The 57,143-nt window shown below is 48.2% G+C and carries 53 protein-coding genes and 5 tRNA genes (2 of these 58 only partly in view); 34 read left to right on the top strand and 24 right to left on the bottom strand.

Annotation, left to right across the window (positions count from 1 at the left end; all coding sequences use genetic code 11):
• From AMJAP_RS13525 to AMJAP_RS13485, 9 genes are all read left to right on the top strand, one after another.
• Window positions 1-541, top strand: partial view of a YeeE/YedE family protein gene (locus tag AMJAP_RS13525; protein ID WP_019620006.1) — the 3' portion only. Its footprint begins 611 nt before the window's first position; the window shows 541 of its 1,152 coding nt (coding positions 612-1,152); its start codon lies off the left edge, out of view; it ends in the stop codon at window positions 539-541.
• Between the two features lie 118 nt (window positions 542-659).
• Window positions 660-735: transfer RNA gene (locus AMJAP_RS13520), tRNA-Glu, on the top strand.
• Between the two features lie 11 nt (window positions 736-746).
• Window positions 747-822 (top strand) — tRNA-Gly (locus AMJAP_RS13515).
• 213 nt (window positions 823-1,035) lie between these two features.
• A tRNA-Glu gene (locus AMJAP_RS13510) sits at window positions 1,036-1,111 on the top strand.
• A gap of 11 nt (window positions 1,112-1,122) precedes the next feature.
• A tRNA-Gly gene (locus AMJAP_RS13505) sits at window positions 1,123-1,198 on the top strand.
• Window positions 1,199-1,224: 26 nt separating this feature from the next.
• Window positions 1,225-1,300: transfer RNA gene (locus AMJAP_RS13500), tRNA-Glu, on the top strand.
• Between the two features lie 217 nt (window positions 1,301-1,517).
• A complete protein-coding gene (locus AMJAP_RS13495; RefSeq protein ID WP_201356383.1) occupies window positions 1,518-1,883 on the top strand; it encodes a substrate-binding domain-containing protein in 366 nt (121 codons plus the stop codon).
• Window positions 1,873-3,087 carry a porin gene (locus tag AMJAP_RS13490; RefSeq protein WP_019620008.1) on the top strand — a complete coding sequence of 405 codons (1,215 nt, stop codon included), beginning with the start codon at window positions 1,873-1,875 and terminating at the stop codon, window positions 3,085-3,087. The genes AMJAP_RS13495 and AMJAP_RS13490 overlap by 11 nt, the downstream gene beginning before the upstream one ends.
• A 25-nt stretch (window positions 3,088-3,112) precedes the next feature.
• Window positions 3,113-5,971, top strand: coding sequence for a bifunctional diguanylate cyclase/phosphodiesterase (locus tag AMJAP_RS13485; RefSeq protein ID WP_019620009.1), 2,859 nt, complete (start codon window positions 3,113-3,115; stop codon window positions 5,969-5,971).
• 24 nt (window positions 5,972-5,995) lie between these two features.
• Here the strand turns inward: AMJAP_RS13485 and AMJAP_RS13480 are convergent, their stop codons facing one another.
• Window positions 5,996-6,391, bottom strand: coding sequence for a PA2817 family protein (locus AMJAP_RS13480; RefSeq protein ID WP_019620010.1), 396 nt, complete (start codon window positions 6,389-6,391; stop codon window positions 5,996-5,998).
• 145 nt (window positions 6,392-6,536) lie between these two features.
• Here AMJAP_RS13480 and AMJAP_RS13475 point away from each other — a divergent pair, with 145 nt between their 5' ends.
• The 5 genes from AMJAP_RS13475 to AMJAP_RS13455 are packed head-to-tail and all read left to right on the top strand — an operon-like array spanning window position 6,537 to window position 10,169.
• The gene (locus AMJAP_RS13475) at window positions 6,537-7,487 is read left to right on the top strand and encodes an ABC transporter ATP-binding protein (protein ID WP_019620012.1); all 951 of its coding nucleotides are present in this window, start codon (window positions 6,537-6,539) and stop codon (window positions 7,485-7,487) included.
• Window positions 7,480-8,253, top strand: a complete 774-nt coding sequence (locus AMJAP_RS13470) for an ABC transporter permease (RefSeq protein WP_019620013.1) — start codon at window positions 7,480-7,482, stop codon at window positions 8,251-8,253. The genes AMJAP_RS13475 and AMJAP_RS13470 overlap by 8 nt, the downstream gene beginning before the upstream one ends.
• Before the next feature lie 13 nt (window positions 8,254-8,266).
• Entirely contained in the window at window positions 8,267-9,094 is an 828-nt protein-coding gene (gene queF, locus AMJAP_RS13465) for an NADPH-dependent 7-cyano-7-deazaguanine reductase QueF (protein WP_019620014.1), read from the top strand.
• A 10-nt stretch (window positions 9,095-9,104) separates the two neighbouring features.
• Window positions 9,105-9,656, top strand: a complete 552-nt coding sequence (locus AMJAP_RS13460) for a nitroreductase family protein (protein ID WP_019620015.1) — start codon at window positions 9,105-9,107, stop codon at window positions 9,654-9,656.
• 48 nt (window positions 9,657-9,704) lie between these two features.
• Window positions 9,705-10,169 (top strand): YiiD C-terminal domain-containing protein, encoded by a 465-nt coding sequence (locus AMJAP_RS13455; protein ID WP_019620016.1) that lies wholly within the window; start codon window positions 9,705-9,707, stop codon window positions 10,167-10,169.
• 161 nt (window positions 10,170-10,330) lie between these two features.
• Here AMJAP_RS13455 and AMJAP_RS13450 read toward each other — a convergent pair whose 3' ends face one another.
• Both AMJAP_RS13450 and AMJAP_RS13445 read right to left on the bottom strand, forming a co-directional pair.
• Window positions 10,331-10,891, bottom strand: a complete 561-nt coding sequence (locus AMJAP_RS13450) for a peptidylprolyl isomerase (RefSeq protein WP_019620017.1) — start codon at window positions 10,889-10,891, stop codon at window positions 10,331-10,333.
• A 9-nt stretch (window positions 10,892-10,900) separates the two neighbouring features.
• Window positions 10,901-11,680: a DUF4197 domain-containing protein gene (locus AMJAP_RS13445; RefSeq protein WP_019620018.1), complete on the bottom strand. Its 780-nt coding sequence runs from the start codon at window positions 11,678-11,680 to the stop codon at window positions 10,901-10,903.
• 209 nt (window positions 11,681-11,889) lie between these two features.
• Between AMJAP_RS13445 and AMJAP_RS13440 the strand changes: the two genes are divergently transcribed.
• Window positions 11,890-12,435, top strand: a complete 546-nt coding sequence (locus tag AMJAP_RS13440) for a cytochrome b (protein WP_019620019.1) — start codon at window positions 11,890-11,892, stop codon at window positions 12,433-12,435.
• A gap of 63 nt (window positions 12,436-12,498) precedes the next feature.
• On the opposite strand, the gene AMJAP_RS13435 is transcribed toward AMJAP_RS13440, so the two are convergent.
• From AMJAP_RS13435 to hisA, 3 genes are all read right to left on the bottom strand, one after another.
• Window positions 12,499-12,921: a hypothetical protein gene (locus AMJAP_RS13435; RefSeq protein ID WP_019620020.1), complete on the bottom strand. Its 423-nt coding sequence runs from the start codon at window positions 12,919-12,921 to the stop codon at window positions 12,499-12,501.
• Window positions 12,922-13,014: 93 nt separating this feature from the next.
• Window positions 13,015-13,626 (bottom strand): GDSL-type esterase/lipase family protein, encoded by a 612-nt coding sequence (locus AMJAP_RS13430; protein ID WP_019620021.1) that lies wholly within the window; start codon window positions 13,624-13,626, stop codon window positions 13,015-13,017.
• The gene (hisA, locus tag AMJAP_RS13425) at window positions 13,607-14,362 is read right to left on the bottom strand and encodes a phosphoribosylformimino-5-aminoimidazole carboxamide ribotide isomerase (protein ID WP_019620022.1); all 756 of its coding nucleotides are present in this window, start codon (window positions 14,360-14,362) and stop codon (window positions 13,607-13,609) included. Before hisA ends, AMJAP_RS13430 begins: the two co-directional genes overlap by 20 nt.
• Before the next feature lie 204 nt (window positions 14,363-14,566).
• Here hisA and AMJAP_RS13420 point away from each other — a divergent pair, with 204 nt between their 5' ends.
• The 4 genes from AMJAP_RS13420 to AMJAP_RS13405 all read left to right on the top strand — a co-directional run bounded on the left by AMJAP_RS13420 (window position 14,567) and on the right by AMJAP_RS13405 (window position 18,694).
• A complete protein-coding gene (locus tag AMJAP_RS13420) occupies window positions 14,567-15,913 on the top strand; it encodes a peptidoglycan DD-metalloendopeptidase family protein (RefSeq protein WP_156815089.1) in 1,347 nt (448 codons plus the stop codon).
• A 207-nt stretch (window positions 15,914-16,120) separates the two neighbouring features.
• Entirely contained in the window at window positions 16,121-17,179 is a 1,059-nt protein-coding gene (locus tag AMJAP_RS13415; protein WP_019620024.1) for an ABC transporter substrate-binding protein, read from the top strand.
• The gene (locus AMJAP_RS13410) at window positions 17,179-17,943 is read left to right on the top strand and encodes an ABC transporter permease (protein WP_019620025.1); all 765 of its coding nucleotides are present in this window, start codon (window positions 17,179-17,181) and stop codon (window positions 17,941-17,943) included. The genes AMJAP_RS13415 and AMJAP_RS13410 overlap by 1 nt, the downstream gene beginning before the upstream one ends.
• Window positions 17,930-18,694, top strand: coding sequence for an ABC transporter ATP-binding protein (locus AMJAP_RS13405; RefSeq protein WP_019620026.1), 765 nt, complete (start codon window positions 17,930-17,932; stop codon window positions 18,692-18,694). The genes AMJAP_RS13410 and AMJAP_RS13405 overlap by 14 nt, the downstream gene beginning before the upstream one ends.
• A 74-nt stretch (window positions 18,695-18,768) precedes the next feature.
• Here AMJAP_RS13405 and hpaD read toward each other — a convergent pair whose 3' ends face one another.
• From hpaD to AMJAP_RS13390, 3 genes are all read right to left on the bottom strand, one after another.
• Window positions 18,769-19,656: a 3,4-dihydroxyphenylacetate 2,3-dioxygenase gene (hpaD, locus tag AMJAP_RS13400; RefSeq protein WP_019620027.1), complete on the bottom strand. Its 888-nt coding sequence runs from the start codon at window positions 19,654-19,656 to the stop codon at window positions 18,769-18,771.
• A gap of 447 nt (window positions 19,657-20,103) precedes the next feature.
• Window positions 20,104-21,168, bottom strand: a complete 1,065-nt coding sequence (locus AMJAP_RS13395; RefSeq protein ID WP_019620028.1) for an AraC family transcriptional regulator — start codon at window positions 21,166-21,168, stop codon at window positions 20,104-20,106.
• An 85-nt stretch (window positions 21,169-21,253) separates the two neighbouring features.
• The gene (locus tag AMJAP_RS13390; RefSeq protein WP_019620029.1) at window positions 21,254-21,754 is read right to left on the bottom strand and encodes a GNAT family N-acetyltransferase; all 501 of its coding nucleotides are present in this window, start codon (window positions 21,752-21,754) and stop codon (window positions 21,254-21,256) included.
• Between the two features lie 231 nt (window positions 21,755-21,985).
• Between AMJAP_RS13390 and AMJAP_RS13385 the strand changes: the two genes are divergently transcribed.
• Window positions 21,986-22,801, top strand: a complete 816-nt coding sequence (locus AMJAP_RS13385) for a 2OG-Fe dioxygenase family protein (protein WP_019620030.1) — start codon at window positions 21,986-21,988, stop codon at window positions 22,799-22,801.
• Window positions 22,802-22,893: 92 nt separating this feature from the next.
• Here AMJAP_RS13385 and AMJAP_RS13380 read toward each other — a convergent pair whose 3' ends face one another.
• Entirely contained in the window at window positions 22,894-23,529 is a 636-nt protein-coding gene (locus AMJAP_RS13380) for a trimeric intracellular cation channel family protein (RefSeq protein WP_019620031.1), read from the bottom strand.
• A gap of 170 nt (window positions 23,530-23,699) precedes the next feature.
• Here AMJAP_RS13380 and sbcD point away from each other — a divergent pair, with 170 nt between their 5' ends.
• Both sbcD and AMJAP_RS13370 read left to right on the top strand, forming a co-directional pair.
• Window positions 23,700-25,079 (top strand): exonuclease subunit SbcD, encoded by a 1,380-nt coding sequence (gene sbcD, locus AMJAP_RS13375; RefSeq protein ID WP_019620032.1) that lies wholly within the window; start codon window positions 23,700-23,702, stop codon window positions 25,077-25,079.
• Window positions 25,076-28,750, top strand: coding sequence for an AAA family ATPase (locus tag AMJAP_RS13370; RefSeq protein WP_019620033.1), 3,675 nt, complete (start codon window positions 25,076-25,078; stop codon window positions 28,748-28,750). The genes sbcD and AMJAP_RS13370 overlap by 4 nt, the downstream gene beginning before the upstream one ends.
• Before the next feature lie 292 nt (window positions 28,751-29,042).
• Here AMJAP_RS13370 and AMJAP_RS13365 read toward each other — a convergent pair whose 3' ends face one another.
• Complete coding sequence (locus AMJAP_RS13365) at window positions 29,043-30,014, bottom strand: pyridoxamine 5'-phosphate oxidase family protein (RefSeq protein ID WP_019620034.1); 972 nt, start codon at window positions 30,012-30,014, stop codon at window positions 29,043-29,045.
• A 146-nt stretch (window positions 30,015-30,160) separates the two neighbouring features.
• On the bottom strand, window positions 30,161-30,781 hold the full coding sequence (locus tag AMJAP_RS13360; RefSeq protein ID WP_019620035.1) for a glutathione S-transferase family protein: 621 nt from the start codon (window positions 30,779-30,781) through the stop codon (window positions 30,161-30,163).
• 152 nt (window positions 30,782-30,933) lie between these two features.
• On the opposite strand from AMJAP_RS13360, the gene AMJAP_RS13355 reads away from it, so the two are divergent.
• From AMJAP_RS13355 to AMJAP_RS13345, 3 genes are all read left to right on the top strand, one after another.
• A complete protein-coding gene (locus AMJAP_RS13355; protein ID WP_019620036.1) occupies window positions 30,934-31,824 on the top strand; it encodes a LysR family transcriptional regulator in 891 nt (296 codons plus the stop codon).
• A gap of 296 nt (window positions 31,825-32,120) precedes the next feature.
• Complete coding sequence (locus AMJAP_RS13350) at window positions 32,121-32,675, top strand: hypothetical protein (RefSeq protein WP_019620037.1); 555 nt, start codon at window positions 32,121-32,123, stop codon at window positions 32,673-32,675.
• A 350-nt stretch (window positions 32,676-33,025) separates the two neighbouring features.
• Window positions 33,026-33,844 (top strand): fatty acid desaturase, encoded by an 819-nt coding sequence (locus AMJAP_RS13345; protein WP_019620038.1) that lies wholly within the window; start codon window positions 33,026-33,028, stop codon window positions 33,842-33,844.
• Between the two features lie 115 nt (window positions 33,845-33,959).
• Here the strand turns inward: AMJAP_RS13345 and AMJAP_RS13340 are convergent, their stop codons facing one another.
• The gene (locus tag AMJAP_RS13340) at window positions 33,960-35,285 is read right to left on the bottom strand and encodes a DEAD/DEAH box helicase (RefSeq protein WP_019620039.1); all 1,326 of its coding nucleotides are present in this window, start codon (window positions 35,283-35,285) and stop codon (window positions 33,960-33,962) included.
• A gap of 194 nt (window positions 35,286-35,479) precedes the next feature.
• On the opposite strand from AMJAP_RS13340, the gene AMJAP_RS13335 reads away from it, so the two are divergent.
• From AMJAP_RS13335 to rsgA, 3 genes are all read left to right on the top strand, one after another.
• Window positions 35,480-36,424, top strand: coding sequence for an AAA family ATPase (locus AMJAP_RS13335; RefSeq protein ID WP_019620040.1), 945 nt, complete (start codon window positions 35,480-35,482; stop codon window positions 36,422-36,424).
• 24 nt (window positions 36,425-36,448) lie between these two features.
• Window positions 36,449-37,816: a vWA domain-containing protein gene (locus tag AMJAP_RS13330; protein ID WP_019620041.1), complete on the top strand. Its 1,368-nt coding sequence runs from the start codon at window positions 36,449-36,451 to the stop codon at window positions 37,814-37,816.
• Between the two features lie 272 nt (window positions 37,817-38,088).
• Window positions 38,089-39,132, top strand: coding sequence for a ribosome small subunit-dependent GTPase A (gene rsgA / locus AMJAP_RS13325; RefSeq protein WP_019620042.1), 1,044 nt, complete (start codon window positions 38,089-38,091; stop codon window positions 39,130-39,132).
• A 138-nt stretch (window positions 39,133-39,270) separates the two neighbouring features.
• Here the strand turns inward: rsgA and AMJAP_RS13320 are convergent, their stop codons facing one another.
• Complete coding sequence (locus AMJAP_RS13320) at window positions 39,271-39,864, bottom strand: isochorismatase family protein (RefSeq protein WP_019620043.1); 594 nt, start codon at window positions 39,862-39,864, stop codon at window positions 39,271-39,273.
• A 53-nt stretch (window positions 39,865-39,917) separates the two neighbouring features.
• Complete coding sequence (locus AMJAP_RS13315) at window positions 39,918-40,760, bottom strand: pirin family protein (protein ID WP_019620044.1); 843 nt, start codon at window positions 40,758-40,760, stop codon at window positions 39,918-39,920.
• 110 nt (window positions 40,761-40,870) lie between these two features.
• On the opposite strand from AMJAP_RS13315, the gene AMJAP_RS13310 reads away from it, so the two are divergent.
• A complete protein-coding gene (locus AMJAP_RS13310) occupies window positions 40,871-41,776 on the top strand; it encodes a LysR family transcriptional regulator (RefSeq protein WP_019620045.1) in 906 nt (301 codons plus the stop codon).
• Window positions 41,777-42,162: 386 nt separating this feature from the next.
• Complete coding sequence (locus AMJAP_RS13305) at window positions 42,163-42,504, top strand: hypothetical protein (protein ID WP_156815091.1); 342 nt, start codon at window positions 42,163-42,165, stop codon at window positions 42,502-42,504.
• Window positions 42,505-42,570: 66 nt separating this feature from the next.
• Here the strand turns inward: AMJAP_RS13305 and AMJAP_RS13300 are convergent, their stop codons facing one another.
• Window positions 42,571-43,458, bottom strand: a complete 888-nt coding sequence (locus AMJAP_RS13300; RefSeq protein WP_019620047.1) for a LysR family transcriptional regulator — start codon at window positions 43,456-43,458, stop codon at window positions 42,571-42,573.
• Between the two features lie 129 nt (window positions 43,459-43,587).
• Here AMJAP_RS13300 and AMJAP_RS13295 point away from each other — a divergent pair, with 129 nt between their 5' ends.
• The 3 genes from AMJAP_RS13295 (at window position 43,588) to AMJAP_RS13285 (ending at window position 45,472) form a co-directional block, all read left to right on the top strand.
• Window positions 43,588-44,154 (top strand): cytochrome b, encoded by a 567-nt coding sequence (locus AMJAP_RS13295; RefSeq protein WP_019620048.1) that lies wholly within the window; start codon window positions 43,588-43,590, stop codon window positions 44,152-44,154.
• Window positions 44,155-44,207: 53 nt separating this feature from the next.
• The gene (locus AMJAP_RS13290; RefSeq protein WP_019620049.1) at window positions 44,208-44,975 is read left to right on the top strand and encodes a glutathione S-transferase family protein; all 768 of its coding nucleotides are present in this window, start codon (window positions 44,208-44,210) and stop codon (window positions 44,973-44,975) included.
• Between the two features lie 98 nt (window positions 44,976-45,073).
• Window positions 45,074-45,472, top strand: a complete 399-nt coding sequence (locus AMJAP_RS13285; RefSeq protein WP_019620050.1) for a hypothetical protein — start codon at window positions 45,074-45,076, stop codon at window positions 45,470-45,472.
• A gap of 276 nt (window positions 45,473-45,748) precedes the next feature.
• Here the strand turns inward: AMJAP_RS13285 and gcvP are convergent, their stop codons facing one another.
• The gene (gcvP, locus tag AMJAP_RS13280; protein WP_019620051.1) at window positions 45,749-48,655 is read right to left on the bottom strand and encodes an aminomethyl-transferring glycine dehydrogenase; all 2,907 of its coding nucleotides are present in this window, start codon (window positions 48,653-48,655) and stop codon (window positions 45,749-45,751) included.
• A gap of 341 nt (window positions 48,656-48,996) precedes the next feature.
• Between gcvP and AMJAP_RS13275 the strand changes: the two genes are divergently transcribed.
• Window positions 48,997-51,024 (top strand): TonB-dependent copper receptor, encoded by a 2,028-nt coding sequence (locus AMJAP_RS13275; protein ID WP_019620052.1) that lies wholly within the window; start codon window positions 48,997-48,999, stop codon window positions 51,022-51,024.
• Between the two features lie 466 nt (window positions 51,025-51,490).
• Here AMJAP_RS13275 and AMJAP_RS13270 read toward each other — a convergent pair whose 3' ends face one another.
• From AMJAP_RS13270 to AMJAP_RS13240, 7 genes are all read right to left on the bottom strand, one after another.
• Entirely contained in the window at window positions 51,491-52,579 is a 1,089-nt protein-coding gene (locus tag AMJAP_RS13270) for a lipid A deacylase LpxR family protein (RefSeq protein WP_019620054.1), read from the bottom strand.
• A complete protein-coding gene (locus AMJAP_RS13265) occupies window positions 52,579-53,100 on the bottom strand; it encodes a disulfide bond formation protein B (RefSeq protein ID WP_019620055.1) in 522 nt (173 codons plus the stop codon). Before AMJAP_RS13265 ends, AMJAP_RS13270 begins: the two co-directional genes overlap by 1 nt.
• A 21-nt stretch (window positions 53,101-53,121) precedes the next feature.
• Window positions 53,122-53,454 (bottom strand): YdbL family probable chaperone protein, encoded by a 333-nt coding sequence (locus tag AMJAP_RS13260; RefSeq protein ID WP_019620056.1) that lies wholly within the window; start codon window positions 53,452-53,454, stop codon window positions 53,122-53,124.
• Between the two features lie 11 nt (window positions 53,455-53,465).
• Window positions 53,466-53,666 (bottom strand): YnbE family lipoprotein, encoded by a 201-nt coding sequence (locus AMJAP_RS13255; RefSeq protein ID WP_019620057.1) that lies wholly within the window; start codon window positions 53,664-53,666, stop codon window positions 53,466-53,468.
• A gap of 68 nt (window positions 53,667-53,734) precedes the next feature.
• Complete coding sequence (locus AMJAP_RS13250; protein WP_019620058.1) at window positions 53,735-56,092, bottom strand: intermembrane phospholipid transport YdbH family protein; 2,358 nt, start codon at window positions 56,090-56,092, stop codon at window positions 53,735-53,737.
• 31 nt (window positions 56,093-56,123) lie between these two features.
• Entirely contained in the window at window positions 56,124-56,534 is a 411-nt protein-coding gene (locus tag AMJAP_RS13245; protein WP_019620059.1) for a hypothetical protein, read from the bottom strand.
• A gap of 25 nt (window positions 56,535-56,559) precedes the next feature.
• Window positions 56,560-57,143, bottom strand: partial view of an O-methyltransferase gene (locus AMJAP_RS13240; RefSeq protein WP_019620060.1) — the 3' portion only. 58 nt of this gene lie beyond the right edge of the window; 584 of the gene's 642 nt are visible here — the last part of the coding sequence; its start codon lies off the right edge, out of view; the stop codon is at window positions 56,560-56,562.

The raw sequence follows: 57,143 nt of genomic DNA, 5'->3' as shown, positions 1-57,143 counted from the left end.
TGCGATTGGTGTGGGAAGCATGGTCGTCGGTGGGTGGTGGTTCACTTATCATATGTCTTATCAGTCATTTGAACCTACGCAGGTTGAAAGTATGACCTTTACGGGCCCTTCTGCGGATACTCTGATGTATTTTCTGACACCGGGTGGTGCGCCGATGGATTTTGATGTGGGATTGGTGCCGGGTGTTTTTCTGGGATCATTCTTAGCTGCTATTTTGTCTGGTACTTTTAAGCTGCAGGGCTTTAAGGATGGCCGCAGTATGGTGCGGTACATTGTTGGCGCAGTGTTCATGGGGGTGGGTGGAATGCTGGCAGGCGGCTGTGCTGTTGGCGCGGGCCTGACTGGTGGTTCGGCGTTTTCTATCACCGCCTGGATTGCCCTGGCTTCTATGTGGGCTGGAGCGGGTATCACTTATTTCAGTCTGGATCGTCGGGCCGAGCATGCCGAGCAAGCGCTGGTGGATGCTCAGGCAGCAGGTAAACTGGATGCAGACGCGGTTGCTGTTAATGAGCATCTGGAAAAACAGCCCGTTACTTCTTAGTGGATAGCTGAAAATAATCGGGATGAAAAAAATGCCACAAAAATACCCTAAAGGGGTTGACCAAAACAGGGCATATCAATAAGATACGCCCCGTCTTCTGGAAACAGAGTCACTCAGCGTCCCATTCGTCTAGTGGCCTAGGACACCGCCCTTTCACGGCGGTAACAGGGGTTCGAACCCCCTATGGGACGCCATCTTTTTTGACGCGGAATTAGCTCAGTTGGTAGAGCGGAACCTTGCCAAGGTTCAGGTCGTCGGTTCGAGCCCGATATTCCGCTCCAAACTCTTGTGTTTATCTCTCATTTTTACCCACTTCTATCATCACTCTGAAAATTCTTTCGATTATTTATTTTTAGTGATTTTCGCCGTGCTTTTTTTGTGTGCTTCAGTTGTTTCATTACGATGAATTTTTTGTTGTTTTTCTCTTGACGAAGGTTGGGTTAGTCATTAATATACGCGCCTCCTCTGACGAGGAAAGTTACAAATGTGACTGTGTCCCATTCGTCTAGTGGCCTAGGACACCGCCCTTTCACGGCGGTAACAGGGGTTCGAACCCCCTATGGGACGCCACCTTTTGTGAAGCGGAATTAGCTCAGTTGGTAGAGCGGAACCTTGCCAAGGTTCAGGTCGTCGGTTCGAGCCCGATATTCCGCTCCAGACTTTATGTCTGAATGTTTTATTGCGTCCCATTCGTCTAGTGGCCTAGGACACCGCCCTTTCACGGCGGTAACAGGGGTTCGAACCCCCTATGGGACGCCACTCTTTCTCTTCATTCTCTCTTTGTTTCTTCATCTTATAGTCACCCCTCTCTATAGTTGCTCCCCATATTGAACAGCTTTTTTCTGCAGATCATGTTTTGTGCTTTAGGCTTCGTATATACTTATGCCTAAATGTTTGATGAGTAATCATTTATATGGTTTCACTGATAAGGATATCACTGCTCTTTATCGTGCTGAGTTTCCCTTTTGGGAAGGTTGTGGCCGATTCAGTGATTGTTTCGCAAGATGTGAAAGAGCAGACCCTCAATAGAAATGTTCTTCTTGCTGTATTCTCTATGCGAGTAACCCGATGGCCAGATGGACGGCCAATTCGGGTATTTGTGCTGCCTGACCGACACCCTTTGCATGATCTATTTGTCAAAGAACGTCTGCAAATTTTTCCCTATCAGCTAAGAAATAATTGGGACCGCCAGGTATTTACTGGCACTGGCTCTGAACCTGAACAGGTGGATACCATGGAAGAAATGTATCGAATGGTCAGTCAGACTGATGGCGCTATCGGCTATGTGAGTGACTCTTTTAAACTGAATCTGGAACAGGTGAGGGTTATCGATGAATTTTAATTACCTCTCAGCTCTGCTCATTTCAAGCGCCAGTGTTTTGCTGGCGCCAGCGGCGCTTTATGGTGCTGAAAATAAATTATCGGTTAATGGTTTTCTGACTCAGGGCTTTTTTTATACTGATCAGAATAATGTGTATGGCGAAAGCAGTGATAACGGTAGCTTTGATTTCCATGAAATAGGTTTAAATGCTGCATACCGGCTAACGCCAAAGCTACGGGCAGCCGTCCAGGTGATGTCCCGCCAGGCAGGAGAGGTCGATAATGGTGAGCCTAAACTGGATTATGCGCTTTTGGATTACCGTTTTAGTGATGCTGTAGATAATGCGTTCGGTGTTCGGGTTGGTCGGCTTAAAATTCCGTTTGGTTTTTATAATGAATCCCGTGACGTGGCTTTTACCCGGTCGAGTATTATGCTGCCACAATCACTGTATTTTGATCAGGCCCGGGATCTGGAGCTCTCCATTGATGGCGCCATTCTTTATAGCTATCTGGAGGTCCCAGGTGGCTGGCTTGATTTAGATCTGCTCTATGGTAGCCCGCAAACCGACACCAATGTCGAGTACGCGTATCTGGGGATGGATGCGGCGGGTGAGTTTGATGGTTCTAATGGTTTTATGGGGCGGGCTATTTACAATGCTGATGGGGGCCGTTTTCGAATAGGCTTTACCAACGCAAAATATATGCTTGATTTTAAGCCTGGGGTAAACCCGGGGTGCCCTTTTAATCTATGTGTGTTTGATGAAGGAACCTTGAAACTTGGGGTCTCAGTATTGTCTGCGCAATACAACGCAGAAAGCTGGAGCCTGACCGGTGAGTATATGCTTCATGATATTGACTGGACTGAATTGGGAGGGGTGTTCACTCCGCTGCCAGAACTCACCATGCAGTCTTACTATGTTCAGCTTGAATATCGTCTGAATTATAATTGGGATCTGTTACTGCGGTATGATGAGTTGTTACTTGATAAGGATGATCCTCAGGGGAGCCTTAATCATCAACTCTTCCCGTTTAAGCCCGCTCATAATTTCTATGCGAAGGATATTACGCTGGGGGTTGGCTGGCAGCCTAATCCAGATTGGTCTTTTCGGGCAGAACTGCACAGTGTTGAGGGTACTGGATGGGCTGCTGAACAGGATAATCCCGACCCTTCTAAGCTGCATAAGTACTGGAATATTTTTGCCTTACAGGCAACCTATCGTTTTTAAACTAGTGGTCGTGAGATAACGCAATATGGATGGCACTCACAGAAGTTTTTTAAGTCTCAGGTGGAAGATCTTCATCCTGCTGGTTGTTGTGCTGGTTGGAGTACAGGGGATGTACGCTTTCTTTTCGTTGTCCCAGTTGAATGATCAGTTCAAGCTGCAACGAAAGCAGATTAATGCTGCAGAAGTAGCCCGGCTGAATGGCTCGGTTGAGGCTTCTTATCAGCGTCTACTCGAAGCGGCAGAGCTGTTACCGCTTATTGATATCAGCCAGGATCAGGACTCTATCACGCCGTTGGCCCGCCTGAGTCAGGGAATCAGCCTTAAATTTGATGCCTATCAGCTGACCGGTTCTGTTAATGCTGCGTATCTTTACGATAGCCATGCCCGCATGGTTGGTTTCTGGGGTGAGAAGGTACACGTCAAAGAAGAAGAGATACAGCAGGTCTATGATACTGAGCGGCCATTGCGCAAGCTTGTCTGCACCTCCATCTGCATTCGTTATGTTGCGATTCCAATTCAGTTGAACGGTTCGAAGCAGGGCGTGCTGATGGTCGGGCGTTTTTTATACGATGTCATTTACGATATAAAGCAACAGACTACGCTGGATATAGGCCTTGCCTTGAAAGCCCCTGAAGGAGCGGGGGAGTTGGGTAGTTGGGGGTTGTTGATAAACTCACTCACTAATCGCTCGCAGAATCATGAATTGCTTGAGCAGCTGAGTCGAGAGCAGTCATTTGACCCTGCCGGGGGGAGCTATGTGCTGGCTTACAATGATCGACACTATGAGATTCTTTACTCCCCACTGAAAGGAGTCAACGAGGGGGCTGCCTACTGGGTTGTGTTGGATGATATATCCGGACACCTCTTGAACATTCGACAGAGTCTGATGAGTTATCTGTTGATGGGGGCTGGTGGCATCTTGACTGCCTTAGTGCTCCTTTCTCTCTTGTTGGAGAAACCAATACGATTCTTTTCTTTACTATCGAAGGAGTTGTCGCAGCTGAGTCGCGGTGAGTTTAGTGAGTTTCGACAAGTGGTGTCTGGCTTCCATAACCGAGAGAAGCTTCTCGGACAGGATGAGCGGGACCTGTTGGTGCAAAGCGCTATGCGCCTGAGCGAGCAACTGGAAAGTTTAGAAGATGAGGTTGCTGAAAGAACCGATAGCCTCGAAAAAAGTCGACAGGCGCTGACCAAAGAGCGGGATTTTCTATCTGGCCTGTTAGACACTGCGCCACTGGTTATTATTACTCAGAATCGAAAGGGTGATCTACGCAGTGTGAACCACTTTGGTTTACAGCTAATGGATCTGGATGGCGGTTCGTTACGCAAGACAAACTTTATAAATACCTTGCAGCGAGAAGATGAACGACAGGACTTTCTTGCTCAGACCGGGCGGCTAATGGATGGGCTTGAGCCCGAAGTTCGTACCGATAGTGTGTTATTAGATTGTCTGGGACATCGACATGATATCTCCTGGTTGCATGCGCGTTTGCGACATAGCCGGGGAGATGAGTCATTAATGCTCAGTATCGGTATGGATATCAGTGAACGTAAGCGGGCAGAGCGCCGTCTTCACTGGTTAGCGAACCACGACCCGCTTACCGAACGGCCAAATCGATTGTTCTTTATGGATTGTCTGAATGATGCCATCGAGAAGAGCCGCTCTCTGAGCAGTAGCGTAGCGGTACTCTTTATCGATCTGGATCGCTTTAAAGAGGTAAATGATTCTCTGGGTCATCAGGTTGGAGATCAACTGCTGATGGTCGCGGCAAAACGGATCAATGATTGTATCCGTGAAAATGACTTGCTGGCGCGGCAGGGTGGAGACGAATTTTCAGTGTTACTCACCAGTGTTCGTGATCTGGAAGGCGCTGAAGTCGTTGCCAGCAAAATACTGCAGGTATTTCAGCAGCCTTTCTGGATTGGTGAGTATGAGATTGTGGTGACTGTCAGTGTGGGGGTTAGCTTGTTCCCCGATCATGCTGATGATGGTTCCTCGCTGATTAAACATGCGGATGTGGCCATGTTCCAGGCTAAGGATGCGGGTAAAAATTGTTATTACATCTACGATGTTGAAAAAGATCATCAGCGGTTTGAGCGTTTTTCTCTGGGGGCTGATCTGCGAAAAGGGATTCAGAATAATGAGCTGGTACTTCATTATCAGCCTCAGATCGATGCGGTAACTGAGAAAATTGTGGGTGTTGAAGCGCTGGTACGCTGGCAGCATCCAACCGCTGGGTTGCTTTCTCCGGATCGCTTTATTCCTTTGGCTGAAGAATTGGATCTCATCATCCCGCTGGGTGAGTGGGTGCTGAAAGAAGCATGTCAGCAGATGCAGGCCTGGATCAGACAGGGTGTACCGGATATGAAAGTAGCGGTTAACCTGGCAGGCCAGCAGATCGCTCATGAGCGGCTTATTAGTAGTGTTGAAGAAGCGCTGGAAGCGTCGGGTCTCAGTGCGGATCATCTTGAATTAGAAGTGACTGAGAATTTTGTTATTCGTCAGCCGGAAGTGACTGTGGGTAAATTAACCTATCTGCGGGAACGGGGAATTACCCTGGCAATGGACGATTTTGGTACGGGTTATTCGTCACTGAGTTACTTGAAGAAATTGCCGATTGATCGTTTGAAGATAGACCGCAGCTTTGTCAAAGATATCGGTATTGACCGGGATGATGAGTCTATTATCAAGGCGACTCTGGCTATGTGCCAGTCCCTGGGCTTAGTGGTAGTAGCTGAGGGTGTAGAAACACCCGATCAGCTTAGCTTTATGAGGGACAATGGCTGTCAGATTATCCAGGGATATTATTACAGTAAGCCGCTGTCGGCCGATCAGCTTATGGATTTCCTTGTATCAACCGGACAGCTTCAGGCTGAGGTATAAAGAGGCTGCCAGGCCTCTTTATACTTAGTTTTGTCCGAAAACGCTCGCGCGGGCGTTGATGTAATCAAACTCTTCCCCTTTTTCTTCTGCGGCAAAGCGTAATTCATCCAGTTGCTGGAATTTTTCTAGCTCTATATCAGCCATGTTATGCAGACAGTTACCACCGAAATACCACAGAAGGTCCCGTGCTACCAGGTGGGCCAGTTGTGGATACATGCGGAAAGTTTTATCAAGAAACTCCTCTCCGTCTACATAGACATGCTCTACACCTTGTTCAAAGTCATGGATTAGCTGTTGAAAATCGAGAATAAACTGTTCCTCTTCTGCAGTAATCTCTTCCAGAGTGAAAGGTTCCTGCTTAATGAAGTTGTTATAGGCGATTTTCAGAAAGTTGAGGTGGTGTAATTGGTACGCTGTCATATTGGTCCGGGAGTGATGTAATATTCTTGAAAGCGCTAGTTTAACTTAGAACTTAGCACTAGTAACTGTTGAAATCATAGCCTGCTGCCCCAATGTTAAGAGTTCGATTAAAACCTCTCCCTCACTAGCAATCATAGGAAACTGCATGACGACTGCGCTCTCCATAACTGACCTGCGCAAGGTCTATGGCAATGGCTTCGAAGCCCTGAAGGGGATTTCCTTTGATGTACAGGAAGGTGATTTTTTTGCGTTACTTGGGCCCAATGGAGCCGGTAAATCAACAACCTTAGGTATTGTTTCCTCACTGGTCAATAAAAGCTCAGGCCAGGTAACCGTGTTTGGCCATAATCTGGATAAAGACGCGAGCAAGGCTAAGTGTGAGCTGGGAGTGGTTCCCCAGGAATTTAATTTTAATATGTTTGAGAAAGTCGCTGATATTCTGATTACTCAAGCGGGCTACTACGGAATTCCTGCCGGAGAAGCGCAACAGCGCTGCGAGTTTTATCTTCGCAAACTAGGGTTATGGGAGAAGCGGAATGAACCCTCCCGTAGTCTCTCCGGGGGGATGAAACGTCGGTTAATGATAGCCCGCGCGTTGATGCATGAGCCGCGCTTACTGATTCTCGATGAGCCGACTGCAGGAGTCGATATTGAGCTGCGCCGTTCAATGTGGGAATTTTTGAAAGAGCTTAATGCTGAAGGTACAACGATTATCCTCACCACACACTACCTGGAAGAGGCAGAAAGCCTGTGCCGTAATATCGGTATTATCGATCAGGGGGTGATTGTTAAGAACACCAACATGCGCGATCTGTTACAGCAGCTTAATACGGAGTCCTTTATCATGGATATCAGCCCGGTACAGGATGAATGTCCGCGTGTTGATGGCTATCAGGTGACAATGGAAGGTGATCATACGTTGCTGGTTGAGGTAGAAAAATCCCAGAGTTTGAATCCGGTCTTTGCTCAGTTATCAGAACAGGGTGTTGCTGTGACGAGCATGCGAAATAAGAGTAATCGTCTGGAAGAGCTTTTTGTCTCTCTGGTCGATAAAACACTTGAAGAGAAGACAGAGGGAGGCCAGTCAAATGACTAACAGACAACTATTTATCGCCTTCTGGACCATTCTTGTGAAAGAGGTGCGCCGCTTTACCCGTATCTGGGCGCAGACTCTGTTACCACCGGCGATCACCATGACGCTGTATTTTATTATTTTTGGTAATCTGATCGGTTCCCGGATAGGCCAGATGGGGGGCTTTAATTATATGGAGTTTATCGTGCCCGGCCTGATTATGATGTCGGTTATCACTAACTCCTATGGGAATGTTGTTTCCTCTTTTTATAGCACTAAATTTCAGCGACATATTGAAGAGCTGCTGGTCTCGCCCACACCTAACTGGATTATTCTGGCAGGTTATGTGATTGGCGGTTCAGTGCGAGGCTTGCTGGTCGGTCTGATGGTGACATTGCTATCGATGTTCTTTACGGATCTGCAGATTCATAATTTCTGGGTGATCACATCGATTGTCTGCCTCACCGCTATCCTGTTTTCACTGGGTGGCTTTATCAATGCGGTGTATGCCAATAGCTTTGATCATATAGCGATTATCCCGACGTTTGTGCTGACGCCGCTGACCTATCTGGGAGGCGTGTTTTACTCGATTACTTTACTGCCTGAGTTTTGGCAAAATGTCTCTCAGATCAATCCTATTCTCTATATGGTGAATACTTTCCGTTACGGAATTCTGGGTGTCAGTGATATCGATATAGGTTTTGCTTACGGTATGATCATCGGTGTCATCATTATACTGTTTAGTTATTCAATGCATCTGCTGAATACCGGTAAAGGTATTCGACAGTAAGGTCGGAGGTAGCATGAAAGAGAGTCAGACCGCTTTGGAACATGCGCCTTTAGGTGCAGATACCGAGTATGTTAATCAATATGATGCAGCGTTGCTGTACCCCATTGCCAGGGATCTGAACTGGAAGGCTCAGGGTGTTATACGTAGTGAACTGCCTTTTCAGGGCAGCGATATATGGAACGCTTATGAAGTGTCCTGGCTGAATGATAAAGGCAAACCGGTTGTGCGACTCGCTGAGTTTCGCTTTTCAGCGACGAGTCACAATATTGTCGAGTCAAAGTCATTTAAACTCTACCTTAACTCCTTCAATCTGACGCGCTTTGATTCAGAATCTGAGGTTCAGGCGCGTATGGTGACAGACCTTACAGTAGCCTCTGAAGGCGCAGTTGAGGTGATCCTTAGTCAACTGGATATCACCACGCCAATTCTTAAGTTTGAAGGTGAGTGTCTTGATGAGCTGGATATTGAGGTGACGGATTATAGTCCTGCCCCTCAGCGGTTGAGTGCTACCGGAGAGGTGGTAGAAGAGGCGCTATACAGTCATCTGCTGAAGTCTAATTGCCCGGTGACCGGACAGCCAGACTGGGCGAGTATCGCTATTGAATATCGTGGGGCAGCGATAGATCGTGAAGGGTTGCTACAGTATCTGATCTCCTATCGTGAACACGGTGATTTCCATGAACAGTGTGTAGAGTCGATCTTTATGGATATCTGGAATCGCTGCCGCCCGGAAGAGCTAACTGTATATGCCCGCTATCTGCGCCGCGGTGGGCTTGATATTAATCCGTACCGTAGTAGTAAAACTGGTCGGCCTGTTAACTTGCGGCTTAGCCGTCAATAAAGGAATTAGAATGGACGCTCTGGAAAATTTACACCAGCGGGTATCAATTCCGTTGTTAGAAGGGCCGGCGCCATCGCCGGAACAGCTTGAGAATATCTATCGGGCTGCGTTACGTGCGCCTGATCACGGTGCGTTGAAACCGATGCGGTTCCTCAATGTAGAGGCCGATGCCCGAGTTAAGCTGGGTGAGCTATTTTTGGATGCGGCCAGCGAAGACCCGTCGCTGAATGATGATCAACAAGCTAAATTCAGAAATATGCCGTTAAGAGCCCCACTTGTTATCGTGGCAATAGCGGTGATTCAGGATCATCCCAAGGTGCCCCGTACTGAACAGCTCATAACTGCCGGCTGTGCAGTCCAGAACATGTTATTAGCAGCTCACGCGCAAGGTCTGGGCGCGATGTGGCGTACCGGTGCTTTAGCGTATCATCCCACTGTTATGGATGGTTTAGGCTTAGAGGCGCATGAAGAGATTGTGGGTTATCTGTATCTGGGTACGCCGGCGCGAAGCCGTAAGGTGCCTGGCGTTAACATTGAAGAGTTTGTCAGCGACTGGGGTTGATCAGACTCCTGTCTGAAGTGTCAGAAAGCAGAGGTAGAAGCTAATATTATGAGTAACTCTCAGCAAACCGCCGAACAGTTTTTAGTCTGGCTTAAAGGTCAGATTCCCCTGCTTAATCACATGGGGTTTGGTGATCCTGCTTATGATGGTCGGTCGTTGACCCTGTCTGCGGCTCTGGCACCTAACGTTAATGATAAGGGGACAGGTTTTGGTGGTTCATTGGCGACCCTCGCTACTTTGTGTGGATGGGCTATGGTCACCTTGTATCTGCGCGAACAGGGGCGTGATTGTGATGTGATGATCCGCGACAGCCAGCTCAAATACTTAGCGCCGGTGACAGGGGATTTTACTGCGATCACTGTGCTCCCGGAACAAGCTGAGCTGGATACCTTTATGAGCTATATGGATAGCAAAGGCCGTGGCCGGTTGAATCTGGAAGTCGAGATTCGTCAGGGGGATAAGGTAGCGATGACCCTCAGCGGGGCTTATGTGGCAGTGGAAAGGCAGCCGTAGCGTCACAAAGAGCGTGAGTTGCTCGTCGTTCGAAAAGAAAAAGCTTAAAGAATCGTAGTTCGAACGTTACAAAAAGCGCTACTTGTCCGAGGTCCGCAAAAGCTTGCTTTCGCCTTTTCGGACTTAGGACAAGCAAAGCGTTCGGACCTCGGATTGCGGTTTTATTTCAAAACAACGCTCTGAATAATAATCGGCTCGACCGGAACATCTTTGTATGGCCCTTGTCTGCCAGTCTGTACATGACCTATCTGTGTCAGCACATCCAGCCCGTTGACCACTTTACCAAACACCGCGTAGCCAGGGCGTGGGCCTTTAGCGTTTAGAAAATCGTTGTTTTTCAGGTTGATAAAGAACTGGGATGTTGCGCTGTCAGGCGCATTCGTACGGGCCATCGCGATAGTGCCGCGCAGATTAGGCAGGCCGTTAGTTGATTCATTGCGTACGGGTGGCAACGTATCTTTACGTTCCATATCAACGGAGAATCCACCGCCCTGGATCATAAAGTTGTCGATTACCCGGTGGAAAATAGTGCCGGAGAAAAAATCATTTTCTACATAGCGAAGAAAGTTTGCCACTGTCAGTGGTGCTTGCTCGGGCATCAGCTCCAGTTCGATCACACCGGCACTGGTGGTCATAACGACGATAGGATTGATCTCTTCAGCCAATGCAGGGCTGAGCAAACCAACGCTAAGCAGTAGAGACAACAGATATTTTTTAAACATTAGGATTCCTTAAAAGTTGAATACTTGTTTCAGCAGATCAGTTGTACGTGCTGCCGGGTTTTCTCGAATCTTCTTCTCTTCAGCAGCCAGCATAGTGAACAGGCCGTTCAGAGCACCTTCGGTGACATGGTCTTCAAGATTATAGTTCTGAGCCATGCTGCCGACCATAGGTACTTCTTCCGCTTTCTTAGTCAGATCGCCGTAATATTTAGTGACGCCCACCTGATTCATAGATGTTTCAACAGAGGGACGGAACAGCTCACTCAGCCGGGTTGATGTCTTCTCGCGAAAGTACTCGGTGGCTGCATTATCAGGTCCGTTTAGAATAGTCCGTGCATCTTCGATGCTCATCTCTTTGATGGCTGTGACCAGGATCTCGGTTGCCTCTGGAGCGGCCTGTTCAGCTGCGCGATTCATACTGAGCTCAAACTGCTCAACCTGAGAGCCCAGACCAAATTTTTTCAATAGGCCACTGGCTTGCTCGAGTTGAGCAGGCAGGGGAATCTTGATCTGTGCATTATTAAAGTAGCCGTTTTCCTGGCTGACACTTTCAATGGCCTGACGGCTACCCACCTCCAGCGCTTCTTTGAGTCCGGCTATCACGGTGTCGTAATCCAGACTGGTTCCAGCGGTAGTCGATGAAGTGGGAGTGCTCTGTTTCTGTTCGATGAGTTGTTTGCCGCCGTCTTCTATCTGTTTCAGCAGATCACCAAATCCTGCAAAAGCGGATGCGGTAATAGTACAAGAGAGCAGGATGACGCCCGCTTTTCCAATGGTTACTTTACGCATAATCTGTATTTCCTGAGAGTCACTGAGGGTTTGACTTAATTCTAAGCATTAAAGCTTAAAGTATCCTTAACAATATTACTCATATGTTGAGATGATTTTCTTGCATACCGTTAAAAATCATAACTTTACCTTTCTTTACACCCCGGTGACTTATCTTTCTAATGATTAATATTTAAAGTATACAGATCGTCATTCTAACGGAGTTAATCATGGATAGTCGTTCACAACTCACAAAAACCACTGTGGCTTTGCACTGGATTATTGCTATCGCAATGATCGGTAGTCTTATTTTGGGTACATATATTGAAGACCTTTCAAGGAGCCCTGACAAGTTCGAATTAATGGGGCTGCATAAATCAGTGGGTGTGTTGGTACTGGTTGTCGCACTATATCGTCTGGTATGGCGCATCCGTAATCGTTTGCCTGAACGTCTGACGCCGGTTGCTGCATGGCAGGAAAAAGTGACGACGGTTGTTCACGTAATTCTGTTGGCGGGTACGGTGATGATGCCCGTTTCCGGCATTCTGATGTCAGTTGGTGGCGGTCACGCCGTTGCCGTTTTTGGATTTGAACTGATCGCCAGTGGTGATGAGAATGAGTTGCTGGGAGAGCTTGGCCATGTCATGCATGGTCTGGGAGGTAACGTTATGATGGCTGCTGTCGCACTTCATGTAGCGGCATCCGTGAAGCATCATTTAGTGACGAAAGATGGCACGTTACAACGAATTCTTGGCCGCAGGTTGCCTGATATTTGATTGAGCAATCTTATTTAGAAGGGGACCAAAGGCCGCATTATGCGGCTTTTTTTTATTTCCGTTCTAGCGGGAGAGACACTGAGTTTTCACGGAGGGGAGTGCGGGTAAAGTGAATCCCGTCTTATCTTTTTTATACTGAGTAACTTCAGGGCAATTGTCAGGATTGATATCAACACCCATGTTAAGGCTCCAGCCATTTTCGATGCTGGAACCCTCTGCCGGTATTTTATAACCGAAGATGGAACTGAACGCTTTATCAACCGCCTGGCGTGACTCTTTTTTCAGGAACAGGTGCCACTTTTCAGTTGAGCCAATATAGTGAGGCTGGACTTTGTAGGCCGATAGAACCCGTATTGAAAGTTGACGAAAACCAGCCAGGGTCTGCTGATTAATAGTGATACTTTCCTGACTTTCTTGCGCACTGACTAAGTGACACTGGGTGGTTAAAATTGCACCAAAAATAACAGGAAAGATTCTTAAGAACATGAATTTATCTGACATAGGTTTATAAAGAAATCCGGGACATAATAAGCTTTATTCAAAAAATATGACTACTGATAACTGGAAAAATTCCATTTATTATAAAGCGTTATGCTCTTTCAACAGGTTGTTGATCCTTATCGCTAGTTGTTGGTAACCCCGGTTGTTGAAGTGAATAGGGTCTGATTTATATTGGTTGTTGCGTAATAGCTCGGCAATGAGCTCAGGCTCAATAATCAGTTGATACTCTTCGGCCAGTTCCTGATACAACGGTGCGCTGTTAGAGAATAATTTTTTCTCTGGTACTGCGATAAGAATAACATCGGTATTCTGTTGCTGGGCTAGCCCAATCATTTGAGCCAGATTTTGTTTGAGCTGTGCTTTATTCTGATTGCGAAGTATATCGTTGCCGCCTTCTAAAAGAATAAGCAGGGCAGGCTGGTATCGGGTGAGCAGTTCAGGCAACCGCTGTAAGCCTTCGGCGCTGACCTCTCCAGAGATACCGGCATTGATTACTTTACGCCCGCTGAGCTGTTGCAGTTGGCTGGGATAATCGCCACCGTCAGTGCTGCCGACCCCTTGAGTCAGGCTATCACCAAAGGCCAGTATGGTGCTGCCAGGCTGAATATAGCGAAGTTCAGCCTGCTCACTGCATCCGCCAACCGAAATCAGCAGGGCAAATAAAATAACGCTAGCGATTATTCCACGCAATACACTGCTCCAGAGTTACACCGTTGCCACCAAAGATATCCAGGGCACTGCCAATAGTCAGATCGACTTTACCATTGGAGAGCTGATCGACCAGCTTCAGATCGTCAAGTGAGCGGGCGCCACCGGCGTAAGTGACTGGGATAGGGCAGGTTTCACCTAATAACTTAACCAGTTCTTCATCGATGCCCGATTGCAGGCCTTCGACATCTGCGGCATGGATGAGAAATTCTGCACAGTGCTGACTGAGCTCTGTCAGTGTTTCCGCATTAACCTGAGTACCAGTGATGGTTTGCCAGCGATCGGTGGCGATGTTCCATCCGGTTTCGGTTCGCCGGCAGCTCAGATCCAGAATCAGACGCTCTTTTCCGGTAATCGCTTTGATCTGTTCTAACCGCTGCCAACTAAATTCCCCGTTATCAAACAGGAAAGAGGTAACGATGACATGAGACGCGCCTGCCTCTATAAACTCAGCGGCATTGGTATTATTCACCCCTCCGCCGAACTGCAGCCCATCTGGCCATGCCGATAACGCTTTGAGTGCCTGATCCTTATTGCCAGGCCCCAGGGCGATGACATGGCCCCCGGTCAGGTTGTGCTGGCGGTACAGTTTTCCATAGTGCTCCGCATCATACTGGCTGACAAAATTTGTCTCAGCACCCTGATCATTCAGGCTACCACCAACAATCTGTTTTACCTGGCCTTGATGCAGGTCGATACAGGGACGAAATTGAGTCAAAGCAGATTCTCCGAAACACTGGACTTAAAACACTTAATAAGAGCGGCGCATTGTAGCAGAAAGTGAGAATACCACTAACTGGCGGGGGAAATTCTATCCCGATTCAGGCATAATCCAACTGAACATTAAGCTCCGATGGTGGTCACAGCATCAGCCAATGGGGTTCTGAAATAGTTAAATAGTATTTAGGTAGAGTGGCAGCGTTTGAAAACTGAGGATATCACTTCACGACTGAAGTCGTTTTTTAGCACAGCCTGTACCTTGCTGAGTCACCTGCCAACGCCGCACCGTATTTTGCTGGGTTGCGCTTCGCTTATATTAGTCGTCTCGTTAATGCTGTCGGATAACAGCTCTGCCGTGCCTGTCTCGCCGGGTCAGTTCAGAAGCACGCTGGAACTCAACCTTCAGAATACGGATGTTTCTGCCGCTGAAGAGATAGCTGGTCCAGGCAGTAAAAAGACACAAGACCTTGAGCCTGAAATAGGTTATGTGGTGCAGAAGGGCGATACGCTTAGCACTATCTTCGATCATCTGCGCATCTCTCAGCCTACGCTGTACAAATTGATGGAAGCCGATCTAAATATTCTGGCGCTGGATACTATTCAGCCGGGTCATAAACTGGGATTTAACTTTGATGATGCGGGTAAGCTAAAGCAGTTTATCTTTCGCTCTGGTCTTACCTATAAAGTGCTCTTTGATCGCAGTAAAAAAGGCGACTTCGAATATGAAGAGTTTATCGAAAAGGGTGGTTTTCGCCGGGAGATCATCAGTGGCACGGTAGAGGGTGATCTGCCCAGATCGATGAAGAGGGCAGGTGCACGGATCGCTGAAGCTTATCAGGTCACCAGTCTGTTGAAAGAACGGATGAATTTCAGAAGTCACCTGCGTGCCGGGGATAAGTTTCAGTTATCAGTATCCCGACAGTATGTTTATGGCGTCTATACCGGTAACAGTGTTATCGAAGGTTTTGTCTATGATGGCGCTATTCGTAAACAGTCGGCATTTCTCTTTGATGATAACTATTTTGATGCCGAGGGTGAGAGTTTAGAGAAGGCCTTTCAAAGGATTCCGCTGCAGAAACGCTATCGCATCTCTTCAAGCTTTAATCCTAAGCGTAAACACCCTGTTACCGGACTGGTGCGGCCCCATAATGGAACCGACTTTTCTGTACGCACAGGTACCCCTGTGTTGTCGGCGGGGGATGGTGTTGTCTCCCGTGTGATTAAACATCGCTATGCGGGTTTGTATATCGAGATAAAACACGGCCGTAAGTACAAAACACGTTATCTCCACCTGAGCAGAGCCTACGTACGTAAAGGGCAGAAAGTCTCCCGTGGTCAGAAGATTGCTGCTTCGGGTAATTCAGGGCGTTCAACCGGTGCGCATCTGCATTATGAATTGCACGTCAATGGCCGCCCGGTGAATGCGATGACAGCACCTATTCCTGTGGTGCAGACGATCTCCCGTAAAAAGCGCAATGCCTTCAAAAAGCAGGTTGCTGCTCTGAAAACCCAGATGGCAGAGCAGTTGGCACTGGCTGAAAAACAGTAACTAAGTACTATGCTAACCCGTTTCCTCACGTGAGATCATTGCTTGTATATCGATGATGATTCAAGCAATGGATCTTTCAATTTTTTGCCGATAGCTGGCCCAATATCAGGGTTTAAAGTGCTTCGGTGAAGTGTTGCCTTAATCTATTAGCTTGTTTCTCAAATCGCACACATTCATAACCTGAGAGGGAATGAGGTGATAAGCGTTATGCTAGCTATGATCTTGAACGGTTTACTTGCTCTGAGCCCCCGGGTGAAGTTTAAAGCGATGATTGTCGCTTTAAGCTCAGCGGCCGCTTTGTCGTGGGTTACTCCTGTGTTGGCAAGTCCTGTACCTACTGTCCGTGTGGCTGTCCTGCAGTTTGGTACTGTTAATTGGGAAATGGATGTTATTCGCCGCCATGAGTTGGATAAAAAATACCATTTCTCCCTTGATGTAACTCCAGTCGGTGGCAAGAACGCCAGTGCTATATCCCTACAGAGTGGTGCTGTGGATATTATCTACAGTGACTGGGTTTGGGTTAATCGCCAGCGATTCAATGACAGAATGTTTGGCTTCTCCCCTGTCTCTGCCGCTGCTGGTGGGCTCTATGCCCAGTCGAATAGCTCGGTTGGATCAATTAAAGATCTTGAAGGTCAGCGGCTGGGAATTGCCGGAGGCTCTGTTGATAAGAGCTGGTTGTTGCTACAAGCCTATACTAAGCAAACACTTGATCAGGATCTTGCTCAATCGGTTGAACCGGTATTCGCCGCACCACCCCTGCTAAACCAGTTAATGTATGACAACAAACTCCCACTGATTCTTAATTTTTGGCACTACAGTGCCAGACTCAAGGCGAAAGGTTTTAGGCAGATTATCAGTGTTCAGGAGATGATGAACGGATTAGGCGTTAATCGACAAGTTCCGTTAGTAGGCTGGGTTTTTACTGAAGCATGGCGGCAGGAGAATAATGCGCTACTGAGTAATTTTCTTAAAGCTTCCAGGGATGCACGGGAGATTCTGCTGAACTCCGACCGGGAATGGCAACAGATCCGACCTTTGACCCGGGCTGAAGATGATCAGATTTTTGCAGCACTCAAAGAGGGTTACCGTGCAGGTGTCCAGCAGCAGTTTGGTATGGATGAACTCGACGCACTAGAAAAGCTTTACGCAATTATGGCCCGAGAGGGGGGTGATGAACTCACAGGCGGTGCAAACACACTGGACCGATCACTGTTCTGGTTGCCCGATGCTGAAGAGGGCGTGATTCAGATAGGTGTGAATTAATGATTGTGCATCGACTGAAAGCAATGCTGTTTGGAGCACTGCCACTGTTGGTGCTCTTTCTGCTGTGGCAGTCTTCAGCAATGCTGCTGGAGAGTCATAATTTTCCCAGTGTGATTCAGGTGTTTACCAGCTTACACCTCCATCTGTTTGACGGTGATATGTTGCATCATTTGCTGGTGACTATGATGCGGGTGACGGTCAGTTTTATGATCGCAATGATGCTGGGAGTCTTGATTGGTGTGATGATGGGGGCTTTTGCTCGCCTGAACTCGGCTTTTGATTCTCTATTGGTGATTGCGCTTAATATTCCTGCTCTGGTTACCATCATCCTTTGTTATGTCTGGTTTGGCCTGGTCGAAGCATCAGCCATTGCCGCCGTGGCTATTAATAAAATCCCCACTGTAGTCGTGATGGTGCGCGAAGGGGCGAGGGTAGTTGATCGTGATCTGCTCGACGTCGCCAGAGTGTTTAAGGTGTCACGGTGTCGTTATTTTTTCAAAGTTTATCTACCCCAACTGTACCCCTTCATTATGGCTTCAGCCCGTTCCGGGCTGTCCTTGATCTGGAAGATTGTTTTGGTCGTTGAATTATTGGGGCGAAGTGATGGTGTGGGTTTTCAGCTAGGCACCTTCTTTCAGTTTTTTGATATTGCCAGTATTCTGGCTTATACACTGGCTTTTGTTGCAATCATCTTAGTTATCGAAGGGGTGATTATGCGGCCACTGGATCGTTACATCGCCCGGGGTGGTTATGGTCAGTCTTGATATATCTATTCAGAGTAAAGTTTACCCAAACAGCCTGGAACGAGTGTTGGAAGGGTTAGACTTTAGCGTCTCTAAAGGCGAATTTGTGGCTCTGGTGGGGCCTTCAGGTGCAGGCAAAAGTACGCTGTTGAATATGATTGCAGGGCTGGAAAAAAGTGATCCCGGCGAGGTGTTTTACAACGGTCACTCTATGGAGGACAGGCCCCCTTGTAAAATTGGCTATATCTTTCAGCAGCCCCGACTGATGCCCTGGCTGACCGTCGCTGAAAACTTGCGTCTGGTGATGCCGAAAGTCAGTGATACGCAGATAGAGGCTATATTGGGCCGGGTGGGGTTGAGCGGGAAGTCTGCCAGTTATTCGAAACAGCTTTCCGGCGGTATGCAGCGCCGGGTGAGCATTGCCCGCGCTTTTCTGACGCAACCTGAGTTGTTGCTTCTGGATGAACCTTTTGTTTCGCTGGATGCACCTAATGCGCAGCGCCTGCGTGATTTGTTGCTAGAGCTCTGGCAAGAGCATAAGCCGACGGTTGTATTTGTTACCCATGATCTTAATGAAGCGATTCAACTGGCCGATCGGGTTCTGTTTCTTTCATCTGCTCCGGGAAAGGTGGTGCTGGATAAGGTGGTTGATATTCAAAGGCCCCGGCTTAGCGAGGGCAGTGCTTTTCTGCAATGGAAAGCGCAGATGCTCAGTGAACATTCAGGCTTATTGGAGGGTGACAGGCAACAAGACTGTTATGACGCAGAGTGAACTGAGGTGAATTGAAGAGAATAAAACCTGATGCAGGAAGCCCTATCAGGTTTTATTCACACCTATTTTTAGCTTTATACCGGGTGAACGGTGGTATCAGGCTTGTCTGAGGGCATCAGCGGGAAGACAACATTGCACTGCCCGGTGCCCGAGCTTGGGAAGTACTCGGTCATGATCTCTGCTTCACCTTCATACTTATCCCAGCCCAGCAGGCCGAATAGCATAGCGGTATCATGCATCCCGCCTTCTCCGGAACAGTCTTCCGCATATTTTGGCATGATATCCAGGAAGTCTTTAGTGCGGCCCTGCTTCCACATATCCATCACCATCAGATCGATCTCCTGATTCAGAGGGCGACTAATCTTGAACAGGTAATCACCGACAACTTTATTCGGTGGAATTCTGTGAGAGAGAGAGCCGCTTGCCAGGAAGGCAACCCGCTTGCCAGACTTCTTAACCGCTTTAAGGATAGCTTCACCGACAACCTTAGACTCTTCCAGGTCAGCGTCGTACATCCAGCCAGCAATAGAAACGACTTTGATGTCTTTGTCGATGCCCATATAACGCAGTGGAACCAGGGTTCCGTATTGTATTTCCAGCGTGTCGATTTCATGGTGGCAAAGGGTGGTGACACCGCTATTGGTGGCTGTTTCAGCGATCAGCTGCCCCAATTCAGGGTCGCCGGTGTAGCTGTATTCCATATTGTTCAGGAAGTGAGGGAACTCAGTACTGGTGAATACACCGGACATGTCAGGCTTGGCGTTGATGTGGAACCCTGCGTTTACCAGCCAATGGGTATCGGCAATAACAATAGTATCTACCTCACGTTCACGGCACAGGTCACCAATCTTGCGCAGGCCTTCGATGGCGGCATCGCGGATACCCTTTAGAGGACCTTCCTGTTCAGAAATAAACATAGAAGGAACATGTGTCACTTTCGCTGCTAGTACTACTTCGCCCATCACTCACCTCAATTACGTGTTTTTTTGTTGTCTGATTGTGCGGCTCGCAAAAGCGAAGCCGTTTCGATAGGAAGTGAGTATACGGAGGGCTGGCTGAGTACCTTTGCCATTTAAAGCAAAGCTTTTACCATTTAAGACATTAGAGAGCGTTTCACCACAGAGGACACAGAGAGCACAGAGAAAAGCGTTTAGTAAAACCTGAATGAATTTGGCTTAGAGAGCCCGGTGCTTCCAGAGGGAAAAGACTATTTTTACCACGGAGGACACAGAGAGCACAGAGGAAGGGCTTCAGGAAAGAGCCAATGATTTATCTCGGTATTCTAGGTTGTGAAATCTGTGAGTAAGAGGTTTTCACCACGGAGAACAACGAGAGCACAGAGGAAGGACTTGGATAAGAGTTAATGCTTTATCTCGGTGTCCTCAGTGTTCTCTGTGGTAAATGATATTTTAAAGGTGACGGGCGCGAAACGCAGTGGGTGTCTCTCCGGTCCAGCGTTTGAAGGCCCGGTTGAGATGGGCCGGGTCAGAGAAACCCAGCGAGTAAGCGATCTGGGTAATGTTCTGTCGGGAATGTTGCAGATACTTGCGGGCCAGCTCTTCACGAATCTGATCACGTAATTTTTGAATTGTCGTGCCTGACTGGGTGAGTTTATATTGCAGGGTACGGGGCACGATATTTAACTCCGTAGCGACCGCGTCTAACGTCGTTAACCCCAAGGGCATCAGATCGATCAGTGTGTTTCGTACCTGACCCGTCAAATCAGCCATCTGTAACCGTTGCAGATAGTCTTCAACCAGCTTGTCATTCTGTTCAGCCAGCAGACTATTACCTGTCGGCAGTTGTTCATTCAGTTGCGCAGCGCTCAGCTCCAGGGTGTTACTGGATTCACCAAAACTGACAGGGCATTGAAAGTAGTTTTCCCACAACTCAGGGTTGGCGGGTGCAATCCGGGAAAATTTTACCGAGAGGGGGGAGAAGCTTTGATCAGACATGTCGCGGAACATTTTGACTATCGCACCGAGAAAATAGTCGATGCCCTCCGCAACAACCAATGGCTGATGATCAGACTCTTTAATATCCATCGAGAAAGCTAAACTATCCGGGCCTGACTGACTCAGTGACAGACTACAGCCATCATTGAGTAACACTTCAAATCGAACCATTCGTTGCAGTGCGTCGAGTAAGCTATTGCTGGCCCAGAGAGAGAAGCCCAGTGCATGAAAAGTGGTTGGGCAGACATATCGGGCTACTTGTAAACCGATATCTTCTTGCCCCGTTTCGACTAATGCCAGCGCCCAAAGAGAGCGGGTATGATCAGAGCTGAAGCGAATATCGGTATCGCGCTTTTGCGAGAGATCCACCCCGGCATCCTGTAGCAGTTGATTGCCATTGTAGCCCAGTGAATCCAGCGCCCGCCCGACAGCAACAGACCAACCACCGACAACGGTAGACGATGATTTACTCTCGACACCTGTTGGTTGTTTTAGTGGGGAGTTTTTGTCCAAGCTCATGCTGTATTTAATCGCCTCGAAAATAGAGCCTCAGTGTACCCCTTCGTCGTGGTGAACCAAAGGGATAGCGGATGATATTGAAAGCTTAAAACTGCGATGCGTTGATGACCAGTTGCTCCTGACTGAACCGGTAGATTGTCATTTCATCCACACTGTTAGCGCCCATATTCCGGTAAAAGCTGATGGCGGATTCGTTCCAGTCCAGACAACCCCATTCCAGGCGTTGGCATTTGCGCTGTAGTGCCAGTTTTGACATATACGCCATCATTATTTTGCCCAGTCCTTTTGACTGAGCATGTTGGTCGATGAAGAAAGCATCAATATACAATCCTGATTGCCCGGTGAAAGCCGAGGAACTTTGGTAAAAATAGATAAACCCGACGGTCTCGCCCTCAAGTTCGGCAAAAATAACCTCACCTTTATCATCGACTAGTAGCTGACGAATGTCAGCTTCAGTGGCGGTTATTTTATCCAGCATCTTCTGATAAGCGCCGAGCTTTCTCATGTAGTCGACAACCATCGCTGCATCATCCGGTGTACCACGCCTCAGTGTGCATCCTGAATGTTGGGTTTCAATGAAGTCCATCTCTTTCTTCCTTAGTGAGAAACGCTGCTGAAAAGTTGTTCAGATACATTCGATTAGGCAAGTCCGTATCTGGATCTCAATCCAGCTGGTATTTACTGAATAAACGATAGCATTTCTAAACGATCGTTTTAATTGCTACAAATAGAGTTGAGAGGTTCGGATAATGCTGAGCCTCTTGTCTTATGGGCTGCAAAAAGCAGCTATTAACCCTTGCAAAGGAGTGACACTATTATGGGAACTTTTATAGCAAATAACGTCCCGCAAAACCATCCACCACAGCCACTAACGGCTCAGCAGATTATTCATCAACGTCAAAGGCGTTATTGGGATACCCGGGTGTATGAAGAAATACGTTTGGGTAACTGGAGTCGAACCGATGTCGATACCCAAATAGATCTGCAAGGCTGGTTACCTTATCTGGACCAGCTTCCCCGCGACCCCTATGTGGAAACTCGCTGGAAGCGGATGTCCTGGTTTTATCTGGATCAATCAGGTGAGCCCCGCGTGTTAGCCGGTTGCCCGATGGCACAGGCTGGTGCTTTCAATGACGCTGAAACGATGGCCGATAAAATACGCCACTATGCGCCTCTGGAAGAGCCATTTATTCAGCGGGACGATGTCACCGCGTTTATTAAAGGCTGGGCCGATCTGTGGGATATTCAGCCGGGTGAACCGATTCTGATGCAGATAAACGGTGTGCGGGGAGATAAATTAACCGACCCTTTGCAGGGGCAGGGTATCCATAAAGATGGTAGTAAGTTTCTCAGTGTACTGGTGATCAACCGGGAAAATGTGAGGGGTGCGACCAGCTCGTTATCGTTTGATAAACAGGGGCAGCATGAGATTATTTCAGCGGATCTTGCACCAGGAGAGATTTTGCATATCAGGGATGATCAGATATACCACAGCGTAGGGAGTCTGCAACCACAGGACGAGAGTCAGCCATTCGAGCGATTTATTATCATTATTAATTGCCGCTTTAATGATCAGTTTCAGAATCGGGTATTAAGGGAACACTTCCCCGGGGCGGTGTTGAACGAGTGGTAGGCAGGTAAAGTCACTTATTAAGTAGAAAGGTGATGTAAAAGGCGAACCCTGTGTTCGCCTTTTTTGATTGTCACTGATGGGCTATTAAAAACTTAAGAGTCTTGATGCTTACGATACATATTTGGCAGTTTAATATTGAACTGAATGGCCAGCGCTCGAAGACTAAACGCTACGATAAAACCCCCAATCAGGTCATAACTGTAGGGCAGGCTTAAGGTATTGAGTATCAGATAAGTAACGGAACCGACCAGCATCGGTGTGATATAGAGTTCTTCATTCATCAGTGTCAGGTTGCTGCCACAGAGCAGGTCACGGGCGATACCGCCAAAGCTTCCGGTCATAACCCCCATACAGACCGCAATCAGAGGTGACGTACCAAACTTCAGGCCGATCTCTGTGCCGACAACGGCAAACAGAGCTATACCAACCGCATCCATCCAGATCAGGGCACGTGTTCGCGAAGCCAGCTTGGGCGCAATAAAGTAGGTAACGGCTGAAGCGACCAGGCAGATAATGATCCAGACGGGCTCTTGTATCCAGAATACCGGCAGTTTCCCAAGCAGTACATCACGCAGAGTGCCACCGCCCAGACCCGTTGCCGTACCTATCAGCATCAATCCCAGAATATCCATCTTCTGACGGGCGGCATCCAGAGCGCCCGAAACGGCGAAGACTGCTACCGCCGAGAGCCCCATGATGCTGATAACCGCTGTAATATCAAAAGGCATTAACTGGTGTCCTGATGTCTGGTTGGTAAGGTATTAAAATTGTGAAAGGTGCATAACCGTTGAAGGTTCTGTCATTTAACAGCAGGTTGTTATTTTAAGGTAGAAATCGATCAAGTGGGAGTGATCATTGTGATAGTCTAGCGGTATTTTTATGGTTACGGACGATCTGAATGAAACTCCTACATACGTCTGACTGGCATCTGGGTCAGAGCTTTTTTACCAAAAGCCGCAAAGCGGAGCATCAGGCATTTCTCGCCTGGTTGTTGGAGCAGGTCGCTGCCCATGATATCGATGCAGTCATCGTCGCTGGTGATATCTTTGATACCGGCACCCCGCCGAGCTATGCACGGGAGATGTATAACCAGTTCATCGTCGCTATCAGTCAGTTGAATTGCACGCTGGTGGTATTGGGTGGCAATCACGATTCAGTATCGACCCTGAATGAATCGAAACAGCTGGTGGCCTGCCTTAATACGCACGTCGTTGCTAATGTTGTCCCGAGTGCTGTTTCCACTGAAGTAACAGAGGATACAGTCAGATCTGAACCGACCCATACTCAAATCATTGAGCTAAAAAACCGTGCGGGTGACACCGGAGCCATTCTCTGTGCGATACCCTTTATCCGTCCCCGCGATGTTATACAGAGTCGTGCCGGCGAATCGGGTCTTGAAAAGCGCCAGGCATTAGGCGAGGCGATTAAGCAGCATTATCATCAGCTGTATCAGGCAGCACTGGCTGTCAGAGAAGAGAAGCAGTTGAGTGTACCGATCATCGCTACCGGCCATCTCACGGCGTTGGGCGTGAGTCAGTCAGACTCGGTGCGTGATATCTATATCGGAAGCCTGGATGGTTTTGCGGCGGATGGATTTCCCCCGGCGGACTATATTGCCCTGGGACATATCCACAGGCCACAGATGGTCGCCAAATCAGAGCATATCCGTTATAGCGGCTCGCCCATTCCACTGAGCTTTGATGAACTGAAAACCACTAAGCAGGTGTTGTTAGTGGAGTTTGACCAGGCTGAAAGGGTCGCTATTACTCCCCTTGAAGTGCCAAGGTTTCAACCGATGGCGGTGATAAAAGGGGATCTCAGCAGCATCGAATCTCAGCTGAAAGCGTTTGATGCTAATACCCATGAAAATACGCCGCAGACTAAATCGGTTTGGCTCTGTATAGAGGTTGAACTGCAGGACTATCTGGCGGATCTGCCGCAACGAATTCAGACACTGATCGAAGGGTTGAGCGTTGAGCAGACCCTAGAGCAGACCCTAGAGCAGTCCCTAGAGCAGTCCCTAGAACAGGTAGTAGAGCAGACAGTCATTCCTTCCTTTGAAGTATTGCAGCTGCGGCGTACACGTAATACCGCTAAGCAATCGTTAACCCAGACCGCACGTGAAACTCTGGCAGAGTTAACGCCCGATGATGTCTTTGCTAAGCGACTGGAACTGGAGAGCTTCGAAGGTGAGGTGGAGCAGTTGCGTCTGGGCAGGATAAAAGAGCAGTTCCAGCAGATACTGTCGGAAGTTGAAAATCCGGAGCAGGGCGCATGAAGATATTAAGCCTCCAGTTCAAAAATCTGAACTCTCTGAAAGGCGAGTGGAAGATCGACTTCACTCAATCCCCCTTTGTGGATAACGGCCTGTTTGCGATCACCGGGCCGACGGGAGCAGGTAAAACCACCTTGCTCGATGCGATCTGTGTAGCGCTTTACCATCAGACGCCCCGCTTAGGCCAGATCTCGGCGTCAACCAACGAAATTATGACCCGTGGCACCGCTGAGTGCTCCGCTGAAGTGCAGTTTGAAGTGAAGGGCAAAGCCTATCGTGCCCATTGGAGCATGCGGCGTTCCCGAGGTAAGTCAGACGGCAATCTGCAACAGGCAGATGTTGAGCTGGCTGAAGTTGTTACGGGCAATGTGCTGGCAACCCAGATAAAGCAAAAAAACGAAACGATTGAACGTATCACTGGCCTGGATTTCTCCCGTTTCACCAAATCGATGCTGCTCTCCCAGGGGGAGTTTGCCGCTTTTCTGAATGCCAAAGAAGCCGAGCGAGCAGAGTTGTTAGAAGAGTTAACCGGCACCGAGATCTATGGGCGGATCTCTGAGCAGGTGCACCTGCACTTTGCTGAGGCTAAGCAAAAGCTGGCAGAACTGAACTCTCAGGCCAAAGGTGTACAGTTGCTCACTGGTGAGGCTAAACAACAATTACAGGAAGAGTTAACCCTGCTTCAGCAGCAACAGGCTGAACATAAGATCAACGTTTCAGCTTCCAGTGCTCACTTAAACTGGTGGCAACAGCATGATCGTGGGTTGCAAGAGATAATCGCTAACACTGAGCGCTTAGAAGCGGTCAAAGAGCAGCAAACCCTGGCACAACCCGCTTTGCTGCGCTTACAGCAGAGTGAACCGGCAGAACAATTGCGAATCCCATTTACGTTACTGCAGGAAGCTCAGTTACAGCGTGATAACAGTGAAAAGCTCTATAACGAAAAGCAGATATCAGAGCAGGGCGTAAAAGTGCAAATGGAGACTGCCGCTGCCAGCTTCGATCAGCAGCGAGTATTACTCGAAGAAACCAAAAAGCAGCATGAACAGCAAGAGCTGCTGATCAATGATCAGGTGGTTCCGCTGGATCAGAATATCAGCGCTGAACAGCTAAGGCTCAACGATAAAGATAACAGTATTAAAGAGATTGTTTCGAAAAGAGATGTCGACCAACAGCAGTTAACCTCGCTTAACAAGCAGATTAAAACTGAGGTTGTTGAGCTCGAAGTGGTTGATCAATATCTGCTGCAGCACAAGGCCGACGGGTCATTAAAACAGTACCTGGGTCAGTGGCAAATACAGGCCGAACAGATTCTGCTGGAAGAGGCTGGGTTAACCCAGCTGATCAACAAAACAACCGGTCTTCAGCAACAGCTGACTCAGCAGCAGAACTCACATGCTGCAGATGATAAACAGTATCAAGCTGCTATGGCGGAAACAGGCAAACTAGAACAGGTCTGGCAGCAGGCAAATGGTGCCTCAGTTGCAGCAAGCGAGCAGGGGGATATTGATACGTTAGAGCAGCAACGGGAGCGGTTGAATACCAGTTACACCCAGTTGCTTCAACTGCAGCCGCTCAGTCACCGCTGGCAGCAGCTTGATACAGAACGGCAGGAAAAGCAGGCAACCGAAAAGAGCGAGCAGGCCCGACAAAAAACAGTCAAGCAGACACGAGATCAGTTACGAGCCCAGTATAAAAAACAGGAGCAGTTGGTAAAGGCGCTAAGCAAACTCGTCACCCAGGATGAACAGTTAGCCCAGTTCCGGGCCGACCTTCAGGCCGGAGAGGAGTGCCCTCTGTGTGGCTCCCATGATCATCCAAGGCTGACGGGCGAAGTATCCGACCTGTCTCAGGCCATTAAAGACAGAGAGGCAGCCGAGCAGGAGCTCAACGCTATCAAAGAACAGGGGCAGGATACTGCTGCCGCATTGACCTCAGTTGAGCGTCATCTGCAGGAATTAGTGCAACGGTTAAGTGCGATAAAGACTGAACAGTCCGCTTTAGAGCAGCAGTGGCAGCAAATCACAAGAGCTTTGAATCTCAGCTTTCCAATTAGCGATAGTCAAAGCCTGCAACAGTACGAAGCCGCGGAACAGGTAAAGCGACAACAGTCTGCGGATGCGATTCAGCAACTTAAAGCGCTGAACAAGCAGAGAGACGATGCCAAACAGCAATGGGATAACGCATTGCGCAGTGCAGAACAACTGAAAAACAGACTTGAGTTGAGTGAGCAGGCGATAACTAACCTCTCCAGGAGTCTGCTTGAAGTCCAACAAGATAAAGCCAAACGCTCAGAGCAGGTCATTGTTCAGCGCGAGTCGTTTACTGCACAGCTAACCGAGCAGGGCTACCGTCCACCGGTGTCAGAAGAGCTACAAGAATGGTTAGAAGCCAAACAGCTGGATGCAAAACAGTGGGACGAATTTAGCGGTAAGAAAGAACAGCTCACTAGCCATCTTAATCGCTTTAGTCTCGAACAGACTCACTGCGAGAAGCAGCTGACGGGCCTTGAAAAACAACTGACACAATTGCAGCAGGAACGGGAACTGTTGAGTGAGTCACTTCAACGATTGAAAACTCAGCGTAGTGAAATTTTTGGTGAGAAGGTTGTTAGCCAGGCGCGCACAGAGAGCCAGGCTCAGCTGCAATCTGCTGAGGCTACTCATAAAACAGCGCAGGAGAGCAGTCACCAGTTATCCAGCGCGCATAAAGCCCAGCTCGCGGAGCTGAACAACCAGCAACAAGCGCTTAACGTGTCACAAACCCGTCTGGAAGCGCGAAAGTCCAGCTGGTTAACCGCATTGTCAGACAGCCCGTTTCGCACCGAAGAGGCATTCCAGCAGGCTCTGCTGTCAGAGCCGGAACGCAAAGTGCTACAAGATAAGAAGCGGCAGCTGGATAGCGAACTCGCACAGGCTAAAGCATTGCTGGATAACGCAGAGCAGGCGCTGACAACCGTACAGGAAAACCCACTCGCAGTGGAATACCAGAAAATCCCCAAAGAGGATATCGAAGCACAGATCAGCGAACTGAATAACACTGTGGAACAGTTGGCAAGACGGGTTGGAGAGATTAGTAACGAGCTAGCCTCAGACCAGAACCGCCGAAAAGATCAGCAGGCGCTGTTCGATGAGATTGAAGCGTACACCGAACATTACGATGATATTCAATACCTGCACTCACTGATCGGCTCACAGAAAGGCGATAAATTCCGTAAGTTCGCCCAGGGCCTGACCCTGGATAATCTGGTCCATCTGGCTAACCAGCAACTGGAACGCCTGCATGGTCGATACCTGCTGAAACGTAAGCAAGATGCCGGGTTAGAGCTCAGTGTATTAGATACCTGGCAGGGTGATATCGAACGGGATACCAAAACCTTGTCCGGTGGCGAAAGCTTTCTGGTGAGTCTGGCATTGGCGTTGGCGCTCTCTGATCTAGTCAGTCATAAAACCAGCATCGACTCCCTGTTCCTGGATGAAGGCTTTGGCACGCTAGACAGTGAAACACTGGATATAGCCCTCGATGCGTTGGATAACCTCAACGCCTCCGGCAAAATGATCGGTGTCATCAGCCATATCGAAGCGATGAAAGAGCGAATTCCAGTTCAGCTCAGGGTGGTTAAAAAGAGTGGGCTGGGGATTAGTGAGTTGGGTGCGGAGTATCGGGTGGCCTAACGGCGGTTCACCACAGAGGACACTAAGAGCACAGAGGGGGATGAGCTACATGGTTTTTTGTAGGAGTGACGCTAGCATGCCCTCTGGGTACCCCGTCGCGATAAAACCATCAGCATGTAGGGAATAACTAATTGCCACAGGTATCCAGAGGGCACAAGAATCAATGGGGTCAGAGTAATTGATATTCTGATGCTGAATTGAGATCAATGAAACAAAATCACTCTCTGTGGTGTATCGTTCTTAAATAAAGCCATCAAAAAAAGGCCTCTCAATGAGCGGTCTGTGCACTAAATCACCAACGTCCCGTTGCTAAACTTCTTGGTGAGTATTCACCGAATTCAAATTGAAAAGGGAGTGCGCTTTCTATTCGCACGCCGTGTTCTAGTGTGAAGGTCCAGCCCCGTTCAGCGCCCTGTATATCTCTTATTTCAGGGTCTCCTTCTGCAAGTATGGTTACGCTGCCGGTCAGCATCATCAGGTTACCGCTCTGGAAATCGATAAATAGCAGTCCTGCTTTGGGGTTGATGACAAAGTTGCCCAGTGTCATAAACAGGAAGTTCCCCGAGAAATCCGGAATGGTGAGGGTGTCTCCCTGCACCTTGATAAAGCCCGCTTGTCCGCCTCGATGGGATACATCGACACCTTCAGTGTCAGGGCTGTTGTCTGAGGGGACATAACTGGAGACAAAGAATGTATCGGTCTCTGCAATCCACTGCTGCGCACTCTCATCCAGGGTTGAGAAGTGAGTAATGTTGTTGTCATTGATGGCCGATTGTTGACGTGGAGTATAGGTAACGGAGCGGGTCTGTATATATTGAGGGCAGTTACCAAACGATTGGTCAACGGTTATTGAGAAACCGCTATCCGATGCGTGGCTGATATGAGCGTTCATGCGGTTGCGGCGGCGGGTAGGTAGTTCAATCCCCAACAGCCCCAGTGGGGCGCCAACCTGTATATTATTTTGTAATGGGTCACCTGTTATCGCCTGAGTCATAAATTCAAGTGCCGTCGGGCTGGGGGATGCGATAAAGCCGGGTTTACCTGCAATAACAGACGCCCATGGCTGGCCCTGTTGATCAATACTACCGATGACCATAAAGGGCAGTTTTGAGAAAAACTGTCGATGCTGGTCCGGCATATATGAGCGGATAATCTGCCCACCGATGCTGTCCATCCGTTCGCTCATGCCGGTACGGGCTTGCATCACCTTTTCACCGGTATGAAAAGGTGTTTGTGTTGCGTATCGGTTATGTGGAGTTTGCATAGTGTCACCTGAGAGACTGCTAGTGGGTGTTGTTAAGCGGTTGGGCATTTCATAAGAGCAGAGCCAGTCTGACTCAGATTCACCACTTTAAAGATGAACCTGAGACCGGCTAGAGCAGGGGATGCCAGTCGTAAGCGCGTAAGCGGTTAGGCACGCAACCCTATGTTCGTGGTGGGCATCGGTGTGAAGCCATCCTGTGCTTCAATATTTTTAAGCAGGCGTTGCACATTGGGATAAGCGTCCAGCGAAACATTGCCTTCAGGTGCATGGGCTACGTAGCTATAAATAGCGACATCGGCGATGGTGATGCTATCGCCCACTAAAAACTCTCGATTGTCTAAATGCGTTTCCAGTTTACCTAAAACCTTTGTCGCCGTTGTCTGGGCAAAATCAGGGTCAAGTGGCGCATTAAATACGGTAATCAGCCTGGCAGCACAGGGGCCAAAGGCTATTTCACCTGCCGCCAGGGTAAGAAACTTCTGCACTTCGGCTTCCAGCACGTAATCTGTAGGGAGGTAAGCTGGTGCATACTTTCGTGCCAGATAGACCAGAATCGCATTTGAATCAGATAACACTACATCCGCATCTTTAATAACGGGTACCTGTCCTGCAGGATTAAGCTTAAGAAACTCGGCTTGTTTGTGTTCGCCAGCGGGCAGGTCGACATTGATTACCTCATGGGGAATGCCTGCGAGACTCGCAAACAGAGTAACCCGATGTGCGTGGCCTGATAATGGGAAAGCGTAAATCTGAACTGTGTTAGACATTTTGTAACCTATCCGATCTGTTTGATGATGGAGTTAGTCTAGATAGGGTACGGTTAATGGACAATATCCGGTATTATTGAATCTTTATCTACAAAATGTAGATAGTTGTCGGGTTTACTTGCCAGAGCTGTTTTAAGTGAAGGGGTTTTGAATTGGATACCATTGTGGGCATGCGTACCTTCGTTGCGGTAGCCCGGCAGCGCTCTTTTACCGCCGGGGCAAAGCAGCTCGAGATAAGCACTAAGCTGGCCAGTAAGTATGTACGCCAGCTTGAAGAAAAGCTGGGCGCTCAGTTATTTCACCGGACTACCCGAAGTGTCACGCTGACTGAAACCGGAGAGGCTTACTTTACCCGTTGTGTGCCCCTGCTAGAACAGTTTGATGAGCTGGAAGGTGTCGTGCAGACCCGGCAGTCCACGTTGGCTGGGTCAATCAGGATAACGGCCCCGACGGGTTTTGGTAGTACGCATCTGGTCGATGCGGTAAGTCATTTTCAACCTTTGCACCCTGATGTCACCATTCAATTACAGCTGGCAGATCACTATGTACCTGTCGTGGAAGAAGGCTTTGATCTGGCCATTCGATTTGGCCCCTTGAATGATTCCAGCCTGGTCGCACGCAAACTCATGGATATGCGTATGGTGGTGGCCGCATCGCCTGACTATATCTCCAGAGTAGGAGAGCCTCAGCGCCCGGCAGATCTGTCACGGCACAACTGCTTACAGATGCGCATTAATGCGGATCAGAGCCCCTGGCCATTTTGTGTTGAAGGCGAGCCGGTATCGGTACGGGTGAGTGGTTCATTCCATGCAAACAGCCCGAAAGCGATCGCTCAGATGGGTGCCACCGGCCTGGGCATCGTATTCTGTCCCTATTATGCGATTAAGCCCTATGTCGAGACTGGCAAGCTGAGGATTCTATTCGAAGAGCAGGAAGCGACCGTTATTTCGCTCTACGCGGTTTATCCCCAAAGCCGTCACCTTTCAGCCCGGGTTCGGGCGCTGATCGATCACCTTGTGGAAACTTTTAAGTCCGGGGTTTGAAGCATATTATCTGGTGTGATTGTAAACCCCTAAGCTGACCGCGTTTTCACATGATTTGGCCTATTAATTTGATCCAGAATTAAGAGCGAATTGTCTGTGAGCTAAAGCTATGCAATGATTATATCAATTAGCCAAGGAGATCATCTGGCGACCACAGGCTAAGGATAGGTGATAGAGCGTTATCAATAGTTAAACGATCAGTTTTTCAGTTTTTCCAGCTGGGTGTCGGGAATTTTCAAGATATACGATGCCCTTGTTGTTTCTTTAACTGTTATGTTTTGAGGGTATTTCAGAAAATGAGTTTTAATTTAGAAAGCTTTATTGCTGATTGTAAGTCAGCTGTGGAAGGGGATAAGCCGCAAGAGGTGATCGCTGAATTAGTTCAAAGTGCTGTGCAGGATTATAAAGGCGTTATGGCGGCGATTGGTGAACCAAAGCGCGCCATGATTGAAAAGTTATATGTCTCGGATAGCCTGACAATCGTTAATGTGGTCTGGGCACCGAAGATGACATTAATGCCTCACAATCATAATACCTGGGCCATTATTGGCGTTTACTCCGGGCGGGAAGACAATATTTTTTGGCGTCGCCTAAAGGACGACAAAAACGGAAAAATTGAGGCGGCAGGGGCTCAGTCTATAGCGGCGACTGAAGTCGCTAAGCTCGGTAAGAATATCGTTCATTCCGTGACAAATCCGACGTCTGAATTCACCGGTGCTATTCATGTCTATGGTGGTAACTTCTTTGAACTTGATAGAAGTGAGTGGGACCCCATGAGCCTGAACGAAGGTGTTTATGATGTGGAGAAGGCGCTTGCGTTATTTGAGGCAGAAAATGCAGCACTGAAATAGAAGTATAGTTGGTTTCAGACCTGTTTAATTCCAGAATAACAGCCACGACTTTTGTTATTTCAGACTGGCAACAAATGTGTAGCGCGCCTCACTTAAGGGGCGCTGAGAATTGTCCCTCTATTTGCTTATATACAGCACCCCGTTTTTGCTTTATCTTCTCATCCAATTTTAGCTTTCTTATCATCCGTGTTATTGCTGCGAAATTGAGATGTTATCTCATTGGTGTGGCCTCGGATAAGCGCGTTGTTGAACCGCCAGGATAAGAGAAGTCAGGTGCAAGAGAGGCAGTAGTTTTTTTATTAACATGCTGATAAATATTGCTTTTTTTACTGTAAATATGTGTGAAGTGAATGCCTAAAAAACGAAATAGTTGGAGTGGTTTTAGATATAAAGAAGATCGCTGGCCTGTCTTTCTTGTTCTAACACTGACTGTTATTGATTTTATTTTATACTTTACCGTCAACAATATAGTGATCCTGAGTGGCTACTATTTGTTGATGTTACTGCCAAAGGGCGTTATTTGTGCCTGGAATCACCACCACCAACATCTGTTTACCTTTAGACAGACTGCTCTTAATCGCGGGTTAGAATTTGTTTACGCCTTGCACACCGGGGTTACAACACACCTTTGGCGTCTGCACCACGTGTTAGGCCATCATTTGAACTTTCTCGATCAGGAACAGGATGAGAGTCGATGGAAGCGCAAAGACGGAACGCGAATGGGTGTGATTGAATACACGCTTAATGTCGCTCTGACCGCTTATACACGGGGTTACCAAGTGGGGAAAAAACACCCTAAGCAGTTAACTCCCTTTCTTATTTATACCGCGATCACCTTTACGATCGTTGCCATGCTGGTTTGGTATAATCCGGTTGCAGGACTAATGTTGTTTGTCTTGCCGATGATCACCAGCTTGCTGTTCACTGCCTATGTGACATACGAACATCATTCCGGCCTGGATACGCAAAATGAATTTGAAGCGTCCTTCAATAATCTGGATCCGCTTTTCAATCGGCTGACGGGTAACCTTGGCTACCATACTGCGCATCACCATAAACAGGGTGTTCACTGGTCCAAATTGCCGGCACTTCATGAGACGATTGCCGATAAAATCCCCGCGCGTCTTTATCAAAAATCTATCTTTACCCGGATGATATTGGGCGGTTAAAAGCTGAAGTCTGATCGCTTTGCTAGTCTGATCACTGGGTTTGTCGGAGCGCTACGCTTGTTTGTCTTGTCGAACCTCAAACAAGCGCAGTGTCCGGATTCAAGTATTCAGTTTCTTATCCCCAGATATGTCTGTTCACCCGATTCTCGTCTTTACTGTCCTTGCGCTTTTCGGCGGACGTATTGCGGGATAATCTGCTTTTAGGTTTTGCGTCAGCTTTGGTTCTGGTGCGGCTTTTAGGTTCAGGCGGCTTGCTCTTTCGCACGTAATTCAAAATGGAAACCGGTACGACTTTTCTGACCGGAAAGCCTTCAATCTCTTTACGCTCAATTATATGATCTAACCGGCTTTCAATAGCGCAGAGGTTCTTAAAATCGCCCAGGGCAACAAAGGATATCGCTTCACCGGAGGCCCCCGCACGGCCAGTACGGCCAATACGATGGATGTATTCTTCGGGTTTGAAGGGCAGGTCGTAATTAACCACGCGACTCAGCTCGCCAATATCGATACCCCGGGCAGCGACTCCGGTGGCTACTAAATATTGCAGTTTACCGGATTTGAAATCGGCCAGAATTTTTTCCCGCATAATCTGGCTTCTATCCCCGTGGATAGCTTCCGCTTTAATTCCGCGTTTCGCCAGTTGGACAACCAGTTTGGCGGCCGCATGTTTCTTCTCTATAAAGATCAGTGCCTGATCCCACTGTTGCTCGTTAATCAGATGGCTGAGTAATGCGGACTTAGTGTCTTTATCAACGGTGATTAACCACTGGTTTATCGTGGATGCCGATGTAGCTTTTGGTGAAATGGATAGCTCAACAGCTGGGGTGCTCATTTTACTGTCAGAAAACCCTTCAGCGAGGGCGCGCACATCATCGCTCATTGTGGCTGAAAACAGCAGGTTCTGGCGGGCATCAGGTAAGCGGTCAATGATTTTACGGATCTCTTCCCCAAAGCCCATATCGACCATTCGGTCAGCTTCATCTAAAACCAGTACTTCAAGCTCATCAAAATGCAGTGCCCGCTGATGGGCCAGATCAAGCAGCCGGCCCGGCGTGGCTACTAAAATATCAATACCTTCGATTAAACGCTCTTTTTGAGGCTCAGCATTAACACCGCCATAGACAGCCATAGAGGTTAGATTAAGGTGTGTGCTGTACATAGCAACACTAGCCGCAACCTGAACAGCCAGCTCACGGGTAGGCGTAAGAATAAGCGCGCGTATCCGTTTACCCCGTAAGGTACGTTCCTGATTAAAATTTTCTAATATCGGTAGAACAAAAGCGGCGGTTTTACCGGTGCCGGTTTGCGCAGTGGCAATGAGGTCTTTACCCGACAGAACGATAGGAATCGCTTGTGTCTGGATCGGGGTAGGGGCGTTATAACCCGAGTCTTCAATCGCTTGTACAATCGGGTTAGATAACCCAAGGTTTAAAAATGTCATAGAGGCTCGGATAGGTTGTTGTCAGCATTAGGGACAAGTGAAAATAATGGGGCTGATTATAGCAGCAAGCGCTTAAATTACGGTATGTAACAGAGATCAATTGGGCTCTGAGTAAATATTTACTAGGGGTTAACCCTATCTTCTTGGCTGCGACGGTCTTACAATCGAAGCACGTCAAAAAATAGAGGCCTCCGGTGATTATTCGAAATCAGGACAAAATCAATTCCCCCGATACCATCAAACAGCAGTTTGAAGCCCTGGGCTATATTTGTAGCGATGCTATCGCCACCTCGGTGTATCTGGCGTGCCACCTGCAGAAACCAATCTTAGTCGAAGGCCCTCCGGGTGTGGGTAAAACCGAGTTGGCGAAGAAAACCTCTGATCTGCTGTCGGCTCCTTTGATTCGCATGCAGTGTTATGAAGGGTTGGATGAAGCCAAGGCGCTATATGAATGGAAGTACGGCAAGCAGTTGCTCTATACCCAGTTATTGAAAGATCAGCTGGGTGATGTGATGCGGGGTGCTAAAGGGCTGGATGAATCAGTTTCCCGTTTACATCAGTTTGGCGATATCTTTTATTCAGATGAATTCCTTGAGCCACGCCCGCTACTGGAAGCATTACGGACGGAGGATGGTGCCGTTCTTCTGATCGATGAAATTGATAAAGCAGATCAGGAATTTGAGGCGTTTCTGCTGGAGCTGCTATCCGATTATCAAATTTCTATTCCGGAACTGGGCACGGTCAAAGCGAAGTCTAAGCCGTTGGTGCTTTTAACCAGTAATAATACCCGTGAGCTTAGTGATGCATTGAAGCGACGCTGCCTGCATCTCTATATTCCTTTTCCATCGAAGGCGATAGAGCAGAAGATTATTACCGCTCAGGTCCCCGAACTGAATGACAAGCTTAAGCATCAGTTGGTTGAATTTATCAGCGAGCTTCGGGATATGTCTTTGAAAAAAGTCCCCGCGGTTAGCGAAACTATCGACTGGGCCCGGGCGCTGTTATTGCTCAATGTCGATAATCTTGACCATGAGTGGGTAAAAACGACACTGAATCTGTTATTAAAGTTTCAGGATGACATCGAAGCGGTAGAACCCGAGATTCATAATCTTCTTAAAGTCGCGACAAAGGGAAGCTGATCGACCTGCCGGTCGACATTGATCATGCAAAAAGTATTAGGCGATTTTATCCACGCACTGCGACAAGCCGGTTTGCCAATTTCTTCGGCAGAAACCCTCGACGGCTTAAGAGCAGCACAGTTAGTTGGTATTGATAATGCGCCTCTGCTGAAACAGTCTCTGGGGATGACGTTGTCTAAATGCCTGGAGCATCGACTGATTTTTGATCAGATTTTTGATCAGTACTTCAACAGTCATAACCAGTTCAGTACGGATAATTCAGCAACGTCTGAGGATACTGGTCAAACGATGGCCGCGCCACTGTCAGAGCCACTGCCGGACGCTATTAACAGTCTTGAGTCACCCCTGGCGCAGCAGTTGATCAGCGGCGATATGGCTGGAATGCAGGTAATGATAGCCAGTGCAGCAGGCGCCTCTGGTGCTCAGGAAGTAACCTTTATGACTCAGGTACCTATGGTGAGTTATCGGGTTATGCAGGCGTTAGGTGATGGTGAGTTGCAGCAGGAACTGGCCGCACTGGCTGAACGTGAGGAAAGCAGTGCGATACTCTCACTGCTACAGCAGCGTCGAGCCAGATTGCAGCAGCAAGTTCGTGATTACCTCGAACAGCAATTTCTGGCGTTGAATCAAAATGAACCAAATAAGCGACGCGAAGGTAATCTACAAAAAATCAGCCTGACCAGCATTGATCAGCGTAATTACAAGCTGATGGGTGAACTGGTCCGCAAAGCGGCGAAAAGATTAGCCAGTATGCACAGTCGCAGACGACGTATTACTAAGCGTGGCTTGCTGGATGTCAGACGTACCATCACAGCTAATGCCGCATATGATGGTTTTCTCTTTCATACTAAGTGGAAATCAACCCGGATTGAGCGTCCTAAGGTGATGGTGCTCTGCGACGTCAGCGGCTCAGTGAGTAAGGTGGCGAGGTTTCTTCTGCTGTTCTTATACTCGCTGCAAGACGTTCTGCCGAATGTTCGATCGTTCGTCTTTTCATCTAATATGGCTGAAGTAACGAAGTTGTTTGAAGAGAAGGATATGGAGCAAGGGTTGGCTGAAGTCCTGCATACCTGGGGGAGTAAACCGACCAACTATGGCAGAGCGCTGAGTGATTTTGAGACGATGGCCCTTGCAGATATCGATAACCGTACCACCGTTATTATGCTGGGTGATGCCCGCAATAATAATGAAGATGGCAATATAGCGCTATGGGAAGAGATCTATCGCCGTAGTCAGCGAGTGCTTTGGCTCAACCCGGAAGTACCGGTTAGCTGGGACAGTGGCGACTCTATTATGCGTAAGTACGCCCCCTATTGTTCCCATGTTGAAGCCTGTAACTCACTTCGAGATCTCAATAGAATTTTAGGCTCTGTCTTAAAACACGAGGCCTGATTCGGCTCGATTCCCAATCACATCTATTCGGTAGTACTGCTTCAGAACAACGACGCTGTCTCATTGCTTGACAAGCGAATGGCTTCTGATAGATTTAATTGCGTAAATGACTTATTTAACACTGGAGGGTAAAGATGATTGTAGTTAAAACCTTCCGGGCAGTCCGCTGAAATCCGTATAACCTGATTTCTCTGCCCGGTTTATAAACCGGGGCAATTTAGCCCCCGATGATTATTTATCGGACGCTACTTATGTAAGCGTCAGGGGTTTCTATGACTACAATTTATTCACTGTCCCAACTGGGGTGGTCACCTTTTTTTCAGCAACAACTCTCATTAGAAGAATGTACTCAATACCTGCCTGCCCGAGTTATCGCGCAGCATCGCTCACATCTCGAGCTGTATAGCGAGCAAGGTCAGCGGCGCTTGCCTCATACGTCCAAAATACCTGCTCTAACGGTGGGGGACTGGGTCCTTTTGCATGAGGACGGAACGTTTTATCGTCTGCTGGAACGTCTGTCTCGCTTCTCGCGTAAGGCTTCGGGCAGTAAAGTATCCGAGCAACTAATTGCCAGTAATATCGATACTGTCTTTATTACCACTTCACTGAATCAGGATTTTTCCCTTAATCGCATTGAACGTTATCTTGCGCTGATTAAAGAAGCGGGCGCAGATGCGGTGGTGGTTTTAACCAAGCCTGATCTCTGTGATGATCCGGGCAGTTATTTGCAGCAGGTACAGGCCCTTGATCCATTACTGATGGTTGAAGTGGTTAATGGGCTTGATGTCAGTAGCGCAAAGGTTTTACTTCCCTGGTGTCGCTCGGGTAATAGTGTTGCGGTATTAGGTTCATCTGGTGTGGGTAAGTCTACATTAGTGAATGCTTTACTGGGGGAGTCGACCCAGCAAACCGCCGCAGCTCGCAGTGCAGATGACAAAGGACGTCATACAACCACTTCCCGCACATTGCATCTGATGCCTGGTGGAGGTGTGTTGCTTGATACTCCGGGTATGCGTGAGTTACAGCTGACCGATTGTGAAGCAGGCCTGGAAGAGGCATTTGCCGATATTAGTGCCTTGATTGAACAGTGCCGTTACAGCGACTGTCAGCATAATTCGGAGCCCGGTTGCGCTGTGCAGAGTGCACTTAAAGCGTCTCAGATTGATCAGCGTCGATTGTCGAATTACCTTAAATTGATGCGTGAGCAGGCCCACAATAGTGCCAGTCTCGCAGAGAAACGGGAAAAAGACCGGGCGCTGGGTCGTTTTTACAGGTCGGTACAAAATGAATCAAGGAAACGTAAAAAAGGCAGTTAATCTGTGATGAAAAGGCCGCTTAATGAGCGGCCTTTCATATTTCTAATTACCTGTAATCAAATGAGACTATGAAATGAAGTTGGTTAATTTAATGAGAAGACCTCGGTAGGCGACATTTACGTATTGCCCCAATAACGATCAGTGTTGTTTTGACAAAATTTCTTCAAATAATACCTGCATCAGTTTTTGGCCATTTTCTGTACTCCAGTCTTGAGCAAGCTCTGCTATCAACTGGTTAGTCGTTGTTAATGTCACGCCATTGCTTTCCATGCGGCGCAACGCTGTTTCATCGGCGGTCTGAGTCGGTGAGCCTGAACCATCAACTACAACCTGTACATTGTAGCCCTCTGATACGGCAGTGATTGCGGGATACACCACGCAAACATCTGTAGTAATACCGGCGATAATAAGATTTTTACGTTTGGTATTTGTTACTGCTTTGGCAAACCCCTCATCTTTCATTGAGTCGACAACTCCTCCTCGCAATACACGATTCGCGTAAGCGTCTGGCACTGCCAGTTGCAGCTCCTCAAATAGAGGTCCCTGTGCCTGATCTTCCATGCTGGAAGTTAGGATCAAAGGCATACCTACCGCATCAGCAGCACGTGCCAGCGCAATCGTATTCATTTTAATCTCTTCCAGACTTGCGGAGCCGACCCACCCCATAGTGCCTACCTGATGATCGATCAATAACATAGCGGAATTTTCAGGTGTGAATAATGGTGATTTCATAATAGACCTCGGTATTTGATTAAGTGCTGAGTCATTTTCAGGCGTGGTCAGACTTAAATTGCTTTGTTTGGTGTTGCATCAAGCGCTTTGGTTAAACGCTGAATGTTGTGAGAACCTAGGTTCAAGCGTTCCTGGCTCGAATGCATCGATGAGCCAGAGCTGATAATGGATTGGTCAAGGGGCTGCCCTAAAGCAACCATAATGACAGCACCCGAGTCACCTGCTGTTAGGCTAAGATCATCGTCTGATTGGTTAAGTACCCCTAGATGGTTTGCTTTAAGTAAATTTTTGTTGAGGGAGATTTCACCTGAGCGAACATAAATAAAGCCGCTGGTCTGGCCCTTCTCAACAGCATGTTGCCATGTACCATTAGGTGTAATATTGACCTCAAGATAGGCAATATCGACACTGTGTTTGGCAGGACTGAATGCCCCTGAATGCTGCCCTATCAAGATCTTCGTCTTGCTCACCGGTGTCGTAACAACCGGAGCCTGCTCTTTCTGCGCCAGTGAATAGGATACCGGACCCATTTCGACTTCGTCCTGAGGTAACAGAGTCCACAGTTGGAAAGCATCGGTAACACCCTGATTGGGATAGACGGTTTCTTTATGTAAAACACCGGCACCAGACGCCATTAACTGCACACCACCGGCTTCTAGCTTACCTTTGTTACCATCAGTATCTTCGTGGATGATGTCGCCGATCACGGGGTAAGAAATAGTGGCTACCCCTGAATGGCCATGAAAGCCAAACCCTGTAGTGCCTGCCAGACCTTCTGTCTGGAAGTGATCCCAAAGCACAAAAGGGTTGAGTTGCTTAACATTCTTCTGGTTGATAAAACTGGTAATCGGACCGTGCTGGTGACCATTTCTGATTTCTAGGATTGAGCGGCTCATTTGTTGATCCTCCTGAATGTTAGCGATGGCCCCATGGTATTTGATATTCGACTACTTGATTAGATGGTATAGTTGGGTTTATCTATCCCATATTTATGAGTAGTTGTTTAATGATTGATTTCAATGAGGTTTATGTTTTTGTAAAAGTTGTTGAGGCGGGAAGTTTCGTTGGCGCCAGCAAACAACTGAATATGCCTTCAACGACGGTGAGCCGAAAAGTACAGAAGCTTGAAGATGCTCTTGGGGTGAGGTTACTGCAAAGATCAACGCGAAAACTGCATCTGACCGACATTGGTCAGCAGTACTTTGAAGATTGCCAGCAGAGTCTGGCAAGCATTGAAGAAGCAACTACGCTGGCGAGTGAATCCAGATCGATGCCCACGGGTCTGTTAAGGGTCACCTCGCCTACGGATTTTGCCGTCAACTATTTGCAGCCCTGGATCAATGGCTTTCTACGGCAGTACCCAGATGTGCAGATAGAATTGGAAGTAACAGACCGTTATGTGGACCTTATCGAAGAGCGCATTGATATTGCGTTTCGCAGCGGCGAGCTGAAGGACTCCAGCCTTATTGCCCGTCGTATTGGCCCCAAACAGAGTATATTCTGTGCCAGTCCTGAATATCTCGACAAAGCTGGCAGGCCGAACTCCCCTGATGATGTGAGTCAGCATGACTGCGTCATCATGGGCAGAAGCTTAAAAAATCAATACTGGCGGTTTATGACTGATGAAGGAGAAATTTCGATTCCCGTCAGAGGACGATATGCAGTAGATAATATGAAATTAGTTGTTGAAGCAGCCCATAACGGTATGGGAATCGCTCAGGTACCTCATCCATTGGTCATGAACTCGTTAAAAAGCGGAGAGTTAATTCAGGTATTAGCTGACCACTCAGCCCCTGAACAAAGCATCTATATTATTTATCCCTCCCATAAACATTTAGCCCGGAATGTCAGAACCTTTATCGATCATGTGGTTGAGTCAACGACTCCAGATGCCCCCTGGGAAGTTAAATAACAAAAAGGAAAGGCAGGGTCATCCATTGATAAATGTTATAGCTTAAATCGAAGTAAAAAAGGCCGGCGTAGTGCTCGCCATACATGTTCTCATGGTGAACCTGTAACTCACTTCGAGATCTCAATAGAATTCCAGGGTCTGTTTTAAAGCAGGAGGTCTGAGCGTATTAAGATAATATCTATCGATCAGAAACCTATGTTTCTGCTGTTAGAGTATTCCCCCGGCACTTTACAAAGTATGATACCCATCGAGATTCAGTCTATGTAATTTAGGTGATGGTGAAGGGGGCATACCCTATCCGGAGACTGCTATATTCACAGAAGGCTAAAGCAACGGAAGACGCTTTTGAAATCTCTTTTATTTCAATCCAACCCAAGAGCTACTCTATGAATTTACTCGACCCCCTTGGACGTACCAAAAAGCGCCGTCAGAAAGAGTATGAATCTCTACGTGCTTCATTAGTACAGTCGGGGATCACCAGTTCGGCTCAGGCTGAAGCTTTGCAAATCAATGTTCAGCAACGAGGAAGATGGGCTATCTTGGTTGCGTTAATATTGACTATTCTGTTGTCAGTGTTATTTCCCGAGTTCAAGATTATCTTTATACCTGTGGGTGCACTCTTCTGCTTCTGGGTTTATAAAACAATCAGTAATGGTCGAAAATATATTCAGCGCTATGTTAACGAGGAGCTAAACGAGGACTCAGGTAATAACTCGATAGAAGAGTAGTGTTTATTTGTCGTATTCAGGAGTTCTCTTTGAGTTACTCAGGACATTGCTATACAGAATAGTGCTTTAGGCCGATAAACGCTCAGCTAAAAAATCAATCAATATCCTTACCCGTCGAGGTAAATTGCGACTGAGCGGGTAGAGTGCCGATATAGAGGTGGGTTGTTGATAATATTGGGTGAGCAATAACTGTAAAGCACCTTCTTCAACCTGTTTCTTGAACAAAAAACTGGGACCAAAGCCGATACCCAGGCCATTTAATATTCCATCGACAACTAACGTCCCGTCATTACTGATTAGGCGGCCTTTTACTTTTACCGTGATTGATTCACCACTCGGCATCCGAAAAGGCCAGGCACGGTTCGATTTTGAATCACCATAGATCAGGCAATTGTGTTGTGTCAGATCGACCGGTTGAGTTGGCTCTCCCCACTTTTCTATATATTGGGGAGAGGCGACCACCTGGAAAGTGCACTCTGCCAACCGGCGGGATAACAAACTGGAATCTTCCAGTTGACCGACTCGCAGAGCGATATCGATACCTTCTTCCACCAGATCCTCAACCCGCCCACTGGCAATGACATTCAGATCGATATCGGGATATTTATGTTGAAACTCAATCAGCAGCTGGCTGACGCCTGAAATTATGAGGCTTTGAGGTAGCGTTATACGGATTTTTCCCCGTGGAGCGCTTTGGCTGTCCATTATTTCGGCACGGGCACTCTCCGCCTCAGCCATGATGAGTTTGCAGTGATTGTAAAACTGAGAACCTTCCTCTGACATGCTTAGCTTGCGTGTGGTGCGGTATAGCAAGCGAGCGCCAAGGTCTTGCTCCAACAGAGAGACCTGTTTGCTGACAAACGATTTGGAGAGTCCTAGTTGTTCTGCTGCCGCTGTAAAGCTGCCTGTTTCCACAACGACTGCAAAAGTTTCCATCAACGTTAAAGTATTCATATTAGCGCCTGTCAGAGAACAATGAGTTCTCCCATAGACTATATATCAATCCATAAGAACACAATAAGCTTGGTTCATGCGGTTTTCACCAAGCTTTAGGTGCTAACAAAATTCTTATGGAGGTGACTTATGAATACAGTACAGGTTGACGAGCAGAGCTATGGAAAATTTGCCAAATGGCTTCACTGGGGAATGGCCCTGATGTTGATAGTACTTGTCTCAGTCGGTACCTATATGACGGGGCTGGATAAGTCAGATCCCAGTCGTTTGCAGATTATGGGGGTGCATAAATCTTTTGGTGTCATCTTCATGCAGCTTGCCATTCTTCGTTTGATCTGGAGCCGCATCAACCGTTCACCTTCGTTGCCAGATGTTCTGTCCGCTTGGGAACGGGCACTCTCGCGTATCGTCACCGCTTCTCTTTATATATTAATGCTCGCGATTCCCTTTAGCGGATTTGCCATGACTAACTTTGCAGGTTTTCCCGTCAGCATGTTTGGTCTGGTCGAGCTGCCACAGCTATTTGATAAAAATATAGAGATGGCAGGCCTGGCTAAGCAAGCCCATTGGATTTTAGTTTACACATTGATGGCGGCGATCTTCATGCATGTTGCCGGAGCGCTTAAGCACCGCTTTCTGGACGCGCCCGAAGCCGATGTTCTTCCCCGAATGGTGCCGTTAAAGCCACGCGTCTAAGTACTTTAGACAACTATTCTTTATCAACTTTTTAGCTACTTGAGGTTAACGCGATGTCTTCATTAACGCTGCATCATCATCCACTGTCGGTCTGTTCAATGAAAGTTCGCCTTGCATTAGAGGAGAAGGGTTTAAATTGGTCTTCTAATGTAATCGACATTGTACGAGAGCAAGAGCAGCTTGAACCATGGTATGTAAAATTAAACCCCAATGGTGTTATCCCCACGCTTGAATGCCACGATGCCGAAACAAAAGTAGTCACTAATTCAGCCCGAATTATTCGGTTTATTGCAGCATTGCCTGATGGTAAGTCACTGTTGCCAACCAATAAGAATGATATCCAGTTAATGGATAAGCTCATTGATCTGGCTGACGAGGTTGATCTTCAGATTCTCAGTTATGCACGCCATCCCTCCATGGAAAAGTCTGAGAAGATTCTGGATGCCCGCATCAATAAGTCGTTGTTACTTGCTGAACAGCATCCTGAGCTTAGAAGCCGCTATCTTGCTTGTGCTGATAGATCGGATAAAAGCAAAACGTTCAGGGTGGATGCAAAGCGCATTAAGGACATTGAGCAAAGCGCTTTTGAGTCCCTTTCTTTTGCTGAAAAACAGATGAACGGCAACACGTTCCTATTGGGCGATATCTATTCACTGGCTGACGTTATATGGACAGTGGTGCTATCGAGGCTCGATCTGCTGGGCTATATCGACTGGATTAACGGTAATGATTTCCCACTATTGGCAAGTTATTACCAACGTGCCCAAGACCGTAAAAGTTTCACGCTCGCTCAGATCCAAAATGAGTGGTGGGATAAATAATTCTTAATAAAACAACGGAGAATAAATGCCATAGAAGGCCAAAGAAAAACTTAATCTAGATTTATTTCAATAACGTTAATCAACCTGAGAGAGTCATCATGAGAAAAAAATTACTTACTTATATTTGTTCAGTTATGTTGCTTGGTTTCTTTTCAATATCTTCAGTATTTGCAGAAGATACAGCTGCAAGAACGACCTATGCTGTTGTGTGGTCTATAGATACCGATGATGCTGAACTTTTCAACAATACGATCGCCGCTCATTCAACAGAAGTGCTTGAGTTGTGGAAAAATGGCACTATTGAAAATGTATATATCGATAGTAAAAAAACACATGACGTTGTACATAAAGGTGATACAGCAAGAGTCATGTTTTTTATCAAAGCAAAAACAGATGAAGAGGCTAAAGAAATATTGGATGGAATGCCTCTGGTTGAAAAGAAAGCAGCGACCTATACCTTGCACCCAGTCGGTACTCTCTGGTTAACACAGTTTTAATATTGGGTTAACGACAATAAAGAGTCATCAAAAATGACACTTTTCCTCCACTAAAATGAAGCTATTAGTGGGGGATTTCTACTGTAGGAAAGTCTACGGAGAAATCTCGAGTTCAAAAGAAAGCCTTAGTTGTTACTGGGCTCTCAGATGGTTTGAATTCACTTGTTCACCTCTTCTTAAATACCTTCTCGAGATAACTAAAAAGCCCTGCTTAATAGCAGGGCTTTTTTATCGTAACCGTCAGTTTCTAACTTAAATTACCCAGAGATAAAAAGTTTACTCTTCTGAATAGCTTTCAATCGAAGGACAGGCACAGAACAGGTTACGGTCGCCGTAAACATTGTCGATACGGTTGACGGTTGGCCAGAACTTATTGGCTTTGACTGAATCCAGAGGGAAGGCTCCCAGTACTGCTGAGTACGGGCGGTCCCAGTTGGGATCAATCAGATCTTCCAGTGTATGTGGTGCTCCTTTCAGCGGATTTTTTTCTGCATCCAGAGTGCCGGCTTCAACATCGGCGATCTCCTGGCGGATAGCAGCCATCGCGTCGATGAAGCGGTCGAGTTCGGCTAGTGGCTCAGATTCAGTTGGTTCAATCATCAGGGTGCCAGCTACTGGGAAAGACATCGTTGGAGCATGGAAACCGTAGTCCATCAGACGCTTGGCAACGTCTTCTTCAGAGATACCAGAAGAGTCTTTTAACGGTCGCAGGTCGATGATGCACTCGTGCGCTACTTTGTCATTACGCCCGGTGTAAAGAACCGGGTAGTGTTCACCTAGTTTCTTCGCCAGATAGTTAGCACTCAGAATAGCGACTTCCGTTGCCTTACGCAGCCCCGGCTGTCCCATTAAAGCAATATAAACCCAGGTGATCGGCAAGATGCTGGCGCTACCCCAGGGGGCTGCAGAAACCGCACCATTTTCAGCTTTAGGTCCGTCAATTTTCTGCACCGGATGATTCGCCACAAACGGGGCCAGGTGAGCTTTTACACCGATAGGGCCCATGCCCGGACCACCGCCACCGTGAGGAATACAGAAGGTTTTGTGCAGGTTAAGGTGAGACACGTCTGCGCCGATTTCGCCCGGCTGACTGATCGCCACCTGTGCGTTCATGTTGGCGCCATCCATATAGACCTGACCACCGTGCTGGTGGATGATCTCGCAAATTTCGCGGATGCTTTCTTCGTATACACCGTGGGTAGAAGGGTAGGTGATCATCAGACAGGAGAGGTTGTCGGCATGCAGTTCAGCTTTCGCTCGCATATCCGCTACATCTACGTTGCCTTTGTCATCACAGCCGACGATAACCACTTTCATATCGGCCAGTGCGGCCGAGGCTGGGTTAGTACCGTGGGATGAGCTTGGAATCAGGCAGATGTTTCGATGATCATCACCGTTGGCCATATGGAAGTGACGAATCGCCAGCAAGCCAGCGTATTCACCCTGGGCACCAGAGTTAGGCTGCATGCAGATGGCATCGAAACCGGTAATCTCTATCAGCATCGCTTCCAGAGAGTTGATCATCTCGCTATAACCGGCAGCCTGGTCAATCGGTGCAAACGGGTGCATGTTACCGAACTCGGGCCAGCTCACCGGAATCATCTCGGCTGTTGCGTTCAGCTTCATGGTACAAGAACCCAGTGCGATCATCGCATGGGTCAGTGAAATGTCTTTGTTCTCCAGGCGCTTCAGGTAACGAAGCATCTCGGTTTCACTGTGGTGTGTGTTGAACACCGGGTGGCTCAGAATTGCTGAAGTACGGACCAGTTCAGCAGGAATAGAAGCAGAGCCGTTGGTTACTAAATCGGCATCAATCGCGTCCAGATCCAGACCGTGGTCTGCCCCCAGAATCGCCAGCCACAGATCGAGGATATCTTGGCGGTTGGTTTTTTCATCGCAGGTGATGCCGAGCTGATCAGCGCCAACTTTACGCAGGTTAATACCCAGTGTCAGGGCTGCGTCGTATGCCGCATCGCGTTGGTCGCCCAGGTTCAGCGTAACGGTATCGAACCAGGTGTTGTTAGTCAGTTCAATGTTTTTGCTTGCCAGACCGGTTGCCAGAATATCCGCCATACGGTGAATGCGGCCAGCGATTGCCTTCAGGCCTTCAGGGCCATGGTAAGTGGCATAGAAGCCTGCCATGTTGGCCAGCAATACCTGTGCTGTACATATGTTAGAGGTCGCTTTTTCGCGGCGGATATGTTGTTCCCGGGTCTGCATCGCCATGCGCAGTGCCTGATTGCCACGGGTATCGACAGAGACGCCGATAATACGGCCAGGCACAGAGCGCTTGTAAGCATCACGGGTAGCAAAGAAGGCAGCGTGAGGGCCACCAAAACCCATAGGAACACCAAAGCGCTGCGCGGAACCGAAGACAACATCGGCGCCTAATTCGCCCGGTGACTTCAGCATTACGAGACTCATGATATCGGCCGCGGCACAGAAGAGCGCTTTCTTCGCGTGGGTTTTCTCGATTAGTTCAGACAGATCCTTTACGTGACCGTAGGTGCCGGGGTACTGAGCGATCACGCCGAAAGGTTCATGCTGATCGATCAAAATGTCCAGGTCACCAACGATAACTTCGTAGCCTAACGGTTCGGCACGGGTTTCAATCACGCTGATGTTTTGTGGGTGAAGGTTTTCATCCACTAAAAAGATATTGGCTTTGCGCGCTTTAGACATTCGCTTACAGAGTGTCATCGCTTCAGCTGCTGCGGTTGCTTCATCCAGCAAGGAGGCGTTTGCAAGGTCGAGACCGGTAAGGTCGAGTACCATCTGCTGGTAGTTCAGCAGGGCTTCAAGACGGCCTTGAGCGACCTCTGGCTGATACGGGGTGTAGGCGGTGTACCAGCCTGGATTTTCCAGGACATTACGCAGGATAACATTCGGCACGATAGTGTCGGTGTAGCCCATGCCGATCATCGAACGATTCACAACGTTCTTAGACGCGATCTGCTTTAGCTCGTCCAGCACATCCGCTTCAGTTCGGCTTTCGCCCAACTTGATCGGTTGGTCCAGCTGGATACTGCCCGGAACAGTCTGTTCGATCAGCTGATCGAGGGACTCGAGTCCCAGTGCGGCCAGCATCGTTTGTTGTTCTGTTGCGTTGGGGCCAATATGACGGCCGATAAATGCATCAGTCTGTTCCAGCTGTGCCAGGGATTGGGTGTTATCTGCGCTCATGGTGTGTGTCCTGCGAAGATCAAAAATTGAAAGTTGTATGTAAGTAAGCAAGTCGTGCGTGATGTATCTGGAGGTTTATCGGTCTGGCGAACTATCCAGACTAAATGCCTCTCTAATTTGGTCGCGTATCATACCGCTTTTTGGTGGAGGGCTGTATTAAAAAATAGTCGATATTCCCTTATCGGAAACAAGTTTGCCGATAGTAGGATGTTGAGGGTGATAAAGAAGGGAGGGTGCGACAATATGCCACGCCCAGGTGCGACATCCTGTCACACCCCAGCAGCAGAGGGAGAACTTACAATAGCGCTAAGCTTACGTCTGTTACTGCTAAGGAACGCTGTATGATCAAAACAACTTTATCGCTGGCGATTGCTGCCATTATTTCCGCCCCGGCATTTGCTGGCCATGATGATAAAACCCTGGTTATCGAAATAACCTCGGGCCTGCCTCAGGTGGAAAACACTCTGCAGAGTGAAACCGGCGCAGTACAGGCATCACCCACTACTGATGGTGGTGAATTACTTCAGAGTCTCAGTGGTGTATCCGGCATCCGAATGGGCGGGCGTTCTATTGACCCGATCATCCGTGGGCAGAATCAGACTCAGTTGAATATATTGCTGGATGGAGCATACATTCATGGGGGTTGTCCTAACCGGATGGATCCGCCAACTTCGTATACCTCTGTGGATAGTTATGACAGCGTCACCGTGATTAAAGGCAACCGTACTGTGGTTTATGGGGGTGGAGGCTCTGGTGGTACTGTTCTGTTTGAACGTGAATGGCCGCAGTTTGATGGAAAGAGTTACAACGGTGAGTTGAGTGCCAGCTACCATGGCAATGGCGATCGTTATGAGTTGGGTGCCGATCTGGCTGCCGGTTCCGACGATGGTTACGTTCGGATTATCGGCCACAAGGCAGAAGGGGATAACTACGAAGACGGCGACGGTAACGAAGTACGTTCATCTTTCGAAAGTCTGTCTAAATCGCTACTGGTTGGTTATCGTCTGACTGATACAACGACGCTAGAGGCTAGCTATGAAAAGCAGGAAGAGGATGATGTGCTGTTTGCTGGCGCGGGTATGGACTCCCCTTATGCTGATGCCGACACAACCCGCCTGAAGCTGACCCACGAATTTGAACAAGGTGTTCTGCAACAGGTACAGCTGGAACTGTATAAGTCGGATGTTAAGCACAATATGGATAATTACAGCCTTCGCCCAGCTGGAATGATGCAGATGCAAGCGCCTTCGACGTCTGATACGGAAGGGCTACGTTTGATCTTTGATGCCAGACTGGCAGATATCGACTGGACCTTTGGTGCGGACATACAAAACAACGATCGGGATGCTGAGTTACAGAACAGTGCAGGGGTTGCAACGCGCTTATTGTGGCCAGGTGTTGAGCTCAATCAGACAGGGTTGTTTGTTGAAGGTGAAAAAGTATTAGGTAAAGATGATGTTGTCCGTGCGGGTATCCGTTATGACCATATTACTGCAGAAGCAACCCGCCGGGATGAAGTCGCTGGCGGTCAGACGCCTCAGGCTATCTGGGCTATGGCCGGCGCACCAGCAGGTGCAGGGGAAGAGCGCAGCGAGGATAATGTGGGCGGCTTTGCCAGCTGGACCCATCGTCTGAATGATCAGTACAGTGTTGAGACTAATCTGTCCCGTAGTGTGAGAACAGCGGATGCGACTGAGCGTTATATGGCGCGTATGACGATGGGTGGAGATTGGATAGGTAACCCTGAGCTGGAGCCAGAGAAGCATCATCAGTTAGAAGTCAGCCTGCAAGGTAATCTGGAGACGATGAGTTGGTCGGCTACCGGTTGGTATAACCGGGTGGATGACTACATTTTGCGTAATACGGTTGCTGCGGGTATGAAGAGCCGCGATATCTATAGCAATGTTTCTGCTGAACTCTACGGCGCTGAGCTGGATGTAGGTTATCAGTTAGGTGAAAACTGGCAGTTAGGTAGCGCGCTGGCCTGGACTGTGGGTAATAATCTGGATGATGACACGCCTCTGTCGCGTATCGCGCCAATGGAACTGAATACCTCGCTGGACTATCAGAGAGATCGTTTGCAAGTGGGTGTTGAATGGCAGCTGGTTGCCAGTCAACATGATATCTGCCTTAGCGGAAGCGCAAATTGCGGTGGTCAGGATGTGCGTAAAACACCGGGCTATGGTGTTGTTAACATGCATGCGCAGTATGAGTTTGAGAGCGGTTTAAGTTTGCTGGCGGGTGTGGATAACTTGACCGATAAGGCTTATACCGTACATGAAAGTCGTGATGACTCAGTTAATCCGGACCCTTTCCAGGTAACGGAGCCGGGCCGCAGCGCCTGGATCAGAGTGACGCAGTCGTTCTGATTAATCAACCGAATCCCTTCTTAGTTTGCCGGATCATCTGATCCGGCTTTTTTGTGCCTGAAATATTGGGGGTTGAGTCTTGTAGGAGGCACGTTTGCATGCCCTTTAGGTGCCCTCGTCGAGAAAGCCTTAGATAGCAGCCCAGCAATTTAATAGCAGCGAGGGCCGCTCCTGCAAAAGCATCCTCCGAATGATGAGACTGAGGGTGGAGAGTATCGATTTTTGTAGGAGGCGTGCCCTCACGCCGAAAAGCCTCAGATAGCAGTCGGGCTATCCAGTCGATGCTAAAAGCAGCTCCCACAAAAAATATCCATCTGTTAGCTATAGAGTGAGAAGTTAGTTTCGGTGCGTTTTGTGATGGCGATTATCAGAAAAAGTTTTTATCACTGAGAGTACAGAGTAAAGATAAAAGGAAAGTTATATCTCTGAGCCCTCGGTGTACTCTGTGGTGATTAATTCGATGTTCTTAAAAACTATACGAAGCTGAGAATGATCCGAAACTGTGGGTTTCGCCCTGGGTAGCAAATTCTTTACTACGGAAAACCCGTGAGTAGGAGAGTTTCCAGTCTTCGACGAGCATACTGGCTCCGATGCTGAGGTCTCCAACCAGATTTTCTTTATTCACAGAGTGGCTGCTGCTGAATGTGTTGCCGTCGAGGAAGATATCCCGCAGCACCCAGCGACCATCGATAGCGATAAATCCATGTAATCCAAAATTCTGGTCACGGCTATACCCGGTGGTGTTTTGGGTACGAGGGTCGTTGCTGCCCGGAGCACTGTTGTCTCCACCGGGGCGCAGGGAGGAGGTTCCGAAGTCATCCGGGAGAAACCAGCCAAACCGGATCTCGGTACCAGCATTCAGATAAGTGGCAACGTTGCCCAGGCTGGCGCCGCCGTGCCAGATAATGTCGTACTCCAGTGCTCCTTTAATTTTCTTGGCAGGTATTCGATATTTTCGTTCGTAGACAACCTGAATGCCCAGCTCGTTATTGAGTTGATTATCCCAACCCTCGAACTTGTCGATACCGCGAAGGTCGTGAACAAAGTCCTGAGCTTCCTGTCCCATTGCTGCAGGGCCAACCATGCCGAGATTGAGGATCGCTGAATCCATGCGCTGCTTATGTTTCAGGTTATAGCCCATTCCCAGATAGAGCCAGCCAGCGTAGGGGCGGTCATCAGGATCAATGGTCGTACGGAGGTTGTCTTCCGGGGTATACATCTGTTGCCCCAGCGTGATCACCAGATTTCGTACGATCTCATTTTGTTTTGGCGGAGTATCGTCAAATAGTCCCAGCGGAGAGGTAATAAACCGGTTATATCGGCGAGACCAGACCGGCAGACTTTTATCATCCAGATAGCTGCTCAGGTCGGGTGAGGTCCAGGAAAAGCGGATGCCGTTGGTGTATTGCTGATCGGTGTCGGCGAATAGATCATTTTCCAGATAAAAGGTCAGAGTGCCGGGGTTATGAGAGTCGCCATAGAGAGCTACTGGTGCTGCTAGTAAGGGGGCTGAGAGGGTGGCACCTATAGCTAAGACTATTGCAGTTTTTTTCATCAGAAGAACAGGTTTCTCTGTTGTTTTTTAATCAGTATTTTCCATACCGCCACTAATAATATCAGCATCAGGATGAGTGACAGGTGGGCCACATTCAGCTGATAAATTTGCCAGGCTGGATAGGGGCAGTTGGCTGCATTGTTGAGCGTAGTCCAGAGGGCGTTGACGCTCGCTTGCTCATGTAGAGCTGTACTGCTTAGATTGCAGGCGGACGACAGATCGCCCGGGTCAGCAAACAGACTTCGCACAGCGGTGATGATACCACTGGTGATCAGCAGCAAGTGTATGACAGCTGCTAATCGCTGAAAAATCATACTTCGATTGAGCAGAAAACTGATCAGAAACAGCCCTGCCATTATGACCAGTATCAACCTGATAATAGTGCACAGGGCGCAATTTACCTCGGTTATATAGGGCTCTATATAGAGCTCTGTTGCCGTGAGGCTGAGTGCGCAGATTAGAAAACCCAGCGCATTATTCGAACGATATGAGGGCTTACCTGATACTCCAAAGGTGCTCACATTACAGTCCTGGTTTAAGGTTTACTTTCGTTTCCACTGCCCATCCGGGGTTTGTACATACTGACCGGCAGGCGCACGTTGAATCAGTCGTTCGCCGATTCGTAATTCCATAATATTGACATCGACACCTGCTTTCCGAGCCTTGGCGGCATATGCAGCCCGCCGTTTGCTGTTGATCGATTTCACCAACGCACTGATCTCTGAGCTGCTTTTAACTTCGCCCAGATAACCGTTTATCTGTTCGCCCACTAGTCCCTGGTTTTTAGCGTCGCTCAGGCTAATTGCCCAGGCAGGTGTGAAAACCAGACTGAGTAACAGGGTCGCGAAAGTCAGAATTGTTTTTAACTGTTTCATTTTACCGCTCCTCAGAATAGTTCGCTGTTTTCTTCTAACAGACTGTCAATTTCTTTATCAACCTTTATCAGTATCTCGTGTTCAATTTTCACATTGAGATTAATCGTAATCGGCTCATTCGGAACAGCGACCTGAACGGTCGGTGCGCAGGCCGTCACCGTCAGAATCAGGCTGCACAATGTCAGCGATTGTAGTGTTTTTGGCATAAACATATGCTGTTCTCCGTCAATAGTAGCGCAAGTTAGTAATGCCGTTGAATGCTTGATTACCTGTAGTTACATCAACGGTAGCGCTTCTCAAGTGTTTCCGTCAATTTATCAGTAAATTGAAGGGCTTGTAACAATTTAGGGATGTTTTCCTCAATATTGATTGTTAAGTCAACCGGTTGGCTTTTGTTCCAGTCCGGATTGTGTCCTTTTAGATGTGTTTTTAGCAGCGCCGTTCCGTCCGGCTGATAGTCCAGTTCAATCCCCAGGCTCTGGTACTTCATATTTCGCATAGCATCAAAGACGATTCCCAGTGCCGGAGTGGTTTGAGTCATCGCCAGAAAGGCCGGCGGTGGATCAAACCTGATCCAGCCCCCCTCAGGGGTACTGTTTATCTGTCCATCCGTAATGCTTAGCTGTCCCTGTTTAAAGCTAACCGGCATCTGTCCATTTAAGGTGCCGCTGCCGGTCAACCCTTGTTGCTGCTCCAGTGCCATGAGTTGTTGCAGATCGATGCCGGTCACTGCGATGGCGCTGTCAAAGACAGGGTCGTCCGGGTTTATAGTGACCGGTAGGGTGGTGATTGTTCCACCTAAGAGGTCTACATGACTACTATCGAGTTGCAGCTGTCGTTTTCCGGTTGAGCTTTGTTCGAAACGATAGCTTCCGGAAAAGTTCTCCAGTGGCACCCCTGCATCAATAAAGGCGATCTTTAGTTGTCCAGTATCACTCAGCTTACCCCGATGGCTCTTAACCGTTTCTGAACCGCCGTTGATGTCGTATAGGTGGGTTTGGTCGTAGCTAAGACTGGTATTTCTGACCTTGTTTAAGAATCTTAGCGCCACCCCTGAATTATTCTGATCGAGCCAGCCTCTGTGTTGCAGCTCACCGTCGGTGAAGACGAGTTCAGGAGGAAGTTGCGGCACAAATCGTAGCGCTAGTTTTTCGATGCCGGTTAACGGCAACGATGTTTTCCAGCTGGCGGTGCTGTGGTTAGTTTTGGGTTCAGTCTGGCTTGTTCCGGTAATTTTGATCTCACTGTCCAGTAGTGGATCATGCAAGCCGAGAGTAAAACGATTGGTGATTTTATCAGGGGTGATGACTGCGCGGTTATGCAGGTTGATCAGGGGAAGCAGAAGAGGGCCAGAATGTACCGCAATATTGTCAGCGCTTAGCTCCGCTTTAACACTGTTTTCGGCCAGCATCAGTGCTGATAGTTTAATGTTGACCGGTGGTGTTTTGATAAGGGTGTTAGGTTGTCCCTGAGTTTTGATCGTAACGGGCTGGATGACTAGTTGTAACTCAGTATCAGGCCAGTGAATGCTTTGAATACCCGACTGGCTCAGCTGATCCAGTGAACTGGTAAGTTGTATCGGCTGTTGCAGATCTAAGCGGATGCTTTCTGCGCTGACGGCGGGGTTTCCACCGGTGTTGAGGCTCTCTCCGGTGGCGGAAAGTTGTTGAATATTGAGAATGAAATTACCATTTTCTGATCTAAGTGTGCTGTCCTGTTGCACATTTAACCGGTTGATTTCCGGTATGAGATTCTGAACGGTGGCGGCACTGGTTATCTGGTATCGATGGTCAGCCATGAGAGGTGGAGTGCTGAGAGGGATTAAACTGTTGCCTTGTATTGTGACGGTGCCAGACAGGTCTGGTAGAACGTTGGTATCCAGCGGTGCCGCTATTTCAGCGATCAGAGGCTGTTCTAGCAGGGCTTTAAGTTGTTCAAGTTGTAGCCTGTTTTGGCTTTGGACGTCCAGCTGTTGAGTATCCGCCGATAGATTAAAGTTGCTCTGGACAACGGTGTTCTGGTTAACCGCAATGCTTAGTTGTCCCTGGTCCTGATTGTTGAGGGTCAGGTACAGCTGGGTAGCAGGTGCTTTTGCAATCTGATTAACCTTAAGGGCTAACCGGTCTTTGTGGGTGTTAATACTGCCTGAAAAAGCTAGTTTCCTGATGAGCGGGCTGCCGACAATATCTATATTGATGGCTACATCTGGCAGAGTAATCGCCTCGGCGGGTAATTGATTGAACAGGTAGGAGGGTAACGGTGGGAATGATAACTGAGATCTTTCTTCATCCTGCGTTGATGGCTGGTCATCGGGTGTCAGGTCTAACTTAAGAGCCAGTGTCAGCGCTTTAATCTCCAGAGTTTCGATCCGCTGTGTGCTGAAAAAATGCCAGGGATTAAAACGAATGCTGATGGACTCGGCGGTAAGGGTAAAAGGATTATCAGGAGTCTCTTTTTTTAGCGTGAGCTGGCTGATCTCTATACGATCGAGGTTGGGCCGCTTCAGATCAAAACTGGCGTTGAGTTGATGGTCGGTGAGTACCTGGCGTACGCTGTATTCGGCAATGACGGGTAGCGCAGCATAAAAACTGCCTATGAGCATCAGCAGGAGAACGATCGCGATCAGCAGTTTGCGCATGGTGTCCTCCCTGTTTTTAAAATCGCCCGTGCTACAGGTCGTCCAGTTCCATTTCGTAGAGCCGGTCTACCGCATCCTTCAGGTGAAAGATGATATCTGTATACTGATCGCTGTCGGCTGCAATATCAATATCGCTGAGACGGTCGGCCGTTTCTTCCAGTGAGGCTCCCTCTGCTCGGATACCTTTATCACTCAGTAACCAATGTATCAGGCCATAGACCTCTGCCGGGGTGGCTACTTCATCCAGGTCTTCGAGAACGGTGTTCCGCACTGCTTGCAAAGCGTTAAACAGAGGCGTGTCGCGTTCGGTTGCTACGTAAAGCCGCAAAAGCGAATCGGTATCTTCTATAAGATAATCTTCTGCGGCAATAGTGGATGCTGTTTCGCTGTTGCAGGCTTCTATTCTGAACTCATTAGCACTGGCACGAAGGATAAAACGCATTGTGGAGTGGCCCTATCTTAAGTCGTTAGCGGATTTTTCGGACTACGTTCAGGCCATCCCGTACCGTTAAGAAGACGTTTTCCATATCCGGGTCCTGGGCGATCACACGATTGGTTTCAACCAGAATGTCATCGATATCGGATTCCGGCTGAACGACTTTTCCCGACCAGAGTACGTTATCGAGTATGATCAGTCCGCCTGTACGGGTCATCTCTTTTACCCGGTTGTAATAGTTCAGGTAGTTACGTTTATCGGCATCGATAAAGGTGAAGTCTAGCTCAATATCCAGCTTCTCTATGGTTTCCAGAGCCCGGCCAAAGATGACTTCAATTTTATGCCCATGTTCGCTTCTATCATAAAATCCCTGAGCAAACTCAATGGCCCGGGGATTGGTTTCACAGCAGATCAACCGGCCATCATCTGGCATTCCTTCAGCAATTGAGAGCGCGGAATAACCGGTAAACATACCGATTTCAAGAGCATTCTTAGGCTGGTGGATCGCGCTGAGCAGTTTCAACGTACGTCCGACCAGACGGCCAGAGAGCTTCTGTGGCCAGCCCATATTCTCGTTGGTTTTATCGATCAGTTCCTGCAACAAAGGGGGCTCTT

The organism is Amphritea japonica ATCC BAA-1530 (genome assembly GCF_016592435.1).
Lineage (GTDB): Bacteria > Pseudomonadota > Gammaproteobacteria > Pseudomonadales > Balneatricaceae > Amphritea > Amphritea japonica.
Note: the sequence above shows the minus strand (reverse complement) of the source record. Positions and strands in the feature narration are given on the sequence as shown.

Bases quoted from the DNA above. Each gene is read 5' to 3' on its own strand.
- AMJAP_RS13490 (WP_019620008.1), top strand. From the start codon at position 1,873: ATGAATTTTAATTACCTCTCAGCTCTGCTCATTTCAAGCGCCAGTGTT.
- AMJAP_RS13485 (WP_019620009.1), top strand. From the start codon at position 3,113: ATGGATGGCACTCACAGAAGTTTTTTAAGTCTCAGGTGGAAGATCTTC.
- AMJAP_RS13480 (WP_019620010.1), bottom strand. From the start codon at position 6,391: ATGACAGCGTACCAATTACACCACCTCAACTTTCTGAAAATCGCCTAT.
- AMJAP_RS13475 (WP_019620012.1), top strand. From the start codon at position 6,537: ATGACGACTGCGCTCTCCATAACTGACCTGCGCAAGGTCTATGGCAAT.
- AMJAP_RS13470 (WP_019620013.1), top strand. From the start codon at position 7,480: ATGACTAACAGACAACTATTTATCGCCTTCTGGACCATTCTTGTGAAA.
- queF (WP_019620014.1), top strand. From the start codon at position 8,267: ATGAAAGAGAGTCAGACCGCTTTGGAACATGCGCCTTTAGGTGCAGAT.
- AMJAP_RS13460 (WP_019620015.1), top strand. From the start codon at position 9,105: ATGGACGCTCTGGAAAATTTACACCAGCGGGTATCAATTCCGTTGTTA.
- AMJAP_RS13455 (WP_019620016.1), top strand. From the start codon at position 9,705: ATGAGTAACTCTCAGCAAACCGCCGAACAGTTTTTAGTCTGGCTTAAA.
- AMJAP_RS13450 (WP_019620017.1), bottom strand. From the start codon at position 10,891: ATGTTTAAAAAATATCTGTTGTCTCTACTGCTTAGCGTTGGTTTGCTC.
- AMJAP_RS13445 (WP_019620018.1), bottom strand. From the start codon at position 11,680: ATGCGTAAAGTAACCATTGGAAAAGCGGGCGTCATCCTGCTCTCTTGT.
- AMJAP_RS13440 (WP_019620019.1), top strand. From the start codon at position 11,890: ATGGATAGTCGTTCACAACTCACAAAAACCACTGTGGCTTTGCACTGG.
- AMJAP_RS13435 (WP_019620020.1), bottom strand. From the start codon at position 12,921: ATGTTCTTAAGAATCTTTCCTGTTATTTTTGGTGCAATTTTAACCACC.
- AMJAP_RS13415 (WP_019620024.1), top strand. From the start codon at position 16,121: ATGCTAGCTATGATCTTGAACGGTTTACTTGCTCTGAGCCCCCGGGTG.
- AMJAP_RS13410 (WP_019620025.1), top strand. From the start codon at position 17,179: ATGATTGTGCATCGACTGAAAGCAATGCTGTTTGGAGCACTGCCACTG.
- AMJAP_RS13405 (WP_019620026.1), top strand. From the start codon at position 17,930: ATGGTCAGTCTTGATATATCTATTCAGAGTAAAGTTTACCCAAACAGC.
- hpaD (WP_019620027.1), bottom strand. From the start codon at position 19,656: ATGGGCGAAGTAGTACTAGCAGCGAAAGTGACACATGTTCCTTCTATG.
- AMJAP_RS13395 (WP_019620028.1), bottom strand. From the start codon at position 21,168: ATGAGCTTGGACAAAAACTCCCCACTAAAACAACCAACAGGTGTCGAG.
- AMJAP_RS13390 (WP_019620029.1), bottom strand. From the start codon at position 21,754: ATGGACTTCATTGAAACCCAACATTCAGGATGCACACTGAGGCGTGGT.
- AMJAP_RS13385 (WP_019620030.1), top strand. From the start codon at position 21,986: ATGGGAACTTTTATAGCAAATAACGTCCCGCAAAACCATCCACCACAG.
- AMJAP_RS13380 (WP_019620031.1), bottom strand. From the start codon at position 23,529: ATGCCTTTTGATATTACAGCGGTTATCAGCATCATGGGGCTCTCGGCG.
- sbcD (WP_019620032.1), top strand. From the start codon at position 23,700: ATGAAACTCCTACATACGTCTGACTGGCATCTGGGTCAGAGCTTTTTT.
- AMJAP_RS13370 (WP_019620033.1), top strand. From the start codon at position 25,076: ATGAAGATATTAAGCCTCCAGTTCAAAAATCTGAACTCTCTGAAAGGC.
- AMJAP_RS13365 (WP_019620034.1), bottom strand. From the start codon at position 30,014: ATGCAAACTCCACATAACCGATACGCAACACAAACACCTTTTCATACC.
- AMJAP_RS13360 (WP_019620035.1), bottom strand. From the start codon at position 30,781: ATGTCTAACACAGTTCAGATTTACGCTTTCCCATTATCAGGCCACGCA.
- AMJAP_RS13350 (WP_019620037.1), top strand. From the start codon at position 32,121: ATGAGTTTTAATTTAGAAAGCTTTATTGCTGATTGTAAGTCAGCTGTG.
- AMJAP_RS13345 (WP_019620038.1), top strand. From the start codon at position 33,026: ATGCCTAAAAAACGAAATAGTTGGAGTGGTTTTAGATATAAAGAAGAT.
- AMJAP_RS13340 (WP_019620039.1), bottom strand. From the start codon at position 35,285: ATGACATTTTTAAACCTTGGGTTATCTAACCCGATTGTACAAGCGATT.
- AMJAP_RS13330 (WP_019620041.1), top strand. From the start codon at position 36,449: ATGCAAAAAGTATTAGGCGATTTTATCCACGCACTGCGACAAGCCGGT.
- rsgA (WP_019620042.1), top strand. From the start codon at position 38,089: ATGACTACAATTTATTCACTGTCCCAACTGGGGTGGTCACCTTTTTTT.
- AMJAP_RS13320 (WP_019620043.1), bottom strand. From the start codon at position 39,864: ATGAAATCACCATTATTCACACCTGAAAATTCCGCTATGTTATTGATC.
- AMJAP_RS13315 (WP_019620044.1), bottom strand. From the start codon at position 40,760: ATGAGCCGCTCAATCCTAGAAATCAGAAATGGTCACCAGCACGGTCCG.
- AMJAP_RS13310 (WP_019620045.1), top strand. From the start codon at position 40,871: ATGATTGATTTCAATGAGGTTTATGTTTTTGTAAAAGTTGTTGAGGCG.
- AMJAP_RS13305 (WP_156815091.1), top strand. From the start codon at position 42,163: ATGAATTTACTCGACCCCCTTGGACGTACCAAAAAGCGCCGTCAGAAA.
- AMJAP_RS13300 (WP_019620047.1), bottom strand. From the start codon at position 43,458: ATGAATACTTTAACGTTGATGGAAACTTTTGCAGTCGTTGTGGAAACA.
- AMJAP_RS13295 (WP_019620048.1), top strand. From the start codon at position 43,588: ATGAATACAGTACAGGTTGACGAGCAGAGCTATGGAAAATTTGCCAAA.
- AMJAP_RS13290 (WP_019620049.1), top strand. From the start codon at position 44,208: ATGTCTTCATTAACGCTGCATCATCATCCACTGTCGGTCTGTTCAATG.
- AMJAP_RS13285 (WP_019620050.1), top strand. From the start codon at position 45,074: ATGAGAAAAAAATTACTTACTTATATTTGTTCAGTTATGTTGCTTGGT.
- gcvP (WP_019620051.1), bottom strand. From the start codon at position 48,655: ATGAGCGCAGATAACACCCAATCCCTGGCACAGCTGGAACAGACTGAT.
- AMJAP_RS13275 (WP_019620052.1), top strand. From the start codon at position 48,997: ATGATCAAAACAACTTTATCGCTGGCGATTGCTGCCATTATTTCCGCC.
- AMJAP_RS13270 (WP_019620054.1), bottom strand. From the start codon at position 52,579: ATGAAAAAAACTGCAATAGTCTTAGCTATAGGTGCCACCCTCTCAGCC.
- AMJAP_RS13260 (WP_019620056.1), bottom strand. From the start codon at position 53,454: ATGAAACAGTTAAAAACAATTCTGACTTTCGCGACCCTGTTACTCAGT.
- AMJAP_RS13255 (WP_019620057.1), bottom strand. From the start codon at position 53,666: ATGTTTATGCCAAAAACACTACAATCGCTGACATTGTGCAGCCTGATT.
- AMJAP_RS13250 (WP_019620058.1), bottom strand. From the start codon at position 56,092: ATGCGCAAACTGCTGATCGCGATCGTTCTCCTGCTGATGCTCATAGGC.
- AMJAP_RS13245 (WP_019620059.1), bottom strand. From the start codon at position 56,534: ATGCGTTTTATCCTTCGTGCCAGTGCTAATGAGTTCAGAATAGAAGCC.